This is a genomic window from Rhizobium sp. Leaf311, from assembly GCF_001423445.1.
Taxonomy (GTDB): domain Bacteria; phylum Pseudomonadota; class Alphaproteobacteria; order Rhizobiales; family Rhizobiaceae; genus Agrobacterium.
Map to the genome: position 1 here is coordinate 543,740 of NZ_LMNZ01000001.1, position 51,937 is coordinate 595,676.

A 51,937-nucleotide genomic window follows, 5' to 3' on the forward strand; every position below is an offset into this window, starting at 1 on the left:
GAGCGCCAGCAGGTTGGTCTGGAAGGCAATTTCATCGATGACGCTGATGATGTTGGTGATCTCGCCCGAGGAGCGCTCGATTTCATTCATGGCAGTCACGGCCTGACGCACGACGTCACCGGATTTTTCCGCACCCTGACGGGCCTTGGCAACAAGGCCGCCCACTTCTTCGGCGCGACGGCTGGAATCCTTCACCGTGGTGGTGATTTCTTCCAGTGCAGCTGCGGTTTCCTCGACGGATGCGGCCTGCTGCTCGGTGCGCTTGGAAAGATCGTCTGCAGCGGAGCGGATCTCGTTTGCGCCGGCATCGATGCCACGGGCATTCTGGCCAACCGCGCGTAGTGCGTTGTTAAGGTTGCCGACGGAATCGTTGAAGTTGTTGCGCAACGTATCGAGATGGCTGACAAAGGGAGTGTCGATGCGGCAGGTGACGTCGCCATCGGCAAGGCGACCAAGGCCTTCAGCCAGCCGATCCACGGCAAACTGCGTATCCGCCGCATCCTTCGCCTTTTGGGCTTCGCGCTCGTTGCGCTCCTTCTCGGACAGGTTACGCGTTGCAGCCGCTTCACTTTCCAGACGTGTGCGCTCCAGTTGGTTATCGCGGAAGACGGAGACAGCCTTTGCCATCTGACCCACTTCGTCGCGGCGATGCTGTCCTTCCACCGGTGCCGTCGCGTTGCCCTGGGCAAGCGAAATCATGCGCTCCCGCAGCGCCGAAATCGGCGTCGTGATCCCCTTGGCTGCAACGATGAGCGCAGCGATGATGCCGAGCGCGAATGTAAGGCCGATGACCAGCAACGAGTTGAAGATCGTTGAATCGGTCTGTGCGGTCAGTTCGTCGCTTCTTGCGTCTACTTCTTTCACGATCCTGTCGAGAAACGCGGCATTGTCCGACGCCAGCGGAAGGACCAGCGCGTCGACTTTTGCGAGCAGGGCTTTCGCCTCATCATCCTTTTCCGCTTGCGCCAGTTCGACACTGCGATCCGTCAGGGCTACGATTTCTTTTGCCCTTGTCATCAAGGGGTCGATATTTTTAGCTTCTTCAGGCAGCAACGCCTTAACTTTCTCAAGACGCTCAAAGAGCTTTGTTTTGCTATCCTTGTAATAATCCAATGCTTTCGCGATTGCAGGATCGTTGATTGAATAGACCATCATCTGATAGGCGCCATAGGCGGTCGCCGCCAGATTGCGGTTTGCTCTTGCGATTTCGATGCTCGCCTTTATTTCCTTGGCGAGGAAATCCGAGTAATCAGTATCCCCTTGTTTGTACCTGCTGGAAACGAAGGCAGTGGCTGCCAACCCGACGATACATAGGGGTATAATCAAGGTCAGTATTTTCGTGCGTATGCTCGCATTTTCTAAAAACGACATTCGTCCTCGCTTTGAGGTTCTAGCCGAAACACGAGGCGTCCGAAGGGGTGGCCGGGGAGGGCGGCGGATTCAATCACTTCGGAGCAAAACAGCTCGGAACGGGGGATTTATTTGCATGACAGTGCGAGCATGCCGTCATGGCGCTCAAGACTAAAGCTGTCGAGCGGAAACTATTTAGGTACTATTTAAATATACTTAAAATTATCTGCATGTTTTAGCTACGATAATATCGATAAATTCGAATATTAAATTATGCTTTTTACAGGTTTCCCGGCAATATAAGTTTCTTCTACTGTTCTGTCGTCGCCCATTGTCAGCATCAGAAACAGTTCTTCTGTCAGGCTGGTGACAACTTCCATTTTCAGCGCCATGGCGGGAGTGGAGGCGGCGTTGAGAACTGCGATATCCGCATCCGTTCCTGGCTCCAGCGTGCCGATGCGATCAACCATGGATAGGGCCTCGGCATTGCCGCGGGTCATCATGTACCAGCTTTCCAGCGGGTTCAGACGCTCACCCAGCAACTGCTGGATTTTGTAGGCCTCATCCATCGTGCGCAGCATGGAATAGCTTGAGCCACCGCCAATATCTGTGGCGACAGCGATGCGGACCGGCTTTTCGCGGCGCTGCAGCTGTTTCATCGGGAAAAGACCGGAGCCGAGAAACAGGTTGGAGGTGGGGCAGTGGACGGCCACGGCGCCTGTTTCGGACAGGACATCCGCTTCACGGTCCGAAAGGTGGATGGCGTGGCCAAAAAGCGTCTTCTTGCCCATCAGGCCATAGCGCACATAGATATCCGTATAGTCGATCGCATCCGGGTAGAGCTCGCAGGTGTATTTGATCTCGTCCATATTTTCGGAAAGATGCGTCTGGATGAACAGGTCCGGAAACTCCTGCGCCAGCGCCTGTGTCGCTTCCATCTGTTGCGGCGTGGAGGTGATGGCAAAGCGCGGCGTGATGGCGACGTGGTTGCGGCCCTTGCCGTGCCAGTCGGCGATCACCTGCCGGGTCTCGTCATAGCCCAGTTGCGGCGTATCCAGCAGACCCTGCGGGGCGTTGCGGTCCATCATCACCTTGCCGCCAACCATCAGCATGTTGCGCTTCATGGCCTCGGCAAAGAATGCATCGGCAGAGGTCTTGTGCACCGAGCAATAGGCCACGGCCGTCGAGGTGCCATGGCGGATGAGTTCATCGTAAAAATGCGTGGCGATGCGCTCTGCATGGGCGCTTTCGACAAACCGGCATTCCTCTGGGAAAGTGTAAGTATCGAGCCATTCAAGGAGATTTGCGGCATAGGAACCGATGACCTGCATTTGCGGGAAATGCAGATGCATGTCGATCAGCCCTGGCACGATGAGGTGCGGGCGGTGGTCTTTTTCCTCGACATCGTCTGGCGCCTTGACGCGGATGTCCGCATAGTCGCCGATAGCGCTGATCCTGCCGTCTTCGATCAGCAGGCCCCCGTCTTCCACATAGAGATAGCTGGCCGTATCAGATATGGAGTGCGGTGCGCGGTTGAAGCTTAGCAGGCGTCCGCGCAGCAGGAGCATGGTCATTCCGTTTTTCCTTGGGACAGGGCGCTCTCGTACCAGGCAGTCAGCACCTTGCGTTCTTGCGGCGTAATCGCCGTGATGTTGCCGGGGGGCATGGCATGGCTACGGCCTGCCTGTAAATAGATTTCCCGCGCATGGGCCGCAATTTCGGCATCGGTTTCCAGTCGGACTGCCTTGGGCGTGAAAGGCACGCCTTCCCAGACTGGTTCTGCGGCGTGGCACATGGAGCATCGGCCCTGCACCACGTCCCGCGCAGATGCAAAATGCACGTCGCTTGCGAAACGCTGCTGTATCGGCGAGAGCGTCGCGGCTTTTTCTTCCTGCTCGCCGGTCAGTATTTTCGGAACGGTAGAGAGCCACATGATCACAAGAAAGATCAGCGCCGTGACCAGCCATGTCCAGGTGGGCTTGCCTTTGCGGGCATGGGTTGTGTTGAACCAGTGGCGGATCGTGACGCCCATCAGGAAGACAAGTGCCGCGATGATCCAGTTGAACTGGGTGGCAAAGGCCAGCGGATAATGGTTCGACAACATGAAGAAGATGACGGGCAGCGTCAGGTAGTTATTGTGCAGAGAACGCTGCTTGGCGATGCGTCCGTATTTCGGATCTGGCGTGCGCCCGGCGATGAGGTCCGCGACAACGATCTTCTGGTTGGGAATGATGATCATGAAGACATTGGCCGACATGATGGTAGCGGTAAACGCGCCCAGATGAAGGAAGGCAGCGCGTCCCGTAAACACCTGCGTGTAACCCCAGGCCATCGCCACCAGCGCGATGTAAAGAACCGCCATCAGGCCCCAGGTGTTGTTGCCGATGGGTGATTTGCACAGAAGATCATAAAACACCCAGCCAACAGCCAGCGATGCCAGCGACAGACAGATGGCCTGAAACTGCGTCAGTTCCAGCACGGAATGATCGATGAGGAAAAGATCCGCGCCGCCATAATAGACGATACAGAGCATCGCAAAGCCGGAAAGCCAAGTGGCATAGCTCTCCCATTTGAACCATGTCAGATGTTCCGGCATCTGCGCGGGCGCCACCAGATATTTCTGGATGTGGTAGAAGCCGCCGCCGTGGACCTGCCACTCTTCGCCATAGGCACCGGCCGGCAGATGCGCGCGTTTGACCAAACCGAGATCGAGCGCGATGAAGTAGAAGGAGGAGCCGATCCAGGCAATCGCTGTTATCACGTGCAGCCAGCGGACGGCAAAGGCCATCCATTCCCACGCAATGGCATATTCGTACATTATGTTCCCCTGACGTTGCACCGCACTGTGCGAGAATTTCGGGCGTTAGAAAAGAGGCAACAGCGCTTTGTACGCAGGATTGTCACATAAGGACTGTGGATCACGGCTCCGGCGGGAACTCCTCCAGCATCCAGTCGCGAAACGCCTTGATCTTTGGAATGTTTCGACGGCTTTCCTGGTAGACGAGCCAATAGTCGCGGCCATCATTGCAGACGAGATCGAAGGGCTGAACCATGCGACCGGCGGCGATGTCATCGGCAAAATGGGCCGGATTGACGATCGCCACGCCATGACCGGCCATGGCCGCCTGTGCCTCGAGATTTTGAAAACCGAAACTGCTGCCGGTGCGCGTGTCGAGCTCCGAGGCGTCCACGCCCGCTTCCGTAAACCAGTGTTTCCACCAGACATCATTCGGGCTGATGATCGTCAGTTTCAGCAGATCAGCGGGTGTCTTCAGCGGACCATGTTTTTCCAGCAGCAACGGGCTGACGACCGGCGCAAAATCCAGCCGCATGATCCGGTGGCCGATCAGGCCCGGCCAGTCGCCCTTGCCCCAGCGTATGCCGACATCGACATTGTCGCGGGCGAAATCGACGATGTCGTTGGAGAGCGCCAGATGCACCGCGATCTTTGGGTGTCGCGCCTGAAACACGCCCAGCCTGCGCGCAAGCCATTGCTGCGCGAATGTGGGGGTGGGGGAAACGATGAGGACATCACCCGTTCCTGTCCTTGCCTCCGCGATGGCGGTCTCCAGGATCGAAAAGGCCGTATTGGCCTGTTGCGACAGTCGCTCACCCACCGATGTCAACGTGACCTGCCGCGGCTTGCGCACGAACAGGGCCGCACCGATGAAGTCCTCAAGCAGTTTGATCTGGTAGCTGACCGCCGTCTGCGTCATGCCAAGTTCTTCGCCAGCCTTGGTGAAGCTCAGGTGACGGGCTGCACTTTCCAGCACACGAAGGGCGTTCAGGGGAACGTTGCGTGACATTTTCATGGATAATCTCTCTTCATCCATACCGTCGAAAGTTTCATTGGTTTTTCCCGGAAATCAGGTGCATTTCTCTCTCATAGCATCAAAAAAGCTCAGGAGAAATCGAATGCGTACAGTCGCTTTCAGCGTCTGGTCAGCCCTGTTTGCGCGCCTGCGGACAATCCAAATGCCACAGCCGGGACCGGATCGGCCCACCGTGTTGCTGCCCAGTGAGGCGACGCTTCAGGTCAAGCGCGATCTTGGCTTGCTGGATGGTCGTGGCCAAAGGGGGCGGGAGCAGCCTCGTCAAAGCGATGAATTGCGTGAAGCACTTCGCTTGCCACCAAGGATGCTATGACCTGCGGGCGTTTGTCCTTCACGATGCTGCCGCCAATCGGCAGGATGAGGCGCTCGATCATCGAGGGCGGCGCACCCTCGCGGCTTAGCCAGTGCGAGAAGGTTGCGCGTTTGGTCTGTGAGCCGATCATCCCGACATAGGCCAGGTCTTGTCGCGCCAAAGCCTCGCGCGCAATCAGGAAGTCCAGTGCGTGATCATGGGTGACGATCACCACCGATCCACCCGGCGGAATGGTTTTGACCAGAGCTTCCGGCATCGGAGCCAGATGCGATGTAACGCTTTCGGAAAGTCCAACCAGTTCATCCCGTCGCGTTTCAACGACGGTCACGGCGAGGGGCAGAAGCGCCATCGCTTGCGCCAGAGCCCTTCCGACATGGCCTGCGCCAAAGAGGAACACAGCGGGGTAGGCGTCCTCCTCACTTTGCCAGCGATTTTTCAAATCGTCAGCGATGGCCGGCGTGACTTTAGAAAATCTGATCAGCGTTCTGCCACCGCAGCACTGCCCGATTTCCGGACCCAGAGCGATATCCAGGCTGTCAATCGCTGTCGTGCCTGCCAGCATGGCGCGCGCATGGTCGATTGCCATATATTCGAACTGCCCGCCGCCGATCGTCTGCCAGATCCGGTCTCGCGACACGAGCATAAAGGTTCCTGCCTCTCGTGGCGCGGAACCCTTTACGGACGCGATTTCTATCAGGATGACGGAATCATTCCCCTGTAGAAAGGCGCTGAGCGTGGTGTCGGCAATCGTCATGCTTTCACACCCGCTTCAGCCGCTCCACCGCCATCAACACCCTCTCAGGCGTCGCAGGTGCGTCCAGCCTTGGGCAGACCTTGTAATCCGCAACGCTGGCTACGGCCATGGAGAGCGCCTCCAGCACCGAGATTGCCAGCATGAAGGGCGGTTCGCCCACAGCCTTGGACCGCCCGATGGTCGGTTCTGCGTTTTCGGCCCATTCCGCCAGCCTCACATCGAAGATCTTCGGACGGTCGGAGGCCAGCGGTATCTTGTAAGTGGAGGGCGCATGGGTGCGCAGCCGCCCCTTCGCATCCCACCACAATTCCTCGGTAGTCAGCCAGCCCATGCCCTGAATGAAGCCGCCTTCCACCTGTCCGATGTCGATTGCCGGGTTTAGCGATTTGCCGACATCGTGGAGAATATCGGTGCGCTCCATCATATATTCGCCGGTCAGCGTATCGATGGAAACCTCCGACACGGAGGCGCCATAGGCGAAATAATAGAAGGGCGTGCCTTTGCCAGCGTTGCGGTCCCAGTGGATTTTCGGAGTCTTGTAAAAGCCTGCGGCGGAAAGCTGGACGCGCGCGAAATAGGCCTGCTTGATGAAATCGTCAAAGGCGATTTCCTCCGTTCCCACGCGAATGCGGTTCGGCAGAAAGGTCACGTCTCCTTCGCCGACATTCCATTTTTCCATGGCGAATTTGACCAGCCGTTCCTTGATCTGGCGTGCTGCATCATAGGCTGCCATGCCGTTCAGATCCGTGCCGGAAGATGCGGCTGTTGCGGATGTGTTCGGCACCTTGCCCGTGGTTGTGGCGGTAATCTTGACGCGGCCGATATCCACCTGAAACGCGTCGGCAATGACCTGGGCAACCTTGGTGTAAAGGCCCTGTCCCATCTCCGTGCCGCCATGGTTCAGGTGGATGGAGCCATCATTATAGACATGCACCAGCGCCCCCGCCTGGTTGAAGGCGGTCATGGTGAAGGAAATGCCGAATTTTACCGGCGTCAACGCAATGCCCTTGCGGATGACAGGGCTTGTTCTGTTGAAGTCGATGATTGACTGGCGTCTCGCCTGATAATCGCTGGAGGTCTCCAGCTCCTCCACGATACGGGCGATGATGTTGTCCTCCACCTCCTGGTGGTAGGGGGTGGTGGTACGGCCCGAATCCTTCTGGCCGTAGAAATTCAGCTTGCGGATTTCGAGCGGGTCCTTGCCCACCGCATAGGCTATTTCCTCGATGAAACGCTCGGCCCCCAGCATTCCCTGCGGCCCGCCGAAGCCGCGAAAGGCGGTGTTGGAAACGGTGTGCGTTTTCAAGGGCTTCGACTGAAGCTTTACATGCGGGTAGAAATAGCTGGAATCCGCATGGAACAGGGCGCGGTCCGTCACCGGGCCGGAAAGGTCGGAGGAATAACCGCAGCGGGCGGCATAGGTGGCGTCGACTGCGTGAATGCGGCCTTCCTCATCGAAGCCCACCTCGTAATCCACGCGGAAATCGTGGCGCTTGCCTGTAGCGGTCATGTCCTCGTCGCGGTCGGGTCGCATCTTGACCGCCCGATTGAGCTTCTTGGCGGCGATGGCGCAAAGCGCTGCAAACTGGTTGCCCTGCGTTTCCTTGCCGCCAAAACCGCCGCCCATTCGCCTGACCTGCACGGTCACGGCATTGGAGGGCACCTGCATGATATGGCTGACGATGTGCTGGATTTCGCTTGGGTGCTGTGTGGAACTCCACACAGTGACCTCGTCATCTTCGCCCGGCACCGCCATGGCAATGTGGCCTTCCAGATAGAAGTGCTCCTGACCGCCGATCCGCATGGAGCCGGTCAGGCGGCGCGGCGCGACATCCATCTCCAGTGCCGCATCGCCACGCTGCAGGACCATGCCCGGTGTAACCAGCGGCTCGCCGTTCTCCATGGCAGTGTCTATGTCGGTCCAGTGGGGCAGATCCTTGTAGGTAATCTTGGCCTTGCGTGCTGCCTTGCGGGCAATGTCACGGTTTTCGGCGAAGACGGCAAAGATCGGCTGGCCGTGAAATTCCACCAGCGTTTCCGCCAGCAATGGTTCGTCGTGACGACCGCCGGATGACACATCGTTTTCGCCGGGCACGTCCTTGCCCGTCATGACCCACAGAACCCCCGGTGTGGCCTCGACTTCGGAGAGATCCATGGCCACGATTTCGGCATGGGCGCGGTCCGCCATGCCGATGGCGCCGTGGATCATGCCCGCAGGTTCGGGAATATCGTCAATATATTCGGCACTTCCGGTTACATGCTTATGCGCTGAATCATGTCGCAACGAGCCATGCATCTTGCCCTCAACGACTGTTTTTTCGGATTTGAATGTTGTTGTATCCATGTCTCACACCTCCGCCAGCGCGAAGCGTTGCAACTCCTGGCCTTGCCCGGATGTCTCGAGAAAGAAGCGGGTCAGCAGGTTCTTTGCGGTCAGCAGCCGATATTCGGCTGTGGCACGCCAATCCGTCAGCGGCTGGAAATCCTCATCGATGGCATCGCGGGCCGCTTCGATGGTGTCTGTGTTCCAGACTTTGCCCATCAAGGCCTGTTCCAGACGGCTGGCCCGTTTCGGCGTTGCGGCCATGCCGCCAAAGGCGATGCGGATGTCGTCAACGGTGCCGTTTGGCCCCAGTTGCAGATGATAGGCGGCGCAGAGCGCCGAGATATCCTCATCCCGCCGTTTGGAAATCTTGTAGACCGCAAAGTGGCTGTCCTGCGCCTGGAACGGCACGAAGATCTTCTCCACGAATTCGCCCGCGAAGCGGTCCTGCTTGCCGTAATCGACAAAGAATGTCTCAAGCGGCATGGAGCGGGTGCCTGATGTCGAGCGCAAGGTCAAGGTGGCACCAAGCGATATCAGGGCAGGGGGCGTATCGCCGATGGGGGAGCCATTGGCGACGTTGCCGCCAATTGTCCCCATGTTGCGCACCTGCTGGCCACCGATACGATCAATCAGGCGACCGAAAGCGGGTATATGCTTTGCAAGAACGGAGAACGCCTGGGCGTAAGTCACGCCGGCGCCTATGGAAATGCCGTTTTCTTCCACCGCAATGGATTGCAGCTCGCTTAAGTGATTGATGAAGATGACAGGGTTTAACGCCCGCATCTGTTTCGTCACCCACAGGCCCACATCGGTGGAGCCGGCCACGATGGTTGCCTTGGGTTCTGCGCCATAGGCGGCGGTAAATTCCGTGAGATTACCGGGAATGATGGTGCGACAGCCATTGCTGCTTACGACAATGGTCTCATTCAGTGGAATGGCCCACAGACGCGACATGATGCTGGCGCGGTCGCGCTCTATGGGGTCGAACAGCGTGCTTGGCTTTGCGGCCGTAACGCTTTCTGCGGCACGGATGATCGGCTCATAACCGGTGCAGCGACAGAGATTGCCCTGCAAGGCCTTTTCGATATCGGAACGTGACGGCTTGTCGCTGGTCAGCCACAGGCCATAGAGCGACATGACGAAACCCGGTGTGCAGAAACCGCATTGCGATCCGTGAAAATCCACCATGGCCTGCTGAACGGGGTGCAGCACGCCATCCTTGCCCGCCAGATGCTCGATGGTCACGATATGGGTGCCGTGCAGGGAACCGACGAAACGAATGCAGGCATTGACGGTCTCATAGCGCAGAGATCCGTCCACCAGCCGCCCGATCAGCACCGTGCAGGCGCCACAGTCGCCTTCGGCGCAGCCTTCCTTGGTGCCGGTCAGTCTTTTTCGCAGCCTCAGATAATCGAGCAGCGTGTCGGTTGGACCAAAGTCTTTGAGCGATACACTCTCATTGTTGAGGATGAAGCTGATTGCGTCTTTCATGCCGTGCCTTCGTATGCGTTATCGTTATTGGGCCGTCCAGCCGCCGTCTATCGAGATGTGTGTTCCGGTGATCTGACTGGCCGCATCACTGGCCAGAAAAATGGCCGTTGCCGCGACATCATCGACCTTCACGAATTCCTTCGTCGCCTGCAGCCGTAACAGAACATCGTTCTTGACCTCTTCCTCGCTGATACCGCGTGTTCTGGCGGTGTCGGGAATCTGCTTTTCCACAAGCGAGGTCAGCACATAGCCGGGGCAGATGGCATTCACGGTAATACCGCTCTGCGCAAGTTCCAGTGCGGCGGATTTCGTCAGCCCGATAATACCATGTTTTGCCGCCACATAGGCAGATTTGTAGGGTGAGGCGACAAGCCCGTGGGCCGAGGCAATATTGATGATGCGTCCCTTCCCGGCGGCTTTCATCAAAGGGATGACCGCGCGCATGGTGTGAAAGGAACTGGTGAGATTGATGGCGATGATCTGATCCCATTTTTCCGGCGGAAATTCATCGACGGGTGCGACGTGCTGAACGCCCGCATTATTGACGAGAATGTCCACCGATCCGAGCTTTTCATGGGTTACCTTGACCAGATCGGCAATCTCGTCCGGTCTGGTCATGTCGGCCGGATGGTAGAGAATGCGAGTGCCGCTTTCCGCTTCCATCAGAAGACGCGTGTCTTCAATCTGGTGTTCGTCGCCGAAACCATTCAGCATCACGTTGCAGCCGTCATTGGCGAAAGCCTGCGCTATTGCCAGGCCGATGCCGCTGGTCGAGCCTGTTACGATGACTGTCCGATGCATGCGTTCCCCTTTTTATATAACGTTGCAACGATTTACATCAGGTTATGCTTAAACCGGGGGAGGTGGCAATCGGATTTCACGGGGCTGATGACAACGGCGTGGCTTGACATTGCAGGCCGCGCATATTGTGTTGCGCGACATTGATTTGCGGGAGGCATGCATGGGCGGTTATATTCTCGCCATCGATCAGGGTACGACATCGACACGGGCCATCATCTTCGATGGGTCGATGCAGGTTGCGGGCACGGCGCAGAAGGAATTTCGCCAGATTTTCCCGGACTCCGGCTGGGTGGAGCATGATCCGGAGGAAATCTGGGAAAGCGTTGTCTGGTCAATCAGGCAGGCGCTGGAAAAGGCTGGTTTGAAGGCCGCCGACATTGCCGCCATCGGCATCACCAATCAGCGCGAGACGACGCTTTTATGGGAGCGGGAGACTGGCAAGCCGCTGCACAACGCCATTGTCTGGCAGGATCGGCGCACCGCCAAGCTTTGCGAAAAGCTGAAGAAGGACGGCCATGAAAAGGTTTTTGTTAAGAAGACCGGCCTGCTGCTAGACCCCTATTTTTCCGGCACCAAGCTTTCCTGGCTGCTGTCAAAGGTCAAGGGCGCGCGCAAGCGTGCGGAAAAGGGCGAGTTGTGTTTCGGCACCGTCGATACCTTTCTGATCTGGCGCCTGACCGGCGGCAAGTCCTTCGTGACGGACGCCACCAATGCCTCGCGTACTTTGATGTTCAACATTGAAAAGAACGTCTGGGACAAGCAGCTTCTCGAGATTCTGGATGTTCCCCCATCCGTTCTTCCTCAGGTTCTGGATTGCGCAGCAGAGTTCGGTGTTGCCGACGAGGAACTCTTCGGCGCCCCAATCCCGATCCTCGGCGTTGCGGGAGACCAGCACGCAGCCGTGATCGGGCAGGCATGTTTTGAACCGGGCATGCTGAAATCCACCTACGGCACTGGCTGCTTTGCCCTTCTCAATACCGGCGAAGACATGGTGCGTTCCAAGAACCGGCTTCTGACGACCATCGCCTATCGGCTGGACGGCAAGACGATCTACGCGCTGGAGGGCTCCATCTTCGTGGCCGGGGCGGCGGTTCAGTGGCTGCGCGATGGTTTGAAGGTTATCGGTTCGGCATCGGAAACCGGTGCTCTGGCCGAAAAGGCCGATCCAGCTCAGGATGTTTATCTCGTGCCTGCCTTTGTCGGCCTTGGCGCACCCTGGTGGGATGCGGAGGCAAGAGGCGCAATGTTCGGCCTCACGCGCGGCACCGGTCCTGCAGAATTTGCGCGTGCGGCGCTGGAAGCCGTCTGCTACCAGACCGGCGACCTGCTGGATGCCATGCACAAGGACTGGAAAAACGCCAATGGCGATACCGTGCTGCGCGTCGATGGCGGGATGGTGGCATCCGACTGGACGATGCAGCGCCTGTCAGACCTTATCGATGCGCCTGTCGATCGGCCAGTGATACTGGAAACGACGGCGCTGGGCGCAGCCTGGCTGGCGGGCAGTAAGGCCGGTGTCTGGCCGGATATGAAGGCGTTCTCCGACGCCTGGTCACGGGATCGCCGGTTTGAACCGCAGATGGACGATGAAACGCGCGAACGGAAGATCAAGGGCTGGAAAAAGGCCGTCCAGCGGACATTGAGCAACGCGTGATCCCTGGGCCGCTCGGCATTGTCTGGCCTTCTGGAACGGAAATGCCGGCGGCCAGATCACCAAGTCGCAAGACCCCGGGAAGGCGGGTCTGAGGTGCGCACCTGCCTTGCCGCCAACACCAATTCTTAATGGGTTGGGCTGTAAATTCGGCAATTGAATTAAATCGGCGCAAGTGCCGTTTCATTCCGATTGAGGTTCGCCCGGCGCGGTCCGAGCCTGCTGCGGCTGCGCAATGTCGGCGCAACGCGAACAAGAGGCTGGTAACCAGGCGATGTTGAAGGGTGTTTCTGCGCTGGTGACGGATCGGTTTTCTCACTTTGCCGCCTTGTGGCCAAATCCGCGGTGCCAGCCGCCGTTTCCTGCGCCCGCTGCCTGAGATGTCAGTTACAGCCGATCGCAGTCCCGGTTTTCGCACTCACCCCGTCAGTGGTCTGGTGAGACTTGCCGATGTGGCGGTAGCGCTCTGGCGCCGGAAACTGCTGGTCTGCCTTGTCACCCTTCTTGGCGCGCTTGTTCCCTATGCGGCATCGTTTGCGGTGCCGAACTATTACTTCATCTACACGCAAATCCTTCTCGATCCCGAGGGGACGCGCATTTTCGAGTCCGATCTTCAAAGGCCCGAGCAGCAGCGTTCTGCGGACCTTGAGGTGTTGAGCCAACAGAGCGTCATCACGTCCGATCTGGTGCTGGAGAGGGTTGTAGAGAACGAGAACCTCGCTGATGACCCGGACTTTGGTGCGGCGTCGCCACACTATCCCGACGAGGCGCGCAGGAAGGTGCTCGCGCTCGAGAAATTGCGGGATGCCGTCAAGCTCAAGCGCATCGGAGACAGCTTTGTCATCGAAGTGAAAATCACCGATACCAAGCCTGAGCGTGCGATACGGATTGCAAGACAGATACCCAACATCTACTTCCAAACACGTCAGGACAGCAGCGCCGAGGCATTGCGGCGGACCGGTTCCAGCCTGTCCCAACAGTTGCAGAACCTGAAGGCGGCGGTGGAGGCGGCGGACCGTGCTGTGACGGACTATCGCGCCAAACACAATATCGCGCTGATCAACGGTCAATCCGATATTGCCGGGCAGGTGACCGAACTGAACAATCAGGTTTCCGATCTGGCGGCCAGAATTGCCCAGCAGAAGGCCATTTCGGCGGAGTTGAGCAAGATGCGGGCGGATCCGGCCTACCGCCCCTCGGTGCCGGATATCAATCTCAGCCGGGCGATCGTCCAACTCCGCGCGCGATACGATCAGAGCAGGGAAGAGCTGAATGTTCTGGCTGCTTCAGTGGGAGCGCGCCATCCATCCTATCAGGCTGCGCAGGAACGGAGCAGGGCGATAACAAGGGTTCTGGATGGCGAATTGCGCAACCACGCCGATGCCGCTGCCCGCAATGTCAAGACGCTTGAAGAACAGAACAGGTTGCTCACCGCCCGGCTCGACCAGACGAAAGGCCAGTTGAACGAAAACGACGCCACGATGGTCACGCTTCGCGAACTTGAGAGAAATCTCGCATCGCAGCGATCGGTCTACGAGGAGTTTCTGTTGCGCACGCAGCAATTGTCGCAGCAGGCCGGGGCCGTGCAGGAGCAATCGCGCGTCATCGATCCCGCGTCCTTTCCCTTGCGCCGGGCCGGGCCGCCCCGCAACATGATGGCCTTAATTGGAGCGCTGACGGGCCTGCTTCTTGTCATGGCCGGTATTTTGCTGCGGTCAGATCTGCTCGGCGTTTCAGCAAAAAGAGGGTTGGCGGCATGAGCGACCTTGCGCACTCCATGCTTTACCGCGCGCCAAGACAGGTCGCGACATCGACGGGTTTTGACGGTTCCGTGCCATGGGCTGCCTTCCTGCTGATCCTGACCTTGCCGTTCATGCAGCTGTTTACGGTGAACTTCGTATTCCCGCTGAAGATTTTCGAGATCGCGATCCTTCTGTGGGGGCTGACGGCGATTGCGATGATGCGCATTCACGTTTTCGATGTGCCCATCCTCATCTTCGGCATTCTGCTGACTGCCTACTGCATCGTCGCACTTCTCATGAACTTGAGAATTTTCGATAATGTCGGAAACTTCTCCCATCTGGCCCGCTGGTCGCCCGAGATCGACGGGCTGACGAAGGCGGCATATCTGCTGTTTTGCGTGCTGGGGCTGAACCTCGTTGCCTATGCCGCCTATTTCAAACCGAAGCTCGCGGTAAATATCTGGATTGCAGGCGCGCTCGCCGCCGCCGCCGTTCACTTCACGCTGTTCCTGATGTCGCTTGCGGGCATGGCGCTGCCAAGCCTGCCGGGTATGCCAGACAATCCGCAGATGATCGATTTTGCGGGAATGCGCCTTTACCGGGCTGCCACATTTCTGGAAGGAAACTATGCCGGTCCGTTCTTCATCCTCTCGTTTCTGCTGGCATGTCACATGCGCTACCGGCTGCGGGCCTTGCTGCTGCTGCTCGCGGCTCTCCTGACCTTTTCGACCACGGCCCTTTTGGGCCTGACTGCCGCAGGGCTCTACTGGATGCTCAAGGGGAAATATGCAGCGTCGAAGATAAAGGTGCTGCTCGTTATCGTGCCCGCCCTGATCCTCGGTTCCCCCCTGCTTGAAACCTTTGTCTTCGACAAGATTTCCGACGACAGCGACACATCGTCGATCAGCGACCGTACCAACACGGCTATCGAAGCTTTCGGCATGTTTCAGGACAACCTGTCCATCGGCGTCGGCATTTCCCAATACGGGTTCAATGTGCCCGGACGTCTGCGTTGGGATTTCACCCGCAATGATTATGCGGTCGACAAGGAAAAGGCCATTCCGAACAATGTCTACGCCGAGACGCTATCGGAGCTGGGCCTTGTCGGTCTCGTGTTTCTTGCCGCGTTTCTGGTGATGATTTTCCGCATCATCCTGCAGTCTCCGCATCCGCTGCTGCGGGCTGGCTCCTATGCGGTTTTCCTCTTCTGGATTTCCTCGCCGACCATCACCTTGATGTATTACTGGGCCTATCTTGGCCTTGTCTGCGGCCTCTCACGCTTCGAGCGGCGCCAAAGTGACGTTCTGGCGACGTCTTAAAACCGGGCCAGGGCAGCCCTGACGGGCAGTGGGGATCGCCTCGCAAAGCCCTTGCAGGCAAGGTCTTACCGAAGATGCTGAAATACTATATGGTTGGCCTCTTCCTGGGGACGAGGGACAAACAATGCCAAAGATTGCAGAGCATGAATTGTCGTTAAGCCGCATCGTCAATGCTCCGCCGGAAAAGGTCTTTCGTGTCTGGGCGGACCCTGAATTGCTGATCCAGTGGTGGGCGCCTCGACCTTACCAGACCTCGCAGGCCGTGATCGATCTGCGCCCGGGCGGAGCCTTCAATACCGTCATGCACGCGCCGACCGGAGAAATTTATGAAAATCTCGGCGTGTTTCTGGATGTCGTCCAGAACCAGCGTCTGGTTTTTACCGACGCGTTCCGGGAGGGCTGGGTGCCCGGAGACAGACCCTTCATGACGGGCTATGTGACGTTTGAGGATGCCGGAAACGGCGCCACGCGTTATGTCGCACGCGCCCTGCACTGGACAGCAGAGGACAAGCAGACACACGAGGATATGGGCTTTGAAGAGGGATGGAGTGCGGCTGCCGAGCAGATGGAAGCCCTGCTGCAACGTATCTGATCTGCCTATCGTCGTGGAAAAACCCGCCGCCCGCTGGCTCAGCGCCGCTGCTTGTGTCGCCGTGCCGGATTTTGCGTTTGCGTCCGTGCCGTTCCAGCCTTATCTCTCGGTGAATACTCTCGAGGGCTTGGCATGGAACTTGGTCTTTACACATTTGCGGACGTCGATCCGAACGCGGCGAGCGGAAGAGGCCCTGAAGGTGCCCGCCGCCTCAAGAACCTGCTGGAGGAGATTGAGCTTGCCGACCAGGTCGGGCTCGATGTCTTCGGCCTTGGTGAGCATCACCGCTCCGACTACGCCGTGTCTTCGCCCTCCACCGTGCTCGCCGCCGCCGCCGTAAAAACGCGGGACATAAGGTTGACGAGTGCGGTTTCGGTTCTGAGTTCGGATGATCCTATCCGCGTGTTCCAGCAGTTTGCTACCGTTGATCTGCTTTCCAACGGTCGGGCGGAAATCATGGCCGGGCGCGGCTCCTTCATCGAATCCTACCCGCTCTTCGGCTACAATCTCGAGGATTATGACGAGCTTTTCAGTGAGAAGCTGGATCTTCTTCTGGCGCTACGTGAAGACGAAATCGTCACATGGTCCGGCAGCAAGCATCCGCCGATCAACGGTCGTGGCGTCTATCCTCGCCCCTTGCAGGAACGTCTGCCGGTGTGGATCGCCGTTGGCGGGACACCGCAGTCTGTCGCGCGCGCGGGTGCCATGGGCTTGCCGGTCGCGCTGGCCATCATCGGGGGAGAATACCGCCGCTTCGCACCGCTGTTCGATCTCTATCGGGAAGCGGCGCGCAGGGCGGGACGGGATGCGTCAAAGCAGAAGACCAGCATCAACGTCCATGGCTTCATCGCCGATACGACCGAGAAGGCGGCGGATCAGTTTTATGGTCCGCAGGCGGAGGTCATGAACCGGATTGGCCGCGAACGTGGCTGGGGGCCGACCAATCGCGCGCAATTCGACGCGGCGCGCAGCGCTGCCGGAAATCTCTTTGTCGGAGAGCCGGAGGCGGTGGCAGAAAAGATCATCGCCGCGCATGGCGTTTTCAAAAATGACCGTTTCCTGCTTCAGATGGCCATTGGACTGATGCCGCACGACCAGATCATGCGCGGCATCGAGCTTTACGGCACCAAAGTCGCGCCCATCGTCAGAAAAGAATTGACTGGCAGTGCCGATAGGGCGAAAGCCTCCGCCTGATTGAAAAAAGGCGGTGCCTCAGCCTGTGAGCGTGTCGCAAGCATGGAACGATAATGGTTATTTCTACTGAAGAAGAGCTCGAGCATCTCAAAGAGATCGGTCGCATCTGCGCATTGGCGATGCAGACCATGGGTGACGCGCTGGAGCCCGGCATCACCACCCTGGAGCTCGACACCATTGGTCGGAAAGTGCTTGAGGATCACGGCGCGCAATCGGCGCCCGAATTCTGCTATCAGTTTCCGGGCGCGACCTGCATCAGCGTCAATGAAGAGGTCGCCCACGGCATTCCCGGGCCGCGCATCATCAAGGCGGGTGATCTCGTCAACATCGATGTTTCCGCCGTCAAAAACGGCTTCTTTGGCGATACCGGCTCATCCTTCGCCGTTCCTCCGGTCAAGAAAGAGATCGAACGGCTGTGCCGGGATGGCAAGCGCGCCATGTGGACCGGGCTTCAGCAGATCAAATCCGGACGTCCGCTGGCCGATATCGGCAACGCCATCGGCGCATTCGCCAAGAAAAATCGCTATACGCTTATCACCAACCTCGCCAGCCACGGCATTGGCCGCTCCCTGCATGAGGAGCCGACCGAGCTTGCCACATGGCCGGACAAGGACGAAACCCGCATCATGACCGAAGGCATGGTGTTTACGGTCGAACCCTTCCTGTCCATGGGCGCCTATTGGGCCGAAGACGGCGATGACGATCCCTGGACGCTGTTCAGCGACCCGAGCGCGCCAACCGTGCAGTTCGAACATACGGTGGTCGCGACCAAGAACGGTCCTCTCATCCTCACGCTTGCCGAGTAATCTCATCGCATTGCAGGCGTTACGTAAGTAATGGTTTTGTAATCCACGGCGCCGGAAGGCAGATTTATCTTACATCTTCGTAAGTTAGCGATTGTCGCATTGCTGCTGACCAATTTCTGTCCTAGTTTCCGGCAAAACTGCTTCGCCAATAATGGCTGACCCCAACTCGCGAGAGTTCGAAACGTGTTTCATTCCTTCTTCCCAAAACCCAAACTGTTTTTCACGTCCGCCGTGGTCTGGGCATTTATTGCCATTTTCGGCTGGTATTTCATGTTCCAAGCGCTCGGTGACTCGCTTGGATATGTGATGCCGGAGCAGGAACCCTACGATCTCAGCTATTTCGTCGTCCCTGCAAATTTGTATTTTTATGCGTATCTCGCTGCTTGCCTTTCATTGTTTGGAGCGTTCTGGACCGTCGCAGCCAAGGACCATCCCTGGAAATACTGGTCTATATGGGGCTCTCTTCTCATTATCGCCGTAACGTATTTCGGCGTGCAGGTCAGTGTGGTCATCAATAATTTTCGGCGACCTTTTGGCGACCTGCTTCAGAATGCGCTGTCTAAACAGCCCGGCATCACAGCCTGGGATTTTTACAGTCTGCAGATCGTTTTTGCCAAGCTCGTGTTTTTCAGCATGGCCGTCTCGATCCTGACGGACTTCTTCACCAGCCACTATGTTTTCCGTTGGCGCACAGCGATGAACAACTTCTACATGTCGAAATGGGACAAGCTGCGTCATATCGAGGGTGCATCTCAGCGTGTCCAGGAAGATACGATGCGTTTTTCGGCCACTGTGGAAGGCCTCGGTATAACGCTCATCAACTCGGTTATGACACTGGTCGTATTCCTGCCCATTTTGTTCGCGCTATCGAGCTATGTGTCGGAACTGCCAGTTATCGGTGAAGTGCCCCATGCTCTGTTCTGGCTTGCTATTCTTTGGTCAGCTTTCGGCACAATCTTGCTGGCCACCGTTGGCATCAAACTGCCGGGTCTAAATTTTCGAAATCAGCGCGTCGAAGCGGCCTACCGAAAGGAACTCGTCTACGGTGAAGACCATGCTGAACGAGCTGATCCAGTCACTGTGAAAGAACTTTTCGGAAATGTTCGTAAAAATTATTTCCGAATGTACTGGCACTATCTTTACTTCAATGTCGCCAGGTATTTTTATATTCAGGCAGACGCGGTATTTTTGCTTCTTATGCTTGTTCCCACAATCGTCGCAGGCAAGATCACCTACGGTATCTACCAGCAGATTGCTACAGCCTTCGGTCAGGTCAGCAACTCGTTCCAGTATCTCGTCAATTCCTGGACGACGATCATCGAGCTTCTCTCCATTCATAAGCGCCTCAAGGCCTTTGAAGCCGCAATTGACGACAAGCCGCTGCCGGAGATCGATCAGCGCTATCTCAAGCGCGAAGCTGAAGATGGTGAGCTGGCGGCGAACAAGCCGACCTGAGACAGCAAAGAGGGTGGCCTTGCGCCACCCTTTTCAGTTTCTGCGATAAGAAAATCAGCCCTCAGACTTCTGCGCCCGTCGGGCCTCTATCATCGGCATGGCCTGAGCGTAGCTCACACAGGCAACATCTTGCCTCTTGCAGACTTCACGTAGCAGCCGCTCGAAGGCGCTCCAGTAGGCGCCGCCGTTCATTTTCACGAAGTGGAAGCCAAGCTGGAGCGGTATGCGCTCGCCGTCATATTGCTTGTCGAAGGCGGCGCGGAAGGCCTGATAGGCGCGTTCTTCGAATTCGGCTGATTTTTCCCGGTTTTCGATAGCCATGGAATGGCGCACGAAGAGATTATAATCCATGGCGATGATGGGTCGTTTATCCGGCCCCTCGGGAATGAGCGGCAGACCGAAATGCTCGATGTCGTTTTTCTTGATCGGCCATGCCGGACCCTTGGTGATGCTTGTCGCATCATAGACAAAGCCATGTTTCTTTTGGGCGGCAGTCAGTGCATCGCCTTGGGAAAGATAGGGTGCACGAAAACCGTTGATACCTTTGACAAGATCTCGCCAGCCTTGTGGCTCATCATCCTTCTTGCCGATCATCTGCCAGGCATTTTCCAACGTGCTCGTGAACGTGGTGAATTCCGCGTCCCACTGTTCTTCCGTCCAGTTGCCGCCATCGAAATGGCCGCAGGTGTGGTTGGCAATTTCATGGCCTTCCTGGGATGCTGCCCAGATGTTGCGCAGGCGCGTTTCAACCTCTTCGATGGACTGTCCAAAGCCGACATTGGACCGGCCCGTTTTCTGGCCGGGGCCTTGATAGCTCTTGGCGCTGGTCTTGCGGTCCATGACGAGCGTGCAGGCGAGGAAATAGGTGAAATGCGCGCCGACCTCTTTCGCAGTGGCGCGGCTGCGCTCCCACAGGGAATTGTCTCCCGCACCATCGAAGGACACCATGACGAGTTGTTTTGGTTTCTCCGCTGTTTGCGCGAATGCCGGCGCGGCAACAGAAAGTGATAAACTCAAAACGGCAATAGAACGAAACATCAGCAACCACGTAATTTTGAAAGGCAGGTGCCTTTTGAAGCGGCAATAAGGCGAAGCTTTGATTTGTCTGGCAATTTTGGGCTTTTGGCCATAATTCAATAGCAACGCGTTTCCGCATCCGCTTTAGGGGCCATCCATGCTGCTGCTTTTGATCTGTCTTCTGTTTTTCTTCGCTACGCATTCCCTTCGGTTGATCGCGCCGGGATTTCGCTCAGACATGATTGCACGCATGGGTGAGGGGCTGTGGAAGGGTGTCTATTCTCTCGTCAGCATCCTGGCCATCGTGGCTGTCGCCTATTCCTTCGATCAGGCGCGCCAGGTGACGGGGATGCTGTACAACCCTCCCATCTGGATGAGCCACACTGCGCTGACACTCATGCTGTTTGCGATGATCTGTCTTGCCGCCAGCCTTTTGCCGGCTGGTCACATCGTCGCCAAGACAAAACATCCGCTCATCCTGGCCGTCAAGATCTGGGCATTGTCCCACCTTCTTGCCAATGGCGAGACATCGTCGGTCATCCTTTTTGCCTCTTTTCTGGCATGGGGCGTCGTCATGCGCATCATCCTGAAACGTCGGGCACGGGCAGGCGAGACGGTGACCCGTCCATTTGTGTCGGCGCGTTACGATATCGTCGCGCTCGTTCTGGGCGTCGTTCTCTGGGCAGCGATGATCTGGAAGCTGCACGAATGGTTGATTGGGGTTCAGCCTCTCGCGATGTAAGAAAGTGAGTTTTCCCCTTACATATAAGGGAAAATAGGCTAGAAGGCCGTCCAATGATCGTGGTTGGCTTTTTGTCAGCCCCGACAAAGGGCTTTGGCATGTCCGCAGACCGATTGGGTAGATACATTCGGTGCGGGTAACGGAGAATTCGATGGCGAACGAGAATGAAAGCTTCATCCGCGAAGTGAACGAGCAAATCCGCTCGGAGAAACTGAGCAATTTCTGGGGACGCTATGGCGTTGTCGTCGTCGGCGCCGCGATCCTTGTCGTTCTGAGCGCCGCCGGTGCCGGTGTCTATGAATATTGGAACAACAGCCGTGCGTCTTCCTCGGGCGATCAGTTCGCAAGCGCTCTCAAGCTTGCATCCGAAGGCAAGAATGACGAGGCGCTGAAGGCATTCTCCGATCTCGAAACGGCAGGCCACGGCTCCTACCCGGTTCTTGCCAAGTTCCGCTCCGCCACGCTTCTGGCGCAGAAGGGCGATGCGGCTGGCGCAATTGCTGCTTTCACCGCCATCGGTAACGACAACAGCGCGCCGCAGGTTTTCCGTGATACGGCAAAGGTACGGGCCGCATGGTTGCTGGTGGACAATGGCACCTATGAGCAGGTCTCGGCACAGGCGGAAGTGCTGACCGGCGAAGGTCAGGCCATGCGCAATTCGGCGCGCGAGGCGCTCGGCCTTTCCGCCTACAAGGCGGGTGATTTCGTCAAGGCAAAGCAGTGGTTCGAGCAGATCACCGCTGACGTGCAGGCACCGCGCAATGTCACCAGCCGTGCGCAGATCATGCTCGATAATATTGCCGCTTCCGGCAAGGCAGCGTAACACTCTATCCGATAATCGCCGCTGGCCGGCAGCAAATGGCATTTTCGGCGCTTCCGGTGCTCACGTAGTTTAAGTACGCTGCGCTACGGTTCTTGAAATCACCATTTCGCCAGACCGGCAGTAATTTTTGAATAGACTGCGCATCCAGGCCATAGTTCAGGTTAGGGTTTTCCCATGAGTTTCACCGTCGCCATCGTAGGGCGTCCCAATGTCGGCAAGTCCACCTTGTTCAATCGTCTGGTTGGCAAGAAGCTGGCGCTTGTTGACGATACGCCGGGCGTGACCCGCGACCGCCGCCCGGGCGACGCCAAGCTGGTGGATTTGCGCTTCACCATCATCGATACGGCGGGTCTGGAGCAATCCGGCCCGGAAACGCTGCAAGGCCGCATGTGGGCGCAGACCGAAGAGGCCATCGAAGAGGCAGATCTTACCCTGTTTGTCGTTGATGCCAAATTCGGCCTGACACCTGCCGACCAGACGCTTGGCGAAATGCTGCGCCGACGCGGCAAGCCTGTCGTGCTCGTTGCCAACAAATCGGAAGCCCGCGGCTCCGATGGCGGCTTTTACGATGCCTATACGCTGGGTCTCGGCGAGCCATGCCCGATCTCTGCCGAACATGGGCAGGGCATGATCGACCTTCGCGACGCCATCGTGGCGGCCATCGGGGAAGATGTTGCCTTTCCGCCAGAGGATGATTTCGAAGAGGCGGAAACGGATATCGTCCTTCGTTACGGCGAACTCGATGGGGAAGAAGACGAGGACGAAGAAGAGCCCGTTTACGACGAGACCAAGCCGCTGCGTGTGGCGATCATCGGTCGCCCAAACGCCGGCAAGTCCACGCTCATCAACCGCTTCCTCGGCGAAGACCGGCTGCTGACCGGGCCGGAAGCGGGCATTACACGCGACAGTATCTCCGTGGAATGGGACTGGCGCGGCCGCACCATCAAGATGTTCGACACCGCAGGCATGCGCCGAAAGGCGCGCGTAACGGAAAAGCTGGAAAAGCTCTCCGTTGCCGATTCCCTGCGCTCCATCCGTTTTGCGGAAACCGTGGTCATCGTGTTTGATTCGACGATCCCCTTTGAAAAGCAGGATCTGCAACTCGTCGATCTCGTCATTCGCGAGGGACGTGCAGCCGTCCTGGCGTTCAACAAGTGGGATCTCGTCGAAGATCCGCAGGCATTTCTCGCCGATCTGCGCGAAAAGACCGAGCGTCTTCTGCCGCAGGCTCGTGGCATTCGTGCCGTTCCAATCTCGGGCCAGTCGGGTTACGGCCTTGACCGGTTGATGCAGAACATCATCGATACCGACAAGATCTGGAACCGCCGCATTTCCACCGCCAAGCTCAACAAATGGCTGGATATGCAGGTCACCCAGCATCCGCCACCGGCTGTGTCCGGTCGTCGTCTGCGCCTGAAATACATGACGCAGGTCAAGGCCCGCCCGCCTGCCTTCATGATTTCATGCACGCGACCCGAAGCCATTCCGGAATCCTACACGCGCTACCTCGTCAACAATCTGCGCAAGGATTTCGACATGCCGGGCGTGCCGATCCGCGTGCATTACCGTGGCTCGGACAATCCGTTCGAACATAAGGCGAAGAAGAAGCGGTAAGCTTCATCGACGGAGTTAAATTCATGGCCGACATTCCAATCCGTAGTTTCGCGGTATCGGTTGTCGTGATCCGTCAAAATCCGGTCGGTTATCAGGTGTTGCTGCTACGCCGGAACCATACGTTGGTTGGTGAGTGGTGCCAGATTGCCGGCGGTATCGAAGACGGCGAAACCGCGTGGCAGACGGCGTTGCGAGAGGTGCGGGAAGAGACGGGGCTGGTATGTCAGCATCTGTATTCAGGCGACATCTGCGAACAGTTCTACGAGGCAGATCGCGACGCAATCAGTCTGCTCCCGGTTTTCGTGGGAATTGTCGATGCCGTCGCTGATGTTGCGATCAATGAAGAGCACAGTGAATTTCGTTGGGTGTCCTTCAGCGAGGCGTTGACAATGGTGCCTTTCGCGGGTCAACGCAACGTGCTCCGGCACGTCGAAGCCGAGTTCGTTCAACGCAGTCCATCGGAATATCTGCGCATTCAAACAACCTAGCCCGCAGGGCTCGACGCCACAGGCACAGCGCTGTTCGGAGGCATCGATCATATTTCTCAAGGACTTATCATGCTGATCAAGCAGACCGATTATCATCGCATCTACCGCGTCATCAACAGCCTGCTGATCAACGAGAATGCCGATCCCGCAACGGCCAGCATGTATTTCAGCACATTCGGCGCGTTTATTCTGGAGCATCATTACAAGGTCAAGGCCAAGCCTAAGGGTGGGCTTGCGGCCTATAATCTCGATGGCAAGCTCATTCTTTTCGCGGATCACCGCGATGATGGCCATGTTACCGGTGCTGGCGAGAATTTTCATTGCTGGGTGGAGGCTGATGGGTGGGCCATTGACTTCATGGCCCCTGTGTTCTCACAGGCCGCGCGTGAGCTTGCCGTCCCGTCGAAGATGTTCCAGCGTCCGCTCGCATCCATGGCACCGTCGCTCAACGAGCTGAAGCAATCCGGCGATTTTTTCTACAAGTCGGAGCCGGAAGCAACCGCGCGTCGCTTCGCAGACTGGCGCAAACACGCCATGATCGGTGATCTGGCATCGATTGCCGCAGGCTGGTTTCGCAAATCGCCAAAGTCGATGCAGAGCGAGCTTTCAGTTTCCGACTCGTCGGGCAAGAGCAGAACCATTCCCCTTTCGGGAAATGCGCTGACTGGCACGTGGTAACGAAGACGTTTTTGGAAAAGGACGGCCAGCGTAATCTCGCGGCAGCCGCCTGACGTCAATCAGCAGCCCGACCCCGCTCTATAGATAGCGGCAGTCGCATCCCGAGGCGTCTTGTGACAGCCTTGCGGGCTTTCGTCCACATGCGCCGCTGAAAAAATCGCCCGATCTGTCGATATTTGTGCGGCGCTCCAATTAACAGGGAAATGCTGTAGCGCCAGCTCTAGCGCGGTCGCGGGCTTCCTGTATGCCGGAGCTTGCAGCCGAGGTTACGTTGTCCAGAAACTGGCGTGACGCCTTTTCCCAGGAATAGGTCCGGGACAGCGCAAGCGCGGCCTGCGAAGAACAATCAAGTGCGGCGAGGCAGGCGGTCTGCAAATCCACGTTCAACTGGCCTGCATCCGGGTGTGCGCCAAGAATATCCAGCGGACCCGTCACGGGAAAAGCGGCGACGGGGACGCCGCTTGCCAGGGCCTCAAGAATGGTGTTGCCGAATGTGTCCGTCTTGGATGGAAACACGAAGACATCGGCCTGAGAATAAGCCTGCGCCAGATCTTCGCCGGTCTTTACGCCGGTAAAGAGCACGTCGGGATATTTGTCCTGAAGTTCAGCGCGGGCAGGGCCGTCACCCACGACGACTTTGGACCCCGGCAGGTCGAGGTCCAGAAACTCGGGCAGGTTCTTTTCAACTGAGACGCGGCCAACCGTCATGAAGATGGGGCGCGGCAGGTCGAATGGCTGGGCGATCTTCTTGCGCGGATAGAACATGTCGGCATCAATGCCGCGGCTCCAGCGCCGCAGGTTCTTGACGCCGCGTGCATCGAGTTCCGTTTCGAGGCTGGGCGTCGCCACCATGCAGGCGCTGCCGCCATTATGGAACCAGCGGACAAAGGCATAGAGCCAGCTTTCGGGAATGGGAAAACGGGCGGCGACATATTCCGGGAAGCGCGTGTGATAGCTGGTCGAAAAGCGCATGTTGTGCTTGATGCACCAGCGCCGCGCCATGAAGCCCAGCGGTCCTTCGGTGGCGATATGGACGTAGGATGGCTGGCTTTTTTCGATAGCGCGGGATACCCGCCGATAGCCCGCCACGGACAGGCGGATTTCCGGATAGGTGGGGCAGGGAACGGAGTGAAAATTCTGTGGGGTCACCATGCAGACCTCCACGCCCATACGCTCCAGTTCGGTGTTGGTGTTCTCGATGGAACGAACAACGCCATTGACCTGTGGATGCCATGCATCTGTGACGATGGTTATTCTGGTCATGCTGTGCGGACCTCCGCGCTCGCGAGTCCCGTTGTGCCGGGTCACCGCGTGTATGCGACAGGTGTGTTACAGCTTCATGTCACTGCAGCGCTCAGTCGTGCGGCAGCAAGGCAGGCTCGATCAGTGCCCCGTGGTGGCCGATAACGGTTGCCGCAACCTTTGCCGCGAAGATGGCAGCCTCCTGCGGTGTCCTGCCTGTCACCAGTCTGGAAAGGAAGGCGCCGTTGAAGCTGTCGCCCGCACTCGTGGTATCCACGACGGAGGGGGCCTGCGTGGCGGGGGCGTGGCTGCGCTCGCCGCCGAAATCAAGTGTTGCGCCCTTGGCGCCATCCTTGACCACCAGTTGGGAAACGCCAAGCGCACGGTAGCGAGCAATTGTTGCATCGATATCGGCATCGCCAAAATTCACCGTCTCATCGTCAAAGCTCGGCATGACGAGCGTTGCGGCCCGCGCACCGGCGGTGATGGTGTCCAGCATCGTGCGCTTGTCCGCCCACAGGCGCGGCCGGATATTGGGATCGAAGACGACCTGTTTTCCCGATGCTCTGGCGCGGCGCAGCTCTGACAGAAACGTATCGACGGCCAGCGCGTTTTCGAGAATCGCCAGCGTTATGCCCGAAAAATAGATGAGATCCGCTTTCTCGACGGTGGCCCGCAGGTGGTCGGCATCGATGGCGAGCTTGCGCGCGGCGGACGCGTTGCGCCAATAGCTGAAGGTGCGCTCTCCATCCTTCAGGTTGATGAGATAAAGGCCTGGCGTGCCGCCGGTGATGCGCGCGACACTGCCTGTTTCGATGCCCGCCTTGTCGATGAATGACAGCATTTCAGCAGAAAGCGGATCATCGCCCAAAGCGGTGAAGAATTCGACTTTCCATTCGGATGGGAGACAGGCGCGTGCATACCACGCGGTGTTCAGAGTATCTCCGGCAAAGCCCTTGCGCAGCAGTCCATCGCCCGCCTGCGACAGTTCCACCATGCATTCGCCAACAGAAAGAAGCCGTCCACCCATCGCATTTGCCTCCCGAAAATCGACGTTCCGCCATTACGATGCTTGCCGCGTGGTGGCAAGGGCACGATACCCTGTGTCCGTCGTGGTGTGTCATGGAACGTCTTTGGCGTTTACGAATTGACGTGGGCTTTATATGCTCTGCACAAATTGAACGGAGATTGCCCATGCCGGACCCGAATGCCTCCACCCCAGCCGTTGCAGATCATAAGGATTGGTGGAGGGGAGCGGTCATTTATCAAGTCTATCCTCGTTCCTTTCAGGATACGACGGGCGATGGATATGGCGACCTTCCCGGCATCACCAAACGTCTGCCCTATATTTCTTCGCTGGGTGTGGATGGCATCTGGCTTTCCCCGTTCTTCACATCGCCCATGGCAGACATGGGTTATGACGTCTCGGATTATTGTAATGTCGATCCGATGTTCGGAACCCTGGAAGATTTCGATACTCTGGTGGCCGAAGCGCATCGTCTGGGGCTGAAGATCATCATCGATCAGGTCATCTCCCACACATCCGACCAGCACCCGTGGTTCATGGACAGCCGTGTCAGCCGCACGAATTCGAAGGCAGACTGGTATGTCTGGGCAGATCCAAAGCCGGACGGCACCGCGCCCAATAACTGGCTTTCCGTTTTCGGCGGCCCCGCCTGGGAATGGGATGGCGTGCGCAAGCAATATTACATGCACAATTTCCTGGCCTCGCAGCCGGACCTGAATTTTCACAATAAGGAAGTCCAGGATGCTCTTCTGGAAACGGTGCGCTTCTGGCTCGATCGCGGTGTGGATGGCTTCCGCCTTGATACTGTGAACTACTATTTCCATGACAAGCTGCTGCGCGATAACCCGCCGCACGAACCAGACAGCGACGATGCCGGTCTCGATGCGCCTGACGTGAACCCTTACGGGATGCAGAGCCACATCCACGACAAGACGCAGGTTGAGAACATCGACTTTCTCCGGCGGTTTCGCGCCTTGCTGGACGAATATGAGGGACGCATGACGGTGGGCGAGGTCGGCGATGGCGCCCGGTCTCTGAAAACCGTGGCGGCCTACACCGCAGACGGTGACAAGCTCAACATGTGCTACACCTTCGACCTTCTGTCGCCGGATTTTTCCGCGAGCCACATTCGCGGTGCTGTCGCCGGTTTCCAGAAGGCCGTGACCGATGGCTGGGTCTGCTGGGCATTTTCGAATCATGATGTGGTGCGCCATCTCAGCCGCTTTGCCGAAAGCAATCAGGAGCAGAACCGTGTCGCCAAGCTGGCATTTTGCGTGCTGGCCACGTTGCGCGGCTCCATCTGCCTGTATCAGGGTGAAGAGCTGGCGTTGACCGAGGCGGAACTGGCCTTTGAAGACCTGCGTGACCCCTACGGCATTCGCTTCTGGCCAGCCTTCAAGGGTCGTGACGGATGCAGAACGCCGATGGTGTGGGAAACCGGAGGCCGCAATGCCGGCTTTACGACGGCCGATAAGCCATGGCTGCCGGTGCCTTATGCACACGCCATGCTGGCCGCAGATGGGCAGGAGCGCAAACCGGACTCGGTTTTGAACCACTACAAAGCCGTGCTGGCCTTCCGCAAGCGCCATGCTGCGCTGCGTGACGGCGATATGGTGTTTCTGGACACGCAACAGGACGTGCTGGCCTTTACCCGCCACAAGGGCACCGAAACGCTGCTGTTTGTCTTCAACCTGACGCGCGAGCCAGCAGAATTTCTGATTCCGGCAGACTTGAAAGTCCGCGAAGCACTGGAAATGCCGGGCTTTGAGCCGCTTTTTGATGGCGCAGTGGTGAAGCTGGATGGGCTCGATGTCTTTTGCGGGACTGTTGCGTAGCGCGGCTTGCGCTACAGGATGCCCTTGGTCATCTCAGGGTCGAGACTGAGAATGAACTGCCACAGCAGCGCCTTGTCGAACTGGTCTTCGCGGGACATCATCCAGCTCAAGGCCTGCTGCGATGACCAGCCCTTCTTGTAGGGGCGCGCCGAGGTAAGGGCGTCGAAGACGTCGCAGATGGTGCTCATGCGCACTTCCGTACCGATTTCCGCGCCCTTCAGCTTGTCCGGGTAACCTTTACCATCGGGCCTTTCATGGTGGGAGCGACAGATGTCGAGGACGAGCTGCGGCATCTTGGCGTGGGTGGACAAGAGATCGTAGCCGCGCTGGGGGTGCTGTTCCATCAAATCGCGCTCAGCGGCGCTCAAGGGGCCCTGTTTCTGCAGGACCTCCTTGGAAATGGTCAGTTTGCCGATGTCATGGAGAATGCCCGCCATGCACAGTTGCTCGACACTTTCGTCATCCATGTGCATGGATCGCCCGAAATGGAGCAGCAGGGCCGCAACGGCAAGGGAATGTACGAACGTTGCATTATCGCGCGACCGCATACGCGACATGCCGATATAGAGCGACGGGTTTTCTTCCATCGTCCGCGCCACATCCTGAACCAGCGGCGTAAAGGCTTCAGCCTTCAGGATGCGCCCCTCGAAGACGTCCTCGATCAGGGATCGGGCTTCGGCTGCCTGGGCCTGGATTTTTCGGGAGGTCTGCAGCTTTTCGTGTTTGCTCGCGGTTCCAATATTTCCGGCTCTGGAAGGATGGTCCGCAGAGGATATACTGCGGCCCAAGGCCGTATTGATGAAGACTGCGCTGACATTACTGTTGCGGATCATGTCTATTTCATGCCCGGAGCGAATTGTAAAACGCCTTCCAAGTGTCGGACTGTCCTGCCAGGCGCCTTCTATAGCCTCAACGAACATTCCGATCTTGAGTTGTGATTTATCAATTCTTGTTACAGCCACAAAGAGCTCCGGTAGAAATACTCCATCAGACAGTTTAGTATTAGCCGAACTGTCTTAATTTAACATGAGCAAAGCTTTATATTATTTATCCTTCGTTACTTGGAAACAGTGTCTATCAGTGCAAACTGATCAACATCCACCATCCCCATGTCCGATATCTTCAAATGAGGAATGACGGGCAGGGGCAGGAATGCCACCTGCAGGAAAGGTTCTTCCAGGGTGGTCCCGAGCGCGTAGGCCGCCTTTCGCAAGCTGTGGAGCGTGTCACGCACGGTCTCGTAAGGTTCAAGGCTCATGAGGCCTGCAACGGGCAGGGCAATCTCGCCGGTGATCTTGCCATCTTCAACCACCACAAAGCCGCCCTTGATTTCACCCAGGCGGTTCGCGGCTTGCGCCATGTCATCCTCGCTGACGCCGACGACGCAGATATTGTGGCTGTCATGGCCGACGGTGGAGGCAATCGCCCCCTTCTTGAGACCGAAACCCTGCACGAAACCGTTTGCGTGATTGCCATTCTTGCCGTGGCGCTCGATGACCGCGACCTTGATGATATCGTTCTCCAGATCGATGCTCGTCTGGTTTCCATCCGTCGGCAGGGTATAGCGGCGATGTTCCGTGATGATCTTGCCGGGCATGACGCCGATGACTGGCGTTTCGCCCTCCGTTGCTGCGACGCCGAAATGCGACGCCTGCACCGGGCGCGCTTTTACGCTATCGAGACCGACCGGCTGCACGGGCTTGCGGCTGGCAAAAAGCTCATCCGTAACTCGGCGACCGGCGGAAAAGACCATGCTTGCCTTGCAGTTCTGCAGCGTATCGATAACGACGAGATCCGCGCGCCAGCCCGGAGCGACAAGGCCACGGTCCCGCAGGCCGAAAGCCCGGGCAGCAGAAATCGAGGCGGCGCGATAGATGGCAAGCGGCTCGACACCATTCGCGATGGCAGTGCGGATCATGTAATCGAGGTGGCCCTGTTCGGCTATGTCGAGCGGGTTGCGATCATCCGTGCACAGAGCCAGATAGGGGGAAAGCCGCTCCGTAATCAGCGGCATCAGCGCGTTGAGGTCCTTGGAAACCGAGCCCTCGCGGACCAGAATATGCATTCCCTTGCGGATTTTCTCCAGCGCTTCGGTTGCCGTCGTGCATTCATGCTCGGTGCGGATCCCCGCTGACAGGTAACCGTTCAAGGCGGTGCCGGACAAAAGCGGGGCATGGCCGTCTATGTGCTGGCCCTGGAACGCCTCAAGCTTGGCCATGCAGACCGGGTCCTTGTGGATGACACCGGGAAAATTCATGAACTCGGCAAGGCCGATGACGCTTGGATGCTGGCGAAATGGCAGAAGCTTTTCAATTGGCAAATCCGCACCGGATGTTTCCAGATGGGTCGCGGGCACGCAGGAGGAGAGCTGCACGCGGAGGTCCATGATCGTTTCCAGCGACGAATCCAGGAAGAACTGAATGCCCTCTGCGCCCAGAACATTGGCGATTTCATGCGGGTCGCAGATGACCGTGGTTACGCCATAGGGAAGCACGCATCGGTCAAATTCATGCGGTGTGACCAGAGACGATTCGATATGAAGATGCGTATCGATAAAACCGGGCACGACGATCTTGCCGGTGATGTCGATGACGTCGACGCCCTCGTAATTCTCGCAGGTGCCGATGATCGTATCACCGCAGATCGCGATGTCTGACGCCACCAGTTCGCCGGTCACCAGATCGAAGAAGCGGCCACCTTTCAAAACGATATCGGCTTTTTCCCGAGCTGTTCCCTGATCGATCTTGCGCGCGAGTGCCGATGCCATTCTGTACCTCATCCGGGTTTCTTGTGGTGCAGAGTAAGCCAGACCTGCCCATGGCTTGTCCAGTTCCGCAATCTGCAATGACGGGGCATGATTGATTGAAGCCCCAAAAAAATAACCGGGCGCGAAGGTCGCACCCGGTTACGTCTCTCAATAGCACCGCGTCTTATTCTGCGGAAACGATCTTGCCGTTTTCCCACTTGTACAGCGAGAACGCCTGCGAGCTGAGGTCGCCGGTTTCGCCATAGGTCAGCTTGCCGATGGCTGTTGGAACGCCTTCGCCGGATTTCAGAGCCTTTGCAACGGCTTCAGAATCCTCTGCACTTCCAGCCTTTTCGATACCGGCCTTCAGTACTTCTACAGCGGCGTAGGCATTGAGCGTAAAGGCTTCAGCAGGAATATTGGCTGCCTTCAGCGCGTCTGCTGCCGCCTTGGAATCGGCGCTCTTGGTGGCGTCGGCTGCGTTGGTGAAGATGGTACCAGCTGCTGCATTGCCGCCGATGCTCCAGAATTCGGAGTTGGAGAGGCCGTCACCGCCGATAACCGTTGCCTTCGCGCCGGAATCATTCAACTGGCGAACCAGAAGACCGGCTTCCGGGTGGTAGCCGCCGAAATAGACGACATCGACATTCTCGGACTTGAGGCGCGTCGTGAGCGCGCTCAGATCCTTCTCGCCCGGCGTCAGGGCATCATAAAAGACTTCTGTCACGCCACCGTCATTGAGGGTCTTCTTGAACGAGTCCGCCAGGCCTTTGCCATATGCGCCCTTGTCGTGGATAATGGCGATGCGGCGGTCCTTCAACTGTGCCAGCACAAGCTTGCCGGCGACTTCAGCCTGCTGGTCGTCGCGACCGCAGGTGCGCAGCACGTTCCACAGGTCGCGGTTTGTCAAGTCAGGGGCGGTCGCTGTCGGCGTTACCATCAGGATACCGTTCTCGGCAAAGACGTCCGAAGCGGGAATGGCGACACCCGACGTGACCGGACCGACGACGAAGCGAATGCCTTCTGCAACCAGCTGGTTGGCGGCCGATACACCCTGCTTGGGTTCGCCACCATCATCGGCCAGCTTCAACACGACCTGTTCGCCCAGAATGCCGCCATTTTTGTTGATGACGTCGACTGCGGTCTGCGCGCCGTTCTTCACCTGATCGCCGTATGCTGCAACCGGACCCGTCAATGGTGCAATAAGACCGATGACGATCTCTGCATGGGCCAATGGTGCGAAGGCAACCGAAGCGGCGAGCGTCAGGCCCGATAGAATCTTGAGTTTCATTCTGGTCTCTCCTTGGTTTGGGCGTGTCCCGGATGAATCGCGGGAGGACGGGCGCTTTGGACAGCGCAGATCAGCCGTACCTCCAGGCAACACGGTGTCGTTTCATGTTTGACTTCCGACATCCTTTTCCCGTCATACTCGCCGGACGCGATTTCGCAAGTCGTGTTTGATCCAAATCCGCCTTGTCAGCGTAAATCCTCTGTGAGGGAAATGCACCGGCCTGGCCGCCCCTCGATCCAGCGATATATCTGGCTTTTCGTCGCACGGAGTAGGATAATGTCATGATGATATCGCCTGACGACGAATTTTTGAAAAACCTGCCGGTCTTCCTGCATTTCGAGGATGTGGCGGACCCCACGCTTTATCGTGCCTTGCCGGATGGCTGGGCACTGGCGCTGGCTGATGTGATCGACTCGACCGGCGCTATCGATGCCGGACGTTACAAGGCGGTCAACATGGCCGGGGCTGGCGTCATTTCCGGCGTCCTCAACGCGCTGGGACGTCACGATCTTCCCTTCGTCTTCGGAGGGGACGGTGCCGCAATCGCCATTCCATCGCAACAGATCGAGGCGGCGCGCGAGGCGCTGTCGAAAGTGCAGAGCTGGGTGGCGGACGATATCGGCCTGACACTGCGTGCTGCCATCGTGCCCGTTTCGGCCATTCGTGACAATGGTCTGGATGTGCGCGTGGCGCGGCTCAAGGCCAGCCCGGATGTTTCCTACGCCATGTTCTCCGGCGGCGGCAACCATTGGGCTGACGAGCAGATGAAGCAGGGAGCTTTTCTGATCCAGCAAGCAGGCAAGGGTGAGCGTCCGGATTTGACCGGCCTTTCCTGTCGCTGGAATCCGATAAAGGCAACTCAAGGACACGTGGTATCGATAATTGCGCTGCCTGGACCCAAAGGCGATGAGCTGGCATTCCGGGAAATCGTTGCCGAGATCGTGGCTCTGGCGAATGAAGACGGACGAGGCGGACATCCGATACCGGTCGAAGGGCCGGCGCTCGGCTTCATTCGCGAGGGCCTGTTGCTGGAAGCGAGTGCTCTTTCAGCTTACCGCGACCGCGTATCACAGCTGCGAAATGGTGCTTGGGTCATGTTTCAGACGGTGCTGATCGCCGTCCTCTACGCGTTGAAAAAGCCGGTTGGCCGGTTTGACCCCATTCAATACAAACGCGCCGTTGCCAGCAATACGGATTTCCGAAAATTCGATGATGGCCTGAAAATGACCGTCGATGTCGACGGCGAGAGGCTGAAGAAGATCAAGTCACGGCTTGAAGGTGCTGCAAGGGAAGGGATCTGTTTCTACGGGCTGCATGAACAGGATACGGCGCTGATGACCTGTATCGTGCCGTCTCCCTTGTCGAAAGATCATATGCATTTCGTCGATGGGGGAGAGGGTGGCTACGCCCGAGCTGCCACCAATCTCAAGATGCAGATGGCTTCTGCACCCTGACAAACCAAGCGTAGATACGCTTTTGAGAAGTTGTCCAAACCGGACCGGCACTGGGCGCTTTAATGAAGCAGCCAGATACCGGTGTGGCTCAGATCTTCAAGCTGCGGTCTTCTCGGCGTCAGACGCTGCAGGCTCGCAATAGATGTTTTCCAGCGTCGCAAGGATCTTTTTGACGGATTCGGAAGTGCTGGAATAGTAGATGGTCTGGGCGTCGCGACGGGTCTTGACGAGACGCTGAGCGCGCAGCTTGGAAAGGTGCTGGGAAAGCGCCGACTGGCTCAGGCCTACCTGGGTGGCGAGCACGCCGACTGGCACTTCGCCCTCAACGAGGCTGCACAATATCATCAGCCTTTTCGGGTTTGCCATCGCGGAAAGAAGGCCCGCTGCCGCAGTAGATTGTTCTGAAAGAGATTCTGTTTTCATATTCTCACTTCTCCTGAGTGAAGCCCGCCCCGGACCGTCTCAATGGCAAAAACGAAAGTTTATATGGCCTAAGTGTATCAATTCGGTAAGACCGTTGTATATACCTAAATATAAGGTACAGGCCAGCCTTTATTAGCAACGAATAAAATTCGGTTGCATCTGCGCTTCCTTTCAAAAAAATAGTCGAATGTTCTGCTAATATGGCCAGTATCAGGCTCGCTTGGTCGAATTTGCTAATTTTACGTCAAAATTGGCAAATAATTTCAATTCCCCGCTACAGCTTTTTGCGGGTCATAATTATTAATTTTTTATTCAGCTACCTAGATTTCGCACTGCAGCACTCCGCGCTGGCGCATCCGGTCTGACAGATCTCAACTCAGTGTGAGGTCTGTTTGGCAATCGCAGGGTGTGAGAAGTTGCTTGCGGCGGGTTGTGTTCGACTCGTTCGGTCGATCTGGAAGCTGCGACGCCGCGGACGACGTCGCAGGATTTTCTCATTTCTTGCGGTGCAGCGTCAACCCTCGAACGATGTCATCGGCGCTGACAGTTCCAACGACCACCCCGTTGTCCACGATACCAATGGCCCCTGGCTGCTTCGCCATCGTGTCGAGAATATCGACCAGAGGCGAGCTTGGCTTGGCCGTTCCCGAGACGGGGAGCCCGGCATTGTTGGCGGTGACGCCCGCCTGCATCACGTCTGCGGCGGTCAACATGGAAATCGGGTTCATGTTCTGGACGAAGTCCGCAACATATTGGTTGGACGGATCCTTGACGATTTCCTGCGGTGTCCCGCACTGGATGATGTGTCCCCCATCCATCATGGCAATACGGTTGCCGATGCGGAAGGCCTCGTCCAGATCGTGGCTCACGAAGAGAATCGTCTTCTTCAATCGACTCTGGAATTCCAGCAATTCGTCCTGCAACCGGCTCCTGATCAACGGATCGAGAGCGGAAAAGGGTTCGTCCATCAACAGAATCGGCGCGCCCGTCGCAAATGCGCGGGCCAGGCCGACTCGTTGCTGCATCCCGCCCGATAGTTCCCCGACCTTCCGGTCTGCCCAATCGGAGAGATTGACGAGTTCCAGTTGTTCGGCAACGCGCTTCTTCCGGTCAGTCTCTCGCATACCGGAAAGCTCCAGGCCGAAACCCACATTGTCTGCAACATTGCGCCATGGCAGCAAGCCGAATTGCTGGAAGACCATGGAAACCGTATGGGTCCGTAAGTCCCGCAATGCTTTCGTTGAGGTCGCATAGGGATCGATATAGCCGGATGGCGTCTTTACGCTGACCTTTCCGCGAGCGACGGGAGCAAGACGATTGACGGCACGCAGAAGGGTTGATTTCCCCGAACCGGACAATCCCATGAGAACGAGAATCTCACCTTCCCTGACGGTCAGCGATGCGTTGGCAACACCCAGAACGAGTCCGGTCTGTGCGTTGATTTCGGCCCGTGTCCTTCCCGCATCGAGAAGCTGGAGAGCCTTGGATGGATTGTCACCAAAGATGATATCGACATTTTCGAATATGATCGCGTCGCTCATGCTTCTTCCTCCGATCCAGGCAGGCGGAACAGGCGGTCGAGAATGATCGCGACGATGACGATGCAAAGCCCTGCTTCAAAGCCCATGGCGATGTTGACGGTGTTGAGAGCCCGCACCACCGGTACGCCAAGCCCGTTTGCGCCAACGAGCGCGGAAATGACCACCATCGACAGGGAAAGCATGATGGTCTGTGTCAGCCCCGCCATGATCTGTGGCGTGGCGAAGGGCAGCTCCACTTTGCGCAACACCTGGCCCGGTGTGGCGCCAAATGCCACGGCTGCTTCGACCAGGGCCGGCGGTGTGGAAATGATGCCAAGGCGCGTCAGACGGATGGGGGCGGGGAGAGCAAAGATGACCGTTGCGATCAGGCCGGGGACCATTCCAAGTCCGAAAAGGACAAGCGCTGGAATAAGATAGACAAAAGTGGGAATGGTCTGCATGAGGTCGAGCGCGGGGCGCATGACGGCATAGACCCATTTTCGACGTGCCGCGAAGATGCCGAGTGGGACGCCGACAAGCATACACACAACGCTGGCGGCGATGACAAGTGCGAGGGTTTCGGTCGTTGCCTTCCAATATCCCAGATTGATGATGAGGAGCAGTCCGAGCGCCGTAAACAGAGGCATTCCGATAGAGCGCCGCATCCATGCCGAGAGTGCCGTGAGTATGGCAACGATGATGAGCGGATGCGGTGCCTGTAGCAGGTAGAGCAGAGCGTCGATGACGCTTTCGAAGATGAAGGATAACCAGTCGAAAAAGAAGGAAAGATTTCCGGTCAACCAGTCGACCGCATCCTTGGCGTATCGACCGATCGGGAGACGATTTTCAGAAGCGCTGAGCCATTCCACGGTAAGAGCAAACCTTTCGTGAACGGAGTCATGGTCGTCTTCCGACCGCCATCAGTCGGAAGACGTGTTCAATACATTCTATGAAATGCTTATAGCCCAATGCTCTTCTTTGCGGCGGCCAGAGCATCCTGACTGCCGTCTTTCGTTTTTACGCCTGCAAGCCATGGCTCAATGGCGGCTGGATTGGCTTTCAGCCACTCCGTTGCGGCGGCTTCACCCTCCATCCCGTCGTTGAGGATCTTGCCCATGATTTCGTTTTCCATAGGAAGGGTGAACTGCAGGTTCTTGAGGAAGGTTGCCACATTTGGGCATTCCTGCAGATAGCCTGCGCGCACATTGGTATGGATTGTTGCGCCACCAAGGTTGGGGCCGAAGACGTCGTCACCGCCGGTCAGGTAGGTCAGCTTGAAATTGGAGTTCATCGGGTGGGGTTCCCAGCCGAGGAAGACGATAGGGTCGCCGGATTTCTCGGCGCGCGCCACCTGGGAAAGCATTCCCTGCTCGGACGATTCCACCACCTGGAAGTCCTTGAGCCCGAACGTGTCCTTCTCTACCATTCCCAGAATGAGGCGGTTGCCGTCATTGCCGGGCTCGATGCCGTAGATCTTGCCGCCCAGATCATCGCTGTGGGCAGCGATATCCTTGAAATCCTTGATGCCGAGTTCGGCACCCTTGCTGTTCGTGGCCAGCGTATACTTCGCGCCGGTCAGGTTTTCGCGAACCGTTTCGACGGATTTGTCTTCGCGATAGGCCTTGATGTCGCCCTCCATCGTCGGCATCCAGTTGCCGAGGAAGACGTCGATGTCCTTGTTCTTCAGGGAGGTATAGGTCACCGGGACGGAAAGAATCTTGACGTCTGTTTCATAGCCGAGGCTTTTTAGAATAACAGAGGCGGTCGCAGTGGTTGCGGTGATGTCTGTCCAGCCGACATCCGAGAAGCGGACCGTGCCACAACTGGCGGGTTCTGCCGCAGAGGCCGTCGTGGTGAAGAGTGCCATTGCAGAAACGGCTGCGGCGAGCGCCAGACAGCGGTGATTTTTTGCAAGCATTGCTTACTCCCTGTTTTTAAGTTCCCCGCCATTATCAATATCTTGAGCCGACAATCAACTCATGTGCATTTGCGTGCATTCAAGCGCAGTTTGCGACACGTTGCATTAAAATAGAATGCACTCAATGGCTGCGCTCTTTGTCGAAACCTGTGTTTTTCGCCGCCACTCTCTTGCTCTTGGCGTGGACTAGCCTGCAAAAGGCGCTGAACGCAGGATCCGGAGGGCATGATGGCCAAGCTCTATTTCAACTATGCGGCAATGAACGCTGGCAAGTCCACCATGCTTTTGCAAGCCTCCTATAATTACCAGGAGCGGGGGATGCGCACCCTCATCTTTACGGCTGCATTCGATAATCGCGCCGGTATCGGCAAGGTCGCATCGCGCATCGGTCTTTCCTCGGATGCGCTGGTATTCGATGACGCCACCGATATCTTCCAGGAAGTTGAGCGTCTGCACGCACAGGAGCCGGTGGCCTGCGTCTTTATCGATGAGGCCAACTTTCTTTCCGAGCACCACGTCTGGCAATTGGCGCGCATCGCAGACAGGCTTGGAATCCCCGTCATGGCGTACGGCCTACGCACCGATTTTCAGGGAAAGCTGTTTCCGGCCTCCAGAGAATTACTGGCGATTGCCGATGAATTGCGTGAAATCCGCACGATTTGCCATTGTGGACGCAAGGCCACCATGGTCGCGCGTTTCGATTCGCAGGGGAAGATCGTCAAGGAAGGCGCGCAGATCGATGTCGGCGGCAACGAGAAATATGTGTCCTTCTGCCGGCGGCACTGGGTGGAGGCAATCGAAGGCGCGTGATGCTCAGGAAATGGCACCGCGCGTCCCATTCCAACGACGACTGTCCGCTGGTTTGATTTTGGTCAAAGAAGGCCACCGGCTGCCGGAGTAGGACCTGCAACGGAAAGACCGCCATCGCGGTTTCGTTCAGGAGTATGATCCCATGCTGAATACAAACGTCCTTCGCCTTCTGACCAGCGCCGCCGTCGCCGGGTTTTTCGTCTTCCCGGTTCAGGCGGCAGATATCGAGATCAAGATGCTCAACAAGGGGTCGGACGGTCAGGCAATGGTTTTTGAGCCCGCTGCGGTCAAGGCCAATATTGGAGATGTCATCACCTTCACGCCCGTCGACAAGGGTCACGACGCCGCAGCCGTCAAAGGCCTCATTCCCGATGGTGTCGAGGAATATAAGGGCAAGATGAACGAAGCCCTTAAAGTGACGATTGAGAAGGAAGGCGCCTATGTCTTCAAATGCACGCCGCATGTCGGCATGGGCATGGTGGCCCTCGTCGTCGTTGGTGATGCGCCGGCCAACATCGAGGCCGTAAAAGCCGGCAAGCTGCCGAAAAAGGCACGCGAAAAGCTGGACGAAGAGATCGCCAAGCTTAATCTCTGAAAGTAACCGGTTTCCACTCCCGGATTGAGAAAAGGCTGCGCATATTTATATGAGCGGCCTTTTTGCACAGCAGCGATTCGGGAGACGACCCTTCATGGCACGAACGCCATCTTTTGACGCCCAGTTTGAGAAGACCACAGCCGCTGGCCGGATTGTCGAAGAGCTGTGCGCCAAGTTGGCCCAATCCGTTGAAGCAACGCAACCATCCTCGCCGGATGCAGCATTGGAAGCAGATGCGGCGCTTCTCGGGGAGATGCTGGATGCCAAAAACACCTTTGCGGCAGACAGCCGTCGGGTCATCCAAGGATTGTCCGCGCGCATCGGTGCGGCTTACCTGGCCTTTGACAGGGCCGACGACGTTACGCGCAAAGAACGATTTCTGGCGTTTTTTACGCGAAAGCCCCGCAACTCCTTCAGGGCTTCGCGCCAAAGACGGCTTGCCGTCGCCGAGAGTGTGCAGGTCATCCTTGCCCAGGCCGCTGTCGTTTATCGGGTTTTGAAGGGTTGCAAGGAAACGTCAGCGCCCCTCGTGACGCGGTGTGAGGCGCGCCTTGAGGCGATCATGGAGGCGCGCCGCAAGGTCGTCCTTTCGATTGACGATGCACGCCAGCGTGACCGGGAGCTTGCAGCAACTGTGGCAACGCTTGAGCGCAGGATTTCCACATCGACAGACGACACGCAATCCGACAGGTGGTCAGCGGACAGGAATGATGCGGCCGGGCGCCGGGACGCCGTTCTGGCGGAGCGCAAGGCCTTGAACGATGAGCGCGACGTTCTGGACCGCCAGGCGATCCTGTTTGGCGATATGATTGACGCACTGAATGATGGCGTGTCGATCTATTCCCACTTGCTGAATGCGGTCTCCATCGAAGCCGAACGCTGCATCATGCTTCATGATGTCGCCTACGGCTCGTTACAGCCGCTGCTGGAAGATCTGCGGCTCTTCTCGCAGGCAGGTGATGACATGGAGCACCCGCCAAGGCCGGGTCCTTTCCACCATTTGCTGACACTTCACGCAAAAGGCGCCGTTACCATGCAGGACGTGGACCGGCGCAAAATCAGGCTGGAAGATGCCCTGGCGCGCCATTTCGAGCGATCGGAAGCGAAGATCATCGAAACCGGAGCGGGAAAAACATGAGATCCTCCGTTGTATCGCGCATCTGATCACCATATGTGAGGTGACAGCCGGTCCGCCTTTGAGAGCGGAACGATTGTCCCATCCTGGCGTCGCGTATCTGTCACGCTGGAGATGTTCGTCGTGGTAGATTACGCATTGTGCCCGGTTTGGGCCGCTGCGCTCAGGGGAGTTGAACGATGCTCGATCCGGTTATCGCGTTTTTCAGGCGCATGTTCTCCGCGTTTGGAAGAGGTGCCTCCATGGCGATTGCATGGCTGTTCTGGCCTTTGAGAGCGGCGCATGGCTGGTACACGAACCGCAACGGATTGATAAAGATCCCGATTGCTGCAGCGGTGGTTCTGCTGGTCGGTCTTTACGGCTATTTCTTCTGGCAGACGCAGGTCTGGTCGAACTTCAACCCGGATTATGTTGCCAGTTACAAACTCTCCGAACGCACGCTTGGTGCCGGACAGGAATTGCCTGCAGCAGCAGCGCCCACGCCTGCTGCATCCACAACTGAGGCTGCCCCTGCAGCACCTGCAGCACCTGCGGCGAGAAGCTGCCAGAGTTCGGCCATCGTTGATGTTGCCGCAGGGTTGATCGATTTCAACGTCGATCAGAATGCCTGGATTTCTTCCATGCTGCTGTATCGCGCTGGCTTGTTCGGCATCGATTGGGATAACACGCCGTTCCTCGACAACAAGGCGTCGTTCCAGCGCGGGGTCAATCAGGCCGTTCGCCGGACATCGGTTGAGCTGGTGGATTCGCTTGGTCGCGTCCGTGGCACATCTGGCATTGACGCCAATTTGCAGAAAGCGCGCGGTAACCTTCAGTTCGATGAATATTCCTGGTATTTCGGTCTTGATCCATTCGGCCCAAAAACACCGAGCCCGAGCTACTATCGCTCCGCTGCGGAAAGCCTGCGGATGTTCAACACCAGCCTGGCGCAGTGCAATTCGGTGTTTGACGGACGTGCCGACAACCTCATCCAGTTCATCGACCGCATCGCCAACGACATCGGCGGAACATCCGCAATCCTGCGTGAGCGTTCGGAGAATTACAATGGCGGCTGGTTCGATACGCGCGCCGACGACAGGTTCTGGTTCGCCTATGGTCAGCTCTATGGCTATTACGGCATTCTGGCCGCAGCGGGAGCGGACTTCTCCCAGGTTATCCGTGAACGGAACCTGACAAGCCTCTGGAACGATACGCTGTTGCAGACGCGCGCCGCATTGCGCATCCAGCCGCTCATCATCTCCAACGGTGACGAGGGCGGATGGATCATGCCATCGCATCTGGCGACCATGGGCTTTTATGTGTTGAGAGTTCGTTCGAACCTTGTGGAACTGCGCTCCGTGCTGGATCGCTGATCGCCAATGGCTGGCGCTTCGTATCGAAGCGTCAGCTGATTAGTTTGAGGCGGATCGCCTTGGCAACGAGTTGCGTGCGATTGACGCAATCGAGTTTGCGGATGGCATTGTTCAGATAGGCGTTGATGGTGTGATCCGACAGCGAGAGGATGTGGCCGATTTCAACGGATGTCTTGCCCTGCGATGTCCAGCGGATAACTTCCAGTTCGCGTTTGGTCAGCTTGCGCGGCGCAGTCATCTCCGTACGCCGCATACGCTCATACACGTCGAAGGCATGGAGTGCGATCATGCCGATTTCGTTGAGCGCAATCTGGCAGAGCGGCGCACAGTCGCCTTCAAAACGAATGAGGTAGCGTTCGCCGTTGAGCGAATTTGTGGGAATGATAAGCCCGTTTTTGATGCCGTATTGTGACAGCAGCGTCCCTAAGGATTTCACCTTGGTGTCCGAGCCCTCGATATCATCCAGAGACCAGCCTTGCGGCATCAAGGATATCTCGACTTTTGGCAGAATAGGGCAGTACCGCAGGAGACGCTTCTGATCAAATTCACGGATGAAACGCAAAGGAATGGTTGTTTCCACCAGGACTGCGGAAAGCAGCTCGTCATCCGCTTTGGGAAAACGCATGAGCCCGACATGTGAGAAACCGAATTCCTTGGCAACCGCTTGCAGCACCTGCAGCCACCGAGGACGGCTTTCCGCTGCCGACAATTCCTTACTCAGTAGCGATTGCCGTTCGAGTGTGATCATGATCGTTTCGTTGATAATGCCGCGATATGTTAACGGTAACAAATATACGAATTATCTTGAAAATCCAGTTTTAATTTCAAGTTTGGTTCGCGCTTCATCACCTCCGTATGAACTGTTTTAAATCAAATGCATCGATATGGAAGTAACCAACGTCCTTTGTCGACAGCTATTTACTGTCACAAAAGATGTGAAAAGGATTAGATGTTGGCACTGTCCTGCGCGGCCTTGGGTTTGGACATCAGTTTCTCAAGAAAGCCCAGCATGACCGCAGAAATGACAAAAGCCAAATGTATGATCGTAAACCACATCAGCTTGCTGTCGCTGTACTGGTTTGCATTCAGGAATATTTGCAGCAGATGAATGGATGATATGGCGACGATGGATGAGGCAACCTTGATTTTCAGGCTGCCCGCATCGAGCTTGCCCAGGAAGGAAACCTTGTCTTCGCCTTCGTCGAAACGGCTGACAAAATTCTCATATCCGGAAATCATCACCATCACGATCAGGCTTGCCACCAGCGCCGCATCGATCAAGGCCAGCATGGCAAGGATCATCTCGGCGTCCGTGTAAACGAAGACATTCTGGGCGATTTTGAGAAATTTGAAGGCGAAGGACAGCGCATAGACAGCGAGTGCAGCAACCAGCCCCAGATAGAATGCCACCAGCAGCCAACGGCTGGAGAGAATGATTCTTTCAACAAGCAGTTCAAGGGATTTCATCTGCGTCTCTCGTCTTCGACTGGTTTCGACTTCGTTTGCGGCAATGATCTAGTTGGCCGCCATTGCTGCTTCAAGGGCCCCGCCCACTCATTCCAAGGTTGATCCCATCGCGCGTTCTTATTGATCAGCCTCATGTTCGCGTTTTTGTTTTGCCCGAACCGACGTCACAATGGCGTAGTTTCTGCCTGTCACATTTTCGCAACATTGTTGTCCGGCGTAAACATGATCCTTTGAATCATGTTTTATTTGTTGACATCCAAAGTCATGTTTTTTAACTCTCCGATACGGCCAAAGCCGTAAAAATTATGGGTATGTATCGAGCCACTCCGCGTCAGCGCCTCGCGTTGCCGTGCGCTTTCGTGCGCTCGAATTTAGGGGTGAATGATGACCATTGGGCGATCCAAATCAGCTTTGCTTGTCTGCACGGCGATGACACTTCTTTCCGTTCATTCTGCCGGCGCACAGCAGGCTACGGATCAGGCAGCGAATGAAAGCGCCACCGTGCTGGAGAGGATTGTCATCAAGGGAAAACGCATCAAGGCAAGCGATGCCGCTGGCAATACGCCTCTCGCCAGCTCGACCGGTGCAGAAGAGATCCGCAAAAAAGACATCGACAGCCTCAAGGATTTGGGAAAGACGACAGAAGCCGGGGTCGATTTCGTCAATTCCAAGCCAGGCAAGCCTGGTGGTCTGTTCATTCGTGGTCTGGGCGGGGCGCGGGTCACCACGCTGATCGATGGCATCCCTGTTCCGTTTTTCGAAAACTTTGCCCGTCAGGGAACGGCGACGACGACCTTGAGCAACACGAACTCAAGTTTCGATTTTTCCTCGCTCTCATCCATCGATGTGGTGCGTGGCGCCGATTCCAGCCGCGCCGGTTCCGGGGCATTGGGCGGCGCGCTGGTGCTTCGCACTCTGGAAGCTGACGATCTCATCGGAGCTGACAGGGACTGGGGCGGTGTTGCCAAGACCACCTACGACACAGAGGACAAGAGCTTTGGTGGTTCGCTGGCGGTCGCCAAAAAAATAGAGAATACTTCGGTTTTGTTCCAGGGCTCCTACAAGCGTGGGAATGAGGCAGATAACCGCGGCAGCGCAGATATTTACGGCACACGTCGCACGACACCCAATCCGGCCGATACTTACGAGAGTAACCTGATGTTCAAGATCCGGCAGGATCTGGAAGGCGGTCACCGCATCGGTCTGACGGCGGAACGCTTTTCGCTGCGAACCAGAACAGACCTGAAAACGCTTCAAGGCTCCAACGTTTCAACGTCCACCTACCGGATCGATGATTATGACGGCCATGAGGACACCGAGCGTGATCGCGTTTCGCTGGACTATCAATATGAAGCACCGTCTACCGACAGCCTGATCGACGCAGCCGATCTTTCGCTTTACTGGACGCGGCTGGACAAGGTATCCGGCTCGGGCGACCGTCTGACCAACAATTCGCTTTATATCCGCGAAGACAGCCTGAGAGACAACCGCTTCGGACTTGTCGGAGGTCTCGAATCCGGCTTCGAGGTCGGCAGCGTCAGCCACACCATCCGGTTCGGCGGAAATGCCTGGATTTCCGATTTCAGCAACGCCGTTTACCTCAACACAGGCGGATCGTCTGCGGCCTCGCAGTCTGATATGCCTGATGTGGACGGCAAAAGCCTTGGCCTTTATCTTGAAGATGAACTTGGCTTCGGGTCGAGCAATTTCAAGCTGACACCCGGTTTGCGTTTCGATGCCTATGATTATGATCCGGATGGCTCGGTCTCAACCAATAGCGGTTACAACACCTTCGGCCTGCCAACCGGCAACAGCGGATCCCGCTTCTCTCCAAAGCTGCTGGCGACCTATGATCTGACGCCGCAGGTTCAGCTCTTTGCCCAATGGGCGATGGCCTATCGTGCGCCAACCGTGAACGAACTCTATTTGAACTTCTCAAATATCAGTTCAGGATACGCTGTCATCGGCAACTCTTCTTTGAAACCCGAGACCAGCAACGGCTTTGAAATCGGTGCCAAGTTTGATAGCGGCGATCTTTCAGGCAGCGTGACGCTATACCACAACAAGTACAAAAACTTCATCGAGCAGGAGACGTCATTCACGACGCTTTTCCCGGGCTTCGGTGGCAGGGGCAATGGCCAGTTGTTTTCCTATCGGAACCTGGAACATGTGGAAATTTCCGGCGTAGAAGCCAAGGTGCGAAAGGATCTGGCGAATGGCTTTTTCGCGCATGCATCGCTTGCCTATGCCTATGGCAAGGACACCGACAATGACGAGCTCATCCGCACGGTTGCGCCTTTTAAATCCATTGTCGGACTTGGCTACGCGCAGGAAACATGGGGCTCGGAGCTTACGGGGATATTCTCCTCGAACATGCGGGACGATGGCAAGTCCAACACATTCGATGCTCCCGGCTACGGTATCTTCAACCTGACCGGTTGGTGGGAGCCTGAGCAGACAAAGGGCCTGCGTATTCAGGCGGGTGTCTATAATCTGTTTGACCGGAAGTATTGGAATGCTGTCGGCGTCAGGGATATCAACCCGGGCTCGGTGTCATCGACCAACCAGCCGGTCGATTTCTATTCGGAGCCGGGCCGGTCGTTCAAGATTTCTCTGACCCAGAAATTCTGATCGACATATCAAGCGCAGAACTGGCGGTGCTACGCCGCCAGTCTTTTACCGGCAGTATAAATACCCGCCCTTGCGTTCGAGTACATCGAGATGCAGGTGATCCTGATGGGTGGCGTCGCTGCCGGGCGAGAGGACGGTCTTGAAAAACAGGCAGGCGGCAGTGGTTATAGTGCGTTGGAACGCGCCCTCCATTGTCCCGTCTTCCTCACGCGGTTTCATGACCAGTGGTTCGCCCTTGTCGAAGGCAAGGGTGGCGATATCGACGGCGCTGCCTTTGGCGTGCTCGGAAATCTTGCCGGTTTCGGCGCTGTTGCGGTTGCGGCAGACATAAGTCGAGGCGTTGCCGAAGGCGGATACCTTTTTGTCTGGCAGCGCGATCGCCGCCGTCGGCACCACCACGTCCTTTGCCCACCGCGCCAGTGCCAGAGCGGCTTCGCAGCGCATCGTTCCCTCAGGCTCAAGCTTGATGCCGGGAATGACGGTGGAGAGCTCAAGCGGCGATGCGATGCCGCAGCCGTCTTCTTCTCCGGGAATCGCGGGAAGCTCCTTGAATTCAGCGCCCAATTCACGCAGCTGCGAAAGGCAGGCCTTCAGCTCTTCCGGATCTTCAGGCTTCACGGGCTCGCGCGCAGGCTCTTGCGGCTTTTTCTCTTCGTCCGTCTTTGGCTGTTCAGGCTTTGCCTTCTCACCTTCAGGTGCCGGTTCCGGTTTTTCCTCGGGCTTTTCCGCCGGTTTTGGAACGGCATTTTCAGCGGGGGGAGACGGTTGCTCGGCCTCTTTCTTATTATCGGCTGGTGCCTGGGTCGGTGAGGGGGTTTCCTGCCCTGGCTTGGGCTGCGGAACGGGCACATCCTGTGGCGGCGGCGCGGCTGCGATCAGCAGCGTGCTGGCTGCGAGGATGATGAGACGATGAAGCATGTGAGCGGTCGCTCCCCTGTTGCGGCAGAGCCTGAACGTCTGAGCTGTCTTTCGGTTCATGCCTTCACGCAAATCCGCTTGCCATGAGACACCGTTGGCGCTAACAATTTGCGCCATGAACATCATGTCGAAGAACATTGCTATCTGGTGGTGGGGCAGCTTTACGCGGCCTTGAGCACCTATGTCCTTTGACTAAGTCCAAGCCGCCCGAATTCTCAGGCGGCTTTTTTGTTATTATGCCGCCTCTCATCGGGCAGAATGTTATCAGGCAGAAAAAACGGGAAGTGCTTAGAAATGGTAACGATCATTCAGGATGATGGCGCGGAAACCTACGAGACGAAGGGTGGCGTTAAAGTCTCCCGTCAGCGTCGCGCCGCCGATTATGCCGGGGCAATCGACAGCTATGTCGAACGGTTGGACGAGCGCCGCGGTGCCGTCTTTTCATCCAATTACGAATATCCCGGTCGTTACACCCGCTGGGACACGGCCATCATCGATCCACCGCTTGGCATTTCCTCTTTTGGCCGCAACATGTGGATCGAAGCCTATAACGGGCGCGGCGAAGTGCTGCTCTCCTTCATTGCCGAGAAGCTGAAGGCAACGCCAGATCTGACATTGGGGGAATCGACCGCCCGCAGGCTGGATCTCGTGGTCAATGAACCCGACCGCGTCTTTACCGAGGAAGAACGTTCCAAGATCCCGACTGTCTTCACAGCGCTTCGCGCCATTGTCGACCTCTTCTATTCGAGTGCGGATGCCGCCATCGGCCTGTTCGGCGCCTTCGGCTACGATCTGGCCTTCCAGTTCGATGCCATCAAGTTTTCGCTTCAGCGCCCTGAAGACCAACGTGACATGGTTCTCTACCTGCCGGACGAGATTCTGGTGGTGGACCATTATTCCGCAAAGGCGTGGATCGACCGTTATGACTTCGAAAAGGACGGCGTCACCACCCACGGCAAGGCGGAAGAGATTGCGCCCGATCCTTTCCGGACGACAGATACCATTCCGCCGCGCGGCGACCATCACCCCGGCGAATATTCGCAGCTGGTGACGAAGGCCAAGGAGAGCTTCCGCCGCGGCGATCTCTTCGAAGTCGTGCCCGGCCAAAAGTTCATGGAGCGTTGCGAGAGCAACCCGTCGGCGATTTCCCGCCGCCTGAAGGCCATCAATCCGTCGCCCTATTCCTTCTTCATCAATCTGGGCCATCAGGAATATCTGGTGGGCGCGTCGCCGGAAATGTTCGTGCGCGTGTCCGGACGCCGCATCGAGACCTGCCCGATCTCGGGTACCATCAAGCGCGGCGATGACCCGATTGCCGATAGCGAGCAGATCCTCAAGCTGCTCAATTCCAAGAAGGACGAGTCCGAACTGACCATGTGTTCGGATGTGGACCGTAACGACAAGAGCCGCGTCTGCGAACCCGGCTCGGTCAAGGTCATCGGTCGCCGCCAGATCGAGATGTATTCACGCCTCATCCACACGGTAGACCATATTGAGGGCCGTCTGCGCGATGATATGGACGCTTTCGATGGCTTCCTGTCGCACGCATGGGCCGTGACCGTTACCGGCGCGCCGAAACTCTGGGCCATGCGCTTCATCGAAGCCCATGAAAAGAGCCCTCGCGCATGGTATGGCGGGGCAATCGGCATGGTTGGCTTCAATGGCGATATGAACACGGGCCTGACGCTGCGCACCATCCGCATCAAGGATGGTATTGCTGAGGTGCGGGCAGGGGCAACTTTGCTCAATGATTCCAATCCTCAGGAAGAAGAAGCTGAAACCGAATTGAAGGCATCCGCCATGATTTCTGCTATTCGTGATGCAAAGGGCCAGAACTCCGCCGGCACCAAGCGCGACGCCGCGAAGGTGGGAACGGGCGTCAAAATCCTGTTGGTGGACCACGAAGACAGCTTCGTGCACACGCTGGCGAACTACTTCCGGCAGACGGGTGCCACCGTGTCCACCGTTCGCTCCCCAGTGGCGGCCGAAGTGTTCGAGCGCTTCCAACCCGATCTGGTCGTTCTGTCTCCCGGCCCCGGCAACCCCAGCGATTTCGATTGCAAGGCGACCATCAAGGCTGCCCGCGCTCGCGACCTGCCGATCTTCGGCGTCTGCCTCGGCCTTCAGGCGCTGGCGGAAGCCTATGGTGGTGAGCTTCGTCAGCTTGCCGTCCCCATGCACGGCAAGCCTTCGCGCATCCGCGTGCTGGAACCCGGCCTCGTCTTTTCGGGCCTCGGCAAGGAGGTAACGGTTGGCCGTTACCATTCCATCTTCGCCGACCCGGCCACGCTACCGCGCGAATTCATGATCACGGCGGAAAGCGAAGATGGCACCATCATGGGTATCGAGCACAGCAAGGAGCCCGTGGCCGCTGTGCAGTTCCACCCGGAATCGATCATGACGCTGGGCGGCGATGCCGGTATGCGGATGATTGAGAATGTGGTGACCCATCTGGTGCGCAAGGCCAAGGTCAAGGCTGCCTGAGCAAATACAGAATACCGGCGGCGTCATGAGACGCCGCCGTTTCCTAAAGCCGCGCAGGTGATGCAGAGTGAAGTTCATCAAACATCTATGCATTCTGCTGGCGCTGCTGATCCTTGGCATCGCTGGCGGCACCCTCGTGCCACGGCCGATCTTTGGCAATGAATCGCCCTCAGCTGATGCGGCGCCCCGCCGCGTCCTCATTCTCAGCAACCCCATCCATACCGATATCGCTCTGCCCGTTACATCAGAGCTTCTGGCCCGCTTTGCCTTTCTGCGTGAGGGCAGTCTGGAGATCGATTATCCGGGCGTTCGCTATCTCGTCTTCGGCTGGGGCGGACGCGCCTTTTACACCGAGACGCCAACATGGGCGGATTTGAAACCGCTGCCGCTGTTCAAAGGTGTTACGCTCGATCAATCGGTCATGCATGTCGCCCTTGCCGGGGAGATACCGCTGGCCGATTCTGGTGTCATGGCGCTTGATCTGTCAGACGCGGATTATGAAAAGCTGCTTGGCTTCATCCTCGGCAGTTTCGCGAGACCGCAAGGGAAGCCGGTGCCGCTGCTTGGGCAATCCTATGGCCGGGATGATGCATTTTTCGAAGCTGTCGGCTATTTCAACGCCCTGCTTGGCTGCAACACATGGACGGCCTCCGCACTGCGGCACGCCGGCCTGCGCACCGGCTGGTGGACGCCGCTGCCGCCGCTTTTGACGACATCGCTCAGGCTGCATAATGATACGGTGACGCCCTGATTGGCTTTCGACGTCGTGGAATTGACAATCTCATCGAGGCCGCTTCAATAGCCTGATTGTTTTATCGTGATGTTTGAAAGCTTGGCGCAGATGATCGATTTCCATCAGCTTTTACTGGTTTACGTGGCTTATATCATCGCCGTCGCTAGCCCCGGTCCCAGCAACATGACCATTATGGGTATCGCCATGAGCCAGGGCAGGGTGCCCGCAATCGTGCTTGCGCTGGGCGTCATGACTGGCTCGCTCTGCTGGGCAACTGTGGCGGCTACCGGCTTGTCCGCCGTGCTTGCGACCTTTGCCAACGCGCTTTTCGTCATCAAGATTGCCGGTGGTCTGTATCTTCTTTATCTGGCCTATAAGTCCGCGCGCTCTGCCTTTGCCAAGGCGTCTTCGGCCCAACCCGGGGAAATGGCGACCAGCAAAGCGGATTATCTCAAGCTCTATCGTCGCGGCCTCTTGCTTCATCTGACCAATCCCAAGGCCGTGCTTGGCTGGCTTGCCATCATGTCTCTCGGCCTCAAGCCGGGCGCTGGCACCGCAACCCTTGCCGCCATCATCGGCGGTTGCGCCATGCTCGGTCTCACCATTTTCTGCGGCTATGCGCTGGTGTTTTCCACGGCACCCGCCATCCGCATCTATCAGAAGTCCAAACGCTCCATCGAGGCAACGCTTGCGCTGTTCTTTGGCTTTGCGGGCATCAAGCTGCTGTTGAGCAGGGCGTGATGATCGTCGAGCGTCTGGCCGAAACAGAGTGTCTTTGATGACGAGCGAAGATGAGTTGCAGCACGGGATCAAGCTGCGGCCCGCCCGTCCGGGTGAGGGGCAGCAGCTTTACGATATTACCGCGCAGTCCATAAAGGCATTGGGCAAATCGCATTATAGCGGTGACCAGCTTGTGAACTGGATGGGAAATCGAACCGCCGCCTATTACGAAGACGTCATCACGAAAAACAGGACATTCGTTGCGGAGCAGGATGGCGTACTGCTGGGCTTCGTTGATGCGGACCGTGGCGAAGTCACGCGTCTGTTTCTGGTGCCTGAGGCCGCCGGGCGAGGCTTGGGCAGGGCCTTGCTGCAGCGTGGCATCGAGGTCGCGAAAATGGGTCATCAGGGGCCGGTCAGGGTCGAGTCGACCCTCAATGCACAAGGGTTTTACGAGAGCTTTGGCTTCAAGCTGGTCAGTCGTGGATACTTCTCCCATGGCGTGGGAGGAGAGCCAATCGACATCGTCATCATGGAAATGCGGTAGGCGAGACGCAGCGGGCAGACACAAGCGTAACAATGGCCCTCTTGACCTTTCTGCCGCTTTAAATCATAGAAGCCGAAAATATGAACCGCGCGCACGGATC

At 57.3% G+C, this 51,937-nt stretch carries 44 protein-coding genes; 23 read left to right on the forward strand and 21 right to left on the reverse strand.

Annotated features, from left to right (window positions below; genetic code table 11):
• From ASF69_RS02590 to ASF69_RS02625, 8 genes are all read right to left on the reverse strand, one after another.
• The coding region (locus ASF69_RS02590; protein ID WP_244475370.1) for a methyl-accepting chemotaxis protein at positions 1-1,371 on the reverse strand (1,371 nt) is incomplete at its 3' end.
• 245 nt (positions 1,372-1,616) lie between these two features.
• Complete coding sequence (gene guaD, locus ASF69_RS02595) at positions 1,617-2,924, reverse strand: guanine deaminase (RefSeq protein WP_062585017.1); 1,308 nt, start codon at positions 2,922-2,924, stop codon at positions 1,617-1,619.
• A complete protein-coding gene (gene puuD, locus ASF69_RS02600) occupies positions 2,921-4,168 on the reverse strand; it encodes a urate hydroxylase PuuD (RefSeq protein WP_062585019.1) in 1,248 nt (415 codons plus the stop codon). The genes guaD and puuD overlap by 4 nt, the downstream gene beginning before the upstream one ends.
• A gap of 100 nt (positions 4,169-4,268) precedes the next feature.
• A complete protein-coding gene (gcvA, locus tag ASF69_RS02605) occupies positions 4,269-5,162 on the reverse strand; it encodes a transcriptional regulator GcvA (RefSeq protein WP_062585021.1) in 894 nt (297 codons plus the stop codon).
• 224 nt (positions 5,163-5,386) lie between these two features.
• Positions 5,387-6,250 (reverse strand): xanthine dehydrogenase accessory protein XdhC, encoded by an 864-nt coding sequence (xdhC, locus tag ASF69_RS02610; protein ID WP_062585023.1) that lies wholly within the window; start codon positions 6,248-6,250, stop codon positions 5,387-5,389.
• Between the two features lie 4 nt (positions 6,251-6,254).
• Complete coding sequence (xdhB, locus tag ASF69_RS02615; protein ID WP_062585025.1) at positions 6,255-8,594, reverse strand: xanthine dehydrogenase molybdopterin binding subunit; 2,340 nt, start codon at positions 8,592-8,594, stop codon at positions 6,255-6,257.
• A 3-nt stretch (positions 8,595-8,597) separates the two neighbouring features.
• Complete coding sequence (xdhA, locus tag ASF69_RS02620) at positions 8,598-10,067, reverse strand: xanthine dehydrogenase small subunit (protein WP_062585027.1); 1,470 nt, start codon at positions 10,065-10,067, stop codon at positions 8,598-8,600.
• A gap of 24 nt (positions 10,068-10,091) precedes the next feature.
• Complete coding sequence (locus tag ASF69_RS02625; RefSeq protein WP_062585029.1) at positions 10,092-10,868, reverse strand: 3-hydroxybutyrate dehydrogenase; 777 nt, start codon at positions 10,866-10,868, stop codon at positions 10,092-10,094.
• Between the two features lie 160 nt (positions 10,869-11,028).
• Here ASF69_RS02625 and glpK point away from each other — a divergent pair, with 160 nt between their 5' ends.
• From glpK to sbmA, 7 genes are all read left to right on the forward strand, one after another.
• Positions 11,029-12,522: a glycerol kinase GlpK gene (glpK, locus tag ASF69_RS02630; RefSeq protein ID WP_062585615.1), complete on the forward strand. Its 1,494-nt coding sequence runs from the start codon at positions 11,029-11,031 to the stop codon at positions 12,520-12,522.
• Between the two features lie 377 nt (positions 12,523-12,899).
• Positions 12,900-14,279 carry a GumC family protein gene (locus ASF69_RS02635; RefSeq protein WP_156461967.1) on the forward strand — a complete coding sequence of 460 codons (1,380 nt, stop codon included), beginning with the start codon at positions 12,900-12,902 and terminating at the stop codon, positions 14,277-14,279.
• Positions 14,276-15,580, forward strand: coding sequence for an O-antigen ligase family protein (locus ASF69_RS02640; RefSeq protein ID WP_062585032.1), 1,305 nt, complete (start codon positions 14,276-14,278; stop codon positions 15,578-15,580). Before ASF69_RS02635 ends, ASF69_RS02640 begins: the two co-directional genes overlap by 4 nt.
• 124 nt (positions 15,581-15,704) lie before the next feature.
• Complete coding sequence (locus ASF69_RS02645; protein ID WP_062585034.1) at positions 15,705-16,172, forward strand: SRPBCC family protein; 468 nt, start codon at positions 15,705-15,707, stop codon at positions 16,170-16,172.
• A gap of 132 nt (positions 16,173-16,304) precedes the next feature.
• Positions 16,305-17,366, forward strand: a complete 1,062-nt coding sequence (locus ASF69_RS02650; RefSeq protein WP_062585036.1) for an LLM class flavin-dependent oxidoreductase — start codon at positions 16,305-16,307, stop codon at positions 17,364-17,366.
• A 53-nt stretch (positions 17,367-17,419) separates the two neighbouring features.
• Positions 17,420-18,172 (forward strand): type I methionyl aminopeptidase, encoded by a 753-nt coding sequence (map, locus tag ASF69_RS02655; RefSeq protein WP_062585038.1) that lies wholly within the window; start codon positions 17,420-17,422, stop codon positions 18,170-18,172.
• Between the two features lie 183 nt (positions 18,173-18,355).
• The gene (sbmA, locus tag ASF69_RS02660) at positions 18,356-19,627 is read left to right on the forward strand and encodes a peptide antibiotic transporter SbmA (RefSeq protein WP_062585040.1); all 1,272 of its coding nucleotides are present in this window, start codon (positions 18,356-18,358) and stop codon (positions 19,625-19,627) included.
• 54 nt (positions 19,628-19,681) lie between these two features.
• Here the strand turns inward: sbmA and ASF69_RS02665 are convergent, their stop codons facing one another.
• Positions 19,682-20,665 (reverse strand): polysaccharide deacetylase family protein, encoded by a 984-nt coding sequence (locus tag ASF69_RS02665; RefSeq protein WP_062585617.1) that lies wholly within the window; start codon positions 20,663-20,665, stop codon positions 19,682-19,684.
• A 136-nt stretch (positions 20,666-20,801) separates the two neighbouring features.
• Between ASF69_RS02665 and ASF69_RS02670 the strand changes: the two genes are divergently transcribed.
• The 5 genes from ASF69_RS02670 (at position 20,802) to ASF69_RS02690 (ending at position 24,989) form a co-directional block, all read left to right on the forward strand.
• On the forward strand, positions 20,802-21,386 hold the full coding sequence (locus ASF69_RS02670; protein WP_062585042.1) for an NnrU family protein: 585 nt from the start codon (positions 20,802-20,804) through the stop codon (positions 21,384-21,386).
• A 151-nt stretch (positions 21,387-21,537) separates the two neighbouring features.
• The gene (locus ASF69_RS02675; RefSeq protein WP_062585044.1) at positions 21,538-22,209 is read left to right on the forward strand and encodes a tetratricopeptide repeat protein; all 672 of its coding nucleotides are present in this window, start codon (positions 21,538-21,540) and stop codon (positions 22,207-22,209) included.
• Between the two features lie 174 nt (positions 22,210-22,383).
• Positions 22,384-23,823, forward strand: a complete 1,440-nt coding sequence (gene der, locus ASF69_RS02680) for a ribosome biogenesis GTPase Der (protein ID WP_062585046.1) — start codon at positions 22,384-22,386, stop codon at positions 23,821-23,823.
• Positions 23,824-23,846: 23 nt separating this feature from the next.
• Complete coding sequence (locus tag ASF69_RS02685) at positions 23,847-24,311, forward strand: NUDIX domain-containing protein (protein WP_062585048.1); 465 nt, start codon at positions 23,847-23,849, stop codon at positions 24,309-24,311.
• A 69-nt stretch (positions 24,312-24,380) separates the two neighbouring features.
• The gene (locus ASF69_RS02690) at positions 24,381-24,989 is read left to right on the forward strand and encodes a DUF2026 family protein (protein ID WP_062585050.1); all 609 of its coding nucleotides are present in this window, start codon (positions 24,381-24,383) and stop codon (positions 24,987-24,989) included.
• A 192-nt stretch (positions 24,990-25,181) separates the two neighbouring features.
• Here the strand turns inward: ASF69_RS02690 and ASF69_RS02695 are convergent, their stop codons facing one another.
• Entirely contained in the window at positions 25,182-26,252 is a 1,071-nt protein-coding gene (locus tag ASF69_RS02695) for a bifunctional monoglucosyl/glucuronosyl diacylglycerol synthase (protein ID WP_082469603.1), read from the reverse strand.
• A gap of 91 nt (positions 26,253-26,343) precedes the next feature.
• Positions 26,344-27,261, reverse strand: coding sequence for a sugar kinase (locus ASF69_RS02700; protein ID WP_062585052.1), 918 nt, complete (start codon positions 27,259-27,261; stop codon positions 26,344-26,346).
• A 164-nt stretch (positions 27,262-27,425) separates the two neighbouring features.
• Between ASF69_RS02700 and ASF69_RS02705 the strand changes: the two genes are divergently transcribed.
• Positions 27,426-29,093: an alpha-glucosidase gene (locus tag ASF69_RS02705; protein ID WP_062585054.1), complete on the forward strand. Its 1,668-nt coding sequence runs from the start codon at positions 27,426-27,428 to the stop codon at positions 29,091-29,093.
• Between the two features lie 11 nt (positions 29,094-29,104).
• On the opposite strand, the gene ASF69_RS02710 is transcribed toward ASF69_RS02705, so the two are convergent.
• From ASF69_RS02710 to ASF69_RS02720, 3 genes are all read right to left on the reverse strand, one after another.
• Complete coding sequence (locus ASF69_RS02710; RefSeq protein ID WP_156461968.1) at positions 29,105-30,055, reverse strand: HD-GYP domain-containing protein; 951 nt, start codon at positions 30,053-30,055, stop codon at positions 29,105-29,107.
• A gap of 95 nt (positions 30,056-30,150) precedes the next feature.
• Positions 30,151-31,860, reverse strand: a complete 1,710-nt coding sequence (ade, locus tag ASF69_RS02715) for an adenine deaminase (protein ID WP_062585056.1) — start codon at positions 31,858-31,860, stop codon at positions 30,151-30,153.
• A gap of 163 nt (positions 31,861-32,023) precedes the next feature.
• Positions 32,024-33,130 carry a branched-chain amino acid ABC transporter substrate-binding protein gene (locus ASF69_RS02720; protein WP_062585058.1) on the reverse strand — a complete coding sequence of 369 codons (1,107 nt, stop codon included), beginning with the start codon at positions 33,128-33,130 and terminating at the stop codon, positions 32,024-32,026.
• Positions 33,131-33,414: 284 nt separating this feature from the next.
• Between ASF69_RS02720 and ASF69_RS02725 the strand changes: the two genes are divergently transcribed.
• The gene (locus ASF69_RS02725; protein WP_062585619.1) at positions 33,415-34,584 is read left to right on the forward strand and encodes a DUF3095 domain-containing protein; all 1,170 of its coding nucleotides are present in this window, start codon (positions 33,415-33,417) and stop codon (positions 34,582-34,584) included.
• Positions 34,585-34,680: 96 nt separating this feature from the next.
• On the opposite strand, the gene ASF69_RS02730 is transcribed toward ASF69_RS02725, so the two are convergent.
• From ASF69_RS02730 to ASF69_RS02745, 4 genes are all read right to left on the reverse strand, one after another.
• The gene (locus tag ASF69_RS02730) at positions 34,681-35,007 is read right to left on the reverse strand and encodes a metalloregulator ArsR/SmtB family transcription factor (RefSeq protein ID WP_062585059.1); all 327 of its coding nucleotides are present in this window, start codon (positions 35,005-35,007) and stop codon (positions 34,681-34,683) included.
• 494 nt (positions 35,008-35,501) lie between these two features.
• Complete coding sequence (gene choV, locus ASF69_RS02735; protein WP_062585061.1) at positions 35,502-36,548, reverse strand: choline ABC transporter ATP-binding protein; 1,047 nt, start codon at positions 36,546-36,548, stop codon at positions 35,502-35,504.
• On the reverse strand, positions 36,545-37,396 hold the full coding sequence (choW, locus tag ASF69_RS02740) for a choline ABC transporter permease subunit (protein ID WP_062585063.1): 852 nt from the start codon (positions 37,394-37,396) through the stop codon (positions 36,545-36,547). The genes choV and choW overlap by 4 nt, the downstream gene beginning before the upstream one ends.
• A gap of 89 nt (positions 37,397-37,485) precedes the next feature.
• Entirely contained in the window at positions 37,486-38,394 is a 909-nt protein-coding gene (locus tag ASF69_RS02745; RefSeq protein WP_244475384.1) for a choline ABC transporter substrate-binding protein, read from the reverse strand.
• Positions 38,395-38,673: 279 nt separating this feature from the next.
• Between ASF69_RS02745 and ASF69_RS02750 the strand changes: the two genes are divergently transcribed.
• The 4 genes from ASF69_RS02750 (at position 38,674) to ASF69_RS02765 (ending at position 42,337) form a co-directional block, all read left to right on the forward strand.
• Complete coding sequence (locus ASF69_RS02750; protein WP_062585621.1) at positions 38,674-39,255, forward strand: thymidine kinase; 582 nt, start codon at positions 38,674-38,676, stop codon at positions 39,253-39,255.
• 142 nt (positions 39,256-39,397) lie between these two features.
• Positions 39,398-39,850, forward strand: coding sequence for a pseudoazurin (locus ASF69_RS02755; protein ID WP_062585066.1), 453 nt, complete (start codon positions 39,398-39,400; stop codon positions 39,848-39,850).
• 94 nt (positions 39,851-39,944) lie between these two features.
• Complete coding sequence (locus tag ASF69_RS02760) at positions 39,945-40,988, forward strand: hypothetical protein (RefSeq protein ID WP_156461969.1); 1,044 nt, start codon at positions 39,945-39,947, stop codon at positions 40,986-40,988.
• Positions 40,989-41,164: 176 nt separating this feature from the next.
• Positions 41,165-42,337 (forward strand): DUF2333 family protein, encoded by a 1,173-nt coding sequence (locus tag ASF69_RS02765; RefSeq protein WP_062585069.1) that lies wholly within the window; start codon positions 41,165-41,167, stop codon positions 42,335-42,337.
• Between the two features lie 31 nt (positions 42,338-42,368).
• On the opposite strand, the gene ASF69_RS02770 is transcribed toward ASF69_RS02765, so the two are convergent.
• Positions 42,369-43,085 carry a LuxR C-terminal-related transcriptional regulator gene (locus tag ASF69_RS02770; RefSeq protein ID WP_062585071.1) on the reverse strand — a complete coding sequence of 239 codons (717 nt, stop codon included), beginning with the start codon at positions 43,083-43,085 and terminating at the stop codon, positions 42,369-42,371.
• 197 nt (positions 43,086-43,282) lie between these two features.
• Positions 43,283-43,804: a TIGR00645 family protein gene (locus tag ASF69_RS02775; protein ID WP_062585073.1), complete on the reverse strand. Its 522-nt coding sequence runs from the start codon at positions 43,802-43,804 to the stop codon at positions 43,283-43,285.
• Positions 43,805-44,188: 384 nt separating this feature from the next.
• On the opposite strand from ASF69_RS02775, the gene ASF69_RS02780 reads away from it, so the two are divergent.
• Positions 44,189-46,435 carry a TonB-dependent hemoglobin/transferrin/lactoferrin family receptor gene (locus ASF69_RS02780; protein WP_062585623.1) on the forward strand — a complete coding sequence of 749 codons (2,247 nt, stop codon included), beginning with the start codon at positions 44,189-44,191 and terminating at the stop codon, positions 46,433-46,435.
• A gap of 45 nt (positions 46,436-46,480) precedes the next feature.
• Here ASF69_RS02780 and ASF69_RS02785 read toward each other — a convergent pair whose 3' ends face one another.
• Complete coding sequence (locus ASF69_RS02785) at positions 46,481-47,353, reverse strand: extensin family protein (RefSeq protein ID WP_062585627.1); 873 nt, start codon at positions 47,351-47,353, stop codon at positions 46,481-46,483.
• Positions 47,354-47,647: 294 nt separating this feature from the next.
• Here ASF69_RS02785 and ASF69_RS02790 point away from each other — a divergent pair, with 294 nt between their 5' ends.
• From ASF69_RS02790 to ASF69_RS02805, 4 genes are all read left to right on the forward strand, one after another.
• Positions 47,648-49,837 carry an anthranilate synthase gene (locus ASF69_RS02790; RefSeq protein ID WP_062585074.1) on the forward strand — a complete coding sequence of 730 codons (2,190 nt, stop codon included), beginning with the start codon at positions 47,648-47,650 and terminating at the stop codon, positions 49,835-49,837.
• A gap of 67 nt (positions 49,838-49,904) precedes the next feature.
• Complete coding sequence (locus ASF69_RS02795; RefSeq protein WP_062585077.1) at positions 49,905-50,588, forward strand: TIGR02117 family protein; 684 nt, start codon at positions 49,905-49,907, stop codon at positions 50,586-50,588.
• 69 nt (positions 50,589-50,657) lie between these two features.
• Positions 50,658-51,311: a LysE family translocator gene (locus tag ASF69_RS02800; RefSeq protein ID WP_244475385.1), complete on the forward strand. Its 654-nt coding sequence runs from the start codon at positions 50,658-50,660 to the stop codon at positions 51,309-51,311.
• 37 nt (positions 51,312-51,348) lie between these two features.
• A complete protein-coding gene (locus ASF69_RS02805; protein WP_062585079.1) occupies positions 51,349-51,837 on the forward strand; it encodes a GNAT family N-acetyltransferase in 489 nt (162 codons plus the stop codon).
• Positions 51,838-51,937 lie beyond the last annotated feature (100 nt).

Bases quoted from the DNA above. Each gene is read 5' to 3' on its own strand.
- ASF69_RS02705 (WP_062585054.1), top strand. From the start codon at position 27,426: ATGCCGGACCCGAATGCCTCCACCCCAGCCGTTGCAGATCATAAGGAT.
- glpK (WP_062585615.1), top strand. From the start codon at position 11,029: ATGGGCGGTTATATTCTCGCCATCGATCAGGGTACGACATCGACACGG.
- choV (WP_062585061.1), bottom strand. From the start codon at position 36,548: ATGAGCGACGCGATCATATTCGAAAATGTCGATATCATCTTTGGTGAC.
- ASF69_RS02690 (WP_062585050.1), top strand. From the start codon at position 24,381: ATGCTGATCAAGCAGACCGATTATCATCGCATCTACCGCGTCATCAAC.
- ASF69_RS02745 (WP_244475384.1), bottom strand. From the start codon at position 38,394: ATGGCACTCTTCACCACGACGGCCTCTGCGGCAGAACCCGCCAGTTGT.
- ASF69_RS02695 (WP_082469603.1), bottom strand. From the start codon at position 26,252: ATGACCAGAATAACCATCGTCACAGATGCATGGCATCCACAGGTCAAT.
- xdhB (WP_062585025.1), bottom strand. From the start codon at position 8,594: ATGGATACAACAACATTCAAATCCGAAAAAACAGTCGTTGAGGGCAAG.
- ASF69_RS02765 (WP_062585069.1), top strand. From the start codon at position 41,165: ATGCTCGATCCGGTTATCGCGTTTTTCAGGCGCATGTTCTCCGCGTTT.
- map (WP_062585038.1), top strand. From the start codon at position 17,420: ATGGTTATTTCTACTGAAGAAGAGCTCGAGCATCTCAAAGAGATCGGT.
- ASF69_RS02790 (WP_062585074.1), top strand. From the start codon at position 47,648: ATGGTAACGATCATTCAGGATGATGGCGCGGAAACCTACGAGACGAAG.
- ASF69_RS02720 (WP_062585058.1), bottom strand. From the start codon at position 33,130: ATGAAACTCAAGATTCTATCGGGCCTGACGCTCGCCGCTTCGGTTGCC.
- puuD (WP_062585019.1), bottom strand. From the start codon at position 4,168: ATGTACGAATATGCCATTGCGTGGGAATGGATGGCCTTTGCCGTCCGC.
- ASF69_RS02760 (WP_156461969.1), top strand. From the start codon at position 39,945: ATGGCACGAACGCCATCTTTTGACGCCCAGTTTGAGAAGACCACAGCC.
- ASF69_RS02670 (WP_062585042.1), top strand. From the start codon at position 20,802: ATGCTGCTGCTTTTGATCTGTCTTCTGTTTTTCTTCGCTACGCATTCC.
- ASF69_RS02635 (WP_156461967.1), top strand. From the start codon at position 12,900: ATGTCAGTTACAGCCGATCGCAGTCCCGGTTTTCGCACTCACCCCGTC.
- ASF69_RS02625 (WP_062585029.1), bottom strand. From the start codon at position 10,868: ATGCATCGGACAGTCATCGTAACAGGCTCGACCAGCGGCATCGGCCTG.
- ade (WP_062585056.1), bottom strand. From the start codon at position 31,860: ATGGCATCGGCACTCGCGCGCAAGATCGATCAGGGAACAGCTCGGGAA.
- ASF69_RS02775 (WP_062585073.1), bottom strand. From the start codon at position 43,804: ATGAAATCCCTTGAACTGCTTGTTGAAAGAATCATTCTCTCCAGCCGT.
- der (WP_062585046.1), top strand. From the start codon at position 22,384: ATGAGTTTCACCGTCGCCATCGTAGGGCGTCCCAATGTCGGCAAGTCC.
- ASF69_RS02805 (WP_062585079.1), top strand. From the start codon at position 51,349: ATGACGAGCGAAGATGAGTTGCAGCACGGGATCAAGCTGCGGCCCGCC.
- ASF69_RS02730 (WP_062585059.1), bottom strand. From the start codon at position 35,007: ATGAAAACAGAATCTCTTTCAGAACAATCTACTGCGGCAGCGGGCCTT.
- xdhA (WP_062585027.1), bottom strand. From the start codon at position 10,067: ATGAAAGACGCAATCAGCTTCATCCTCAACAATGAGAGTGTATCGCTC.
- ASF69_RS02725 (WP_062585619.1), top strand. From the start codon at position 33,415: ATGATATCGCCTGACGACGAATTTTTGAAAAACCTGCCGGTCTTCCTG.
- ASF69_RS02700 (WP_062585052.1), bottom strand. From the start codon at position 27,261: ATGGGTGGACGGCTTCTTTCTGTTGGCGAATGCATGGTGGAACTGTCG.
- ASF69_RS02650 (WP_062585036.1), top strand. From the start codon at position 16,305: ATGGAACTTGGTCTTTACACATTTGCGGACGTCGATCCGAACGCGGCG.
- ASF69_RS02685 (WP_062585048.1), top strand. From the start codon at position 23,847: ATGGCCGACATTCCAATCCGTAGTTTCGCGGTATCGGTTGTCGTGATC.
- ASF69_RS02675 (WP_062585044.1), top strand. From the start codon at position 21,538: ATGGCGAACGAGAATGAAAGCTTCATCCGCGAAGTGAACGAGCAAATC.
- ASF69_RS02800 (WP_244475385.1), top strand. From the start codon at position 50,658: ATGTTTGAAAGCTTGGCGCAGATGATCGATTTCCATCAGCTTTTACTG.
- xdhC (WP_062585023.1), bottom strand. From the start codon at position 6,250: ATGACGATTGCCGACACCACGCTCAGCGCCTTTCTACAGGGGAATGAT.
- ASF69_RS02755 (WP_062585066.1), top strand. From the start codon at position 39,398: ATGCTGAATACAAACGTCCTTCGCCTTCTGACCAGCGCCGCCGTCGCC.
- ASF69_RS02770 (WP_062585071.1), bottom strand. From the start codon at position 43,085: ATGATCACACTCGAACGGCAATCGCTACTGAGTAAGGAATTGTCGGCA.
- ASF69_RS02645 (WP_062585034.1), top strand. From the start codon at position 15,705: ATGCCAAAGATTGCAGAGCATGAATTGTCGTTAAGCCGCATCGTCAAT.
- ASF69_RS02665 (WP_062585617.1), bottom strand. From the start codon at position 20,665: ATGTTTCGTTCTATTGCCGTTTTGAGTTTATCACTTTCTGTTGCCGCG.
- gcvA (WP_062585021.1), bottom strand. From the start codon at position 5,162: ATGAAAATGTCACGCAACGTTCCCCTGAACGCCCTTCGTGTGCTGGAA.
- ASF69_RS02640 (WP_062585032.1), top strand. From the start codon at position 14,276: ATGAGCGACCTTGCGCACTCCATGCTTTACCGCGCGCCAAGACAGGTC.
- ASF69_RS02780 (WP_062585623.1), top strand. From the start codon at position 44,189: ATGACCATTGGGCGATCCAAATCAGCTTTGCTTGTCTGCACGGCGATG.
- ASF69_RS02750 (WP_062585621.1), top strand. From the start codon at position 38,674: ATGGCCAAGCTCTATTTCAACTATGCGGCAATGAACGCTGGCAAGTCC.
- ASF69_RS02785 (WP_062585627.1), bottom strand. From the start codon at position 47,353: ATGCTTCATCGTCTCATCATCCTCGCAGCCAGCACGCTGCTGATCGCA.
- guaD (WP_062585017.1), bottom strand. From the start codon at position 2,924: ATGACCATGCTCCTGCTGCGCGGACGCCTGCTAAGCTTCAACCGCGCA.